Consider the following 57,671-nt stretch of genomic DNA (forward strand, 5'->3'; position numbering starts at 1 on the left):
CCAGGCCGGCGTCGTGCTGCAGTTCGGCCAGTATCGCCACACGGTTGGCCAGGGCGTCCACTGGCGTATGCCGTATCCGTTCCAGACTCACGAAATCGTCAATGTCGGGCAGATCCGCACCGTCGAGATCGGCCGCAGCAACCTCGTGCGTCCGGCAAACGTGAAGGACGCTGCAGTCATCACGCATGACGGCGACATTCTCAACGTGCGCCTGACCGTGCAGTACCAGGTCAAGCAGCCGACCGACTATCTGTTCCGCAGCGTCGATCCCGACCTCACCGTGACGCAGGCTGCTCAGGCGGCGGTGCGCACCGTGGTTGGCGCGCGCAGCACGAACGACATGCTGTACGCGGACCGCGAGCCGATTCGCGCCCAGCTTGCCGATACGATCCAGCACTCGCTCGACGAGTACAAGACGGGCCTCGGCGTGACCGGCGTCGCGATCCAGAGCGTCTCGGCGCCCGATCAGGTGCAGGCCGCGCTCGACGACGAAGCCAAGGCGCGCCAGGACCGCGACCGCGCGAAGCGCGACGCGCAGGCCTATGCCGACCAGCTCCTGCCGCGCGCGCAGGCCGAGGCGGCGCGTCTCGTCGACGACGCGAAGGCTTATAGCGAGCGCGTGGTTTCGCAGGCGCAGGGCGACGCGCAACGCTTCACGCAGGTCTACGAACAGTATGCGAAGGCGCCGGCTGTGATTCGCGAGCGCATGTATCTCGAGACGATGCAACACATCTATTCGAATGCGACGAAGGTGTTCGTCGACAGCAAGTCGGGCAACAACGTGATTTATCTGCCGCTCGACAAGCTCGTCGATACGACGCGTCAGCGCGCCGCCGTGGCGGCGGGCGCAACGGGTGCGGCTGCGGCCTCGGGCGCCGGTGCGGCAACGGCAGGCGCGGCTTCGGACGCCAATGCGGCTTCCGCGCCGGCAGCCGGCAGCGAGCCACAGCAGGGTGCACAGGCAGGGCCTCAACCGGGTGCCCAGCAGCAAGACGCGCAGCAGCAGGGCGCGGCTCCCGCAACTACGGCCAGCGACGCGGCAGCCGCCGCGAGCGACGCCTTCCGTTCGCGCGATGCGTTCCGCTCGCGCGGCCGCGAAAGCGACGTGCAATAAGGGGCGCGCCAATATGAACAAGATCATTGCGCTCGTCGTTGCCGTCGTGGTTGTCGTGCTGGTTGCGTCGTCGGCCGTCTTCATGGTCGATCCGCGCCACGTCGCCATCATTTCTTCGTCGGGCGGGGCCAATGCCACGCTCGCCGGTCCGGGGCTGCATGTGAAGCTGCCGCCGCCGTTCCAGACCGTCACGTTCATCGACACGCGCATTCAGGCGTTCGATGCGCCCGACGCCGACCGCTACACGACCTCGGACAAGACCGAGCTGCTCGTGAACCCGGTCGTGCGTTATCGCATTTCCGATCCAATCAAGCTCTTCGCGGCGACCAGGGGCGATGCGCAGACGCTTTCCGATCGTCTCGCCTCGCTGTCGCGCGACGCGCTTGGCGACGCGATTTCGAAAGTCACGCTCACCGAGGCGCTCGCGCAGCAGGAAGCCATCGCCAGCGGCGCGCGCGACGCGCTGAGGCAAACCGCGGCGCCGCTCGGCATCGACGTGATCGCCATCGAACTCACGCGCGTCGATTACCCGCCGGAGTTGGCGCAGACGGTCTTCAAGCGCATGAGCGCCGCACGCGAGCAGGCTGCTGCCGAGATTCGCGAGAAGGGCGCGGCCGAAGCGCAGCAGATCAAGGACGACGCGCAGCGCAAGCAGCAGGGCGTGCTGGCCGATGCCTACGCTCAGGCGCAAGCGATCAAGGGCGAAGGTGACGGCCGGGCCGCCGCGATTGCCGCGGAGGCGTTCGGGCGCGACCCGGACTTCTACCGGTTCTATCAGAGCATGCTCGCGTACCGCGAGAGCTTCCGGCCCGGCGACGTCATCGTGGTCGATTCGTCGAGCGACTTCTTCCGCTTCATGCGTGGTCCGAACGGCGGCGCGAATAGCGGGGATAACGCTCCCGCTTCCGCCACCCCGCGCAAACACTAGACAAAACGAGACACACGCGCCGCGCACTGCGCGGCGTATTTCTTCGCATGGACATAGCTGGCTCCCTCTTGCTCGCGATCGCGCTGATGCTGATTATCGAGGGCATGTTCCCGTTCGTCTTTCCGACGGCGTGGCGTGACACATTCCGTAAAATCGCGGAGCGGCCGCCGCATCACATCAGGATCGGTGGGCTCATCGTGATGGGGCTCGGCCTCGTCCTGCTGATGCTGGCGACCTGACGGCCTCGTGCCGCAGTCGCCCTCAGAGGCGGTGTGCGATTGGCGTTTTTGACGGATTCCGAAATATCGGGCCGCGTGGCGTTTGGCCGCGCGCGGCCCTCATTGTGGTAGGACTCAACCGATGTCGACCTGGTTACTCCCCGAGAATATTGCGGACGTGCTGCCGTCCGAAGCGCGCAAGATCGAAGAGCTGCGCCGTCGCCTGCTGGACCGTTTCCGCGCCTATGGCTACGAGATGGTCATGCCGCCGTTGCTCGAGTATCTCGAGTCGCTGCTCGTGGGCAGCGGGCGCGACCTGAACCTGCGCACGTTCAAGCTCGTCGATCAGCTCTCGGGCCGCACGCTCGGCCTGCGCGCCGACATGACGCCGCAGGTCGCGCGCATCGACGCGCACCTCCTGAACCGCCAGGGCGTGACGCGCCTGTGCTACGCCGGCAACGTGCTGCATACGCTGCCGCGCGGTCTGCACGCCACGCGCGAACAGATCCAGACCGGCGCGGAAATCTACGGCCACGCGGGCCTCGAAGCGGACCTCGAAATCCAGCAGCTGATGCTCGATGCGCTGCGCCTCGCGGGCCTCGCGAAGGTGCGCCTCGACCTGTCGCACGCAGGTGTGCTCGCGGCGATCTTCGAAGCGGATCCCGCTGCGGCCGCGCTTGGCGATGCTTTGTATGAAGCGCTCGCTGGCAAGGACGTGCCGCGTCTCGCGGAACTCACGCAAAACCTCGGCGCTGCCACGCGCGACGCCTTGCGTGCGCTGCCGTCGCTTTACGGCGACGAGAGCGTGATCGACGAGGCGCGCACGCGTCTGCCGGCGCTGCCGGGCATTGCTCGTGCGCTCGACGACCTCGCGTTCCTCGTGCGCGAGATCGAGGGTGCGGAGCTGATGATCGACCTTGCGGATCTCGGCGGCTACGCGTACCACAGCGGCGTGATGTTCTCGGCCTACGTGGACGGCGTGCCGAACGCCGTCGCCCGCGGCGGCCGTTACGACAAGGTGGGCGAAGTGTATGGGCGTGCCCGCGCGGCAACCGGCTTCTCACTTGATTTGCGCGAAGTGGCGCGTATTTCACCGGTCGAGGCGCGCAGCAGCGCGATCCTCGCGCCGTGGCGCCATGACGAGGCGCTGCGCAGCGCGGTCGCCGCGCTGCGCGATGCAGGCGAGGTCGTGATCCAGGCGCTGCCGGGTCACGAGCACGACATGGACGAGTTCGCCTGCGACCGCGTGCTCGTCGAGCGCGACGGCGTCTGGGTCGTCGAAAAGCACGCCTGATACCGCACTCGGGGCGGCCATTCGCGCCGCCCGGCAAGCCTGCGCGCGAGCGCGCCAAAGCACGCTTCGCATCGCGCATGCCGTTGAGTGCAAAAGGAAATTCCGCGAATTTCGGGAAAAAAAGGCGGCCTTGCCGCTGAACCCAGGTAGAATACGTTTTTAACCAGCTAACGAAACACCATGTCTGCCAGCGCAGTGAATGTAACCCCGGGGCGCAATGTCGTCGTCGTGGGCACCCAATGGGGCGATGAGGGCAAGGGCAAGATCGTCGACTGGCTGACGGACCACGCGCAAGGCGTGGTGCGTTTCCAGGGCGGTCACAATGCCGGCCATACGCTCATCATCGGCGGCAAGAAGACCATTCTCCGGCTGATCCCGTCGGGCATCATGCGCGCCGGCGTCGCCTGCTACATCGGCAACGGCGTGGTGCTTTCGCCCGAAGCGCTCTTCAAGGAAATCGGCGAGCTCGAAGATGCGGGCATCGACGTCCAGAAGCGTCTGTTCATCTCTGAAGCCACCACGCTCATCCTGCCGTACCACATCGCCATCGACCAGGCGCGCGAAGCCAGGCGCGGCGCCGCGAAGATCGGTACGACGGGTCGCGGCATCGGTCCGGCCTACGAAGACAAGGTGGCACGCCGCGGTCTGCGCGTGCAGGACCTGTTCGAGCCGGAAACCTTCGCCGAGCGCCTGCGCGAGAACCTCGACTACCACAACTTCGTGCTTACGCAGTACCTGGGCGCGCCGGCCGTCGACTATCAGCAAACCCTCGACACGATGCTCTCGTACGCCGATCGTCTGAAGCCGATGGTCACGGACGTCTCGCGTCGTCTGTATGACGTGAACCACGAAGGCGGCAACCTCCTGTTCGAAGGCGCGCAAGGCACGCTGCTCGACATCGACCACGGCACCTATCCGTTCGTCACGTCGAGCAACTGCGTCGCGGGTGCGGCGTCCGCTGGCGCGGGCGTGGGTCCGCAAAAGCTCAACTACGTGCTCGGCATCACCAAGGCATACTGCACGCGCGTCGGTTCGGGCCCGTTCCCGAGCGAACTGTACGACGCCGACAACGCCGATCGCCAGGAAGAAGTGGGCCTCACGCTCGCGAAGGTCGGCAAGGAATTCGGTTCGGTCACCGGCCGTCCGCGCCGCACCGGCTGGCTCGACGCCGCCGCGCTGCGCCGCTCGATCCAGATCAACGGCGTGACGGGTCTGTGCATCACGAAGCTCGACGTGCTCGACGGTCTCGACGAAGTGAAGCTCTGCGTCGGCTACAAGGTGGCTGGCCAGGACGTGGACATTCTCCCGCGCGGCGCCTCGCAGGTGGCCGCGTGCGAGCCGGTCTACGAAACATTTGAAGGCTGGAACGAAAGCACCATCGGCATCACGCAGTTCGACGCGCTGCCGAAGAGCGCGCAGGCGTATCTCACTCGCGTGCAGGAAGTCGCCGGTGTGCCGATCGACATGGTTTCGACCGGCCCGGATCGCGACGAAACGATCCTGCTGCGTCATCCGTTCAAGGTCTAAGTGGTAAGAAGGCAGAAGCAAAAATGATTCAAATGATGGACCCGCGCAACGACGAAAAGAACCTGTGGGTCGGCTGGGACGAGTATCACCGGCTGATCGAATTGCTCGCGCTCAAGGTGCACGAGTCGCGCTGGAAGTTCGACCAGATCCTGTGTCTCGCACGCGGCGGTCTGCGCGTGGGCGACCAGCTCTCGCGCATCTATGACCTGCCGCTGGCAATCCTCGCGACCAGCTCGTACCGCGAAGCCGCCGGCACGGAGCAGGGCGAGCTCGACATCGCGCAGTACATCACGATGACGCGCGGCCACCTGGAAGGCAACGTGCTGCTCGTCGACGATCTCGTCGACTCGGGCGTCACGCTCGCACGCGTGCAGGAGCACCTCAAGGAGCGCTACCCGGCTGTGACCGGCGTGCGCTCGGCGGTGCTCTGGTACAAGGGCTGCTCGAAGGTGACGCCGGACTATTTCGTCCAGCATCTGCCGACCAATCCGTGGATCCACCAGCCGTTCGAGGAATGGGATACGGTGCGCCCGCACAATCTCAGTGCGTGGATCAAGCGTGGTCTGCAGCGAGCGCAAGACGCGCAGAAGTAAAGCAGGGGTTGTGCCGCCGCCAGGGTTCCCATACCCGCGGCGGCCAGATCCAACGACGGAGCCTTCATGGCTCCGTTTTTTTTGTGCGTCGCCCACCGATTCGCCTGCGGCGGCGCAGGCGGGCAGACGGCATCTGGGGCCGGTGCTAAACTGCGCGGGGATCGGGGGATGTCGCAGTGCCGCGACGACCGCTCGGTTTCCGCCGCAGCCCGGTTTAGAATAGCGCTCGTTTTTTCCGCCTCGCAACGGATTACCGCGTATATGACAACTAGCACACACGTGGCCAAGCAGCCGCTACCTACTCTCGCCGTAGCGGCCATCGGCGTGGTGTTCGGCGACATCGGCACGAGCCCGCTGTATTCGCTGAAAGAGGCGTTCAGCCCATCGCACGGCATTCCGCTCAACGACACTTCCATTCTCGGCGTCATTTCCCTGCTGTTCTGGGCGATCGTGATCGTCGTGAGCGTCAAATATGTCCTTTTTGTGATGCGCGCCGACAACAACGGCGAGGGCGGCGTGCTCGCGCTCATGGCGCTCGCCATGCGCTCGTTCAGCCGCAAGAGCAGGTCCGCTGCGCTGCTCACGGCCTTGGGGATCTTCGGCGCGTGCATGTTCTACGGCGATGCCGTCATCACGCCGGCGATCTCGGTCATGTCGGCGGTGGAAGGCCTGGAAATCGCCGCGCCCAAGCTCTCGCATCTGGTGCTGCCGTTCACGATGGTGATCCTGATCCTGCTGTTCTGGATCCAGCGGCACGGCACTGCGCTGGTGGGCCGCCTGTTCGGCCCGATCATGGTGCTCTGGTTCATCACCATCGGTGTGCTCGGCGTCTCGCGCATCGTCCAGGCGCCTGGCGTCATCGCGGCGCTCAGCCCTTATTACGCGGTCAGTTTCATGGGCGCGCACATGCTGCAGGCCTACGTGGTGCTCGGCTCGGTCGTACTGGTGCTGACCGGCGCGGAAGCGCTCTACGCCGACATGGGCCACTTCGGCGCGAAGCCGATTCGCTTTGCCTGGTACGCGCTCGTGATGCCCTCGCTCGTGCTCAACTACTTTGGGCAGGGCGCGCTGCTGATGCAGAACCATCGCGCGATCGCGAATCCATTCTTCCTGCTCGCGCCGCAATGGGCCTTGCTGCCGCTCGTCGTGCTTTCCACGGTGGCGACCGTGATCGCTTCGCAGGCCGTGATCTCCGGCGCGTATTCCCTGACGAGCCAGGCCATTCTGCTTGGCTACGTGCCGCGCATGAAAGTGCTGCACACGTCGGACCTCGCCATCGGCCAGATCTACGTGCCGGTCGTGAACTGGATGCTGCTCTTCATCATTCTGTGCATCGTGGTCGCCTTCAAGAGTTCGGACAATCTGGCGGCCGCATACGGTATCGCCGTGACCGCGACGATGGTGATCACCACGGTGCTCGTTGCCGTCGTGATGACGAAAGTGTGGAAGTGGAACAAGGCGCTCGTCACCTGCATCATCACGGTGCTGCTGGCCGTCGATCTGGGCTTCTTCGGCGCGAACCTGCTGAAGGTCGAGGAGGGTGGCTGGCTGCCGCTCGGCATCGGCGCGCTGCTGTTCTTCCTGCTGATGACCTGGTTCAAGGGCCGCATGATCGTGAAGGATCGCACGGCCGCCGACGGCATTCCGCTCATGCCTTTCCTGCAGGGGCTGCTCGCGCATCCGCCGCATCGCGTTTCGGGCACGGCGATCTATCTCACTGGCAGCGAATCGCTCGTGCCGGTGAGCCTGCTGCACAACCTCAAGCACAACAAGGTGCTGCACGAACGCACGATCTTCCTCACGTTCGTGATTCGCGACATTCCGTATGTGGGCGACGCAGAGCGCGTGACGGTCAAGGATATCGGCGGCGGGCTCTATCTCGTGAAGGCCGATTACGGCTTCAACGAAACGCCTGACGTGCAGGCCGTGCTCGACGAAATTTCGCGCACGCACAACATGATGTTCGAGATGATGGACACGTCGTTCTTCCTCGCACGCGAGACGGTCGTGCCGACGCAGCTTCCGGGCATGTCGATTTTCCGCGAGCGTGTCTTCGCGTGGATGCATCAGAACGCCGCGAAGCCCACCGACTTCTTCAGTATTCCTGCGAACCGCGTGGTCGAACTCGGGACGAAGATCGAAATCTGACCGCGTCGATTCGACCAGTAAAAAAGGCACCCGGGGTGCCTTTTTTTGTTGCGCACGCAACGTGAGCCGTTGAGGCCCACGTTGCGTCATGCGGACATCAGCGTTGCTTGAGCTTCGCGAAAGCCGCCGCCATCGCGCCTGCCGGTTCCGCATCGCGCGAACGCTGGCCGCCGCGGTTATCGCGATTGCCGCCGCCGCGATTGTCGCGGTTGCCCGACTGGCCCGCGCTGCCGCCGCTGCGCGACGCGCCGGCGCTCGCGGGGTCGTCGTCCAGACGCATCGTGAGCGCGATACGCTGACGCTTCACGTCGACGTCGAGCACCTTCACCTTCACGACCTGGCCGGCCTTGACGACTTCGTGCGGGTCCTTGATGAACTTCGTCGACATGGCCGAGACGTGCACGAGCCCGTCCTGATGCACGCCCACGTCGATGAATGCGCCGAACGCGGCCACATTCGTCACGACGCCTTCGAGCAGCATGCCCGGCACGAGGTCGGACACCTTTTCGACGCCGTCGCGGAACGTCGCCGTCTTGAACTCGGGGCGCGGATCGCGGCCCGGCTTTTCCAGTTCGCTCAGGATGTCGCGCACCGTCGGCAGACCGAAACGTTCATCCACGAACTCGGTGGGCGCGAGGCCCGAAAGCGCTTCGCGGCTGCCGAGCACGTCGCCGATCGTACGCTTGATCTTCGCGAGCATGCGTTCGACGACGGGGTACGCTTCCGGGTGCACCGACGAGCGATCGAGCGGATTGTCGCCGCCGTTGATGCGCAGGAAACCGGCGGCCTGCTCGAAGGTCTTGTCGCCCAGACGCGGCACCTTCTTCAGATGCTCGCGCGAGGGGAACGGGCCGTTCGCATCGCGGTAATCGACGATATTGCGCGCGAGCGTCGAGTTCAGGCCCGACACGCGCGCGAGCAGGGCGACGGAGGCCGTGTTCGCGTCGACGCCCACAGCGTTCACGCAGTCCTCGACCACGGCGTCGAGCGAGCGTGCGAGTTCGCGCTGGTTCACGTCGTGCTGGTACTGCCCCACGCCAATCGCTTTCGGCTCGATCTTCACGAGTTCGGCGAGCGGGTCCTGCAGACGGCGCGCGATGGAAACCGCCCCGCGCAGCGACACGTCGAGCTCGGGGAATTCCTTTGCAGCCAGTTCGGATGCCGAATAAACCGAAGCACCGGCTTCGGAAACCACGATCTTCTGCAGCTTCAGTTCGGGATGCTTCGAAATCAGCTCGCTCGCGAGCTTGTCGGTTTCACGCGAGGCCGTGCCGTTGCCGATGCTGATGAGTTCCGCTTGCGTCTGCGCGGCGATGCGCGCGAGCTTGGCGAGCGAGCCGTCCCAGTCGCGGCGCGGCTCGTGCGGGTAGATCGTGTCGGTGGCGAGCAGCTTGCCCGTGCGGTCGACCACTGCGACCTTCACGCCCGTGCGCAAGCCCGGATCGAGGCCGATCACGGCCTTGGGGCCGGCCGGCGCGGCAAGCAGCAGATCCTTGAGATTGCGCGCGAACACGCGAATCGCTTCGTTTTCCGCCTGCTCGCGCAGGTGGGTGAGCAGCTCGTTTTCGATATGCGGCTGCACCTTCACGCGCCAGCACCAGCGGCAGACATCTGATAGCCATTTGTCGGCCGGGCGATTCTGGTTCGCGATGCCGAAGTGGCGTGCGATCATCGCTTCGCCCGGATGCGGCACCTGCGCATCCAGCTCGCCGCCAAGGCCGAGCTTGACCATCAGCACACCGGCGTTGCGGCCGCGGAACAGCGCGAGCGCGCGGTGCGACGGCACGGTCTTGATGGTCTCGGAATAGTCGTAGTAGTCGCGGAACTTCTCGCCTTCCTCGTTTTCCTTGCCCTCGACCACGCTCGACATCACCACGCCCTGGTTGTGCAGCCAGTCACGCAGCTTGCCCAGCAGCTCGGCCGTTTCGCCGAACTGCTCGGAGAGGATGTCGCGCGCGCCGTCGAGCGCAGCCTTGACGTCGGCGACACCCTTTTCGGCGTCGACGTACTGTGCGGCTTCCGTTTGCGGGTCGAGCAGCGGGTTCGCGAGCAGCGCGTCGGCGAGCGGCTGCAGGCCGGCTTCGCGCGCGATCTGCGCGCGCGTGCGGCGCTTGGGCTTGTAGGGCAGATAGAGGTCTTCGAGCACCTGCTTGCTGTCGGCCGCTTCGATGGCGCTGCGCAATTCGTCGGTGAGCTTGCCTTGTTCCTCGATGCTCGCGAGGATCGCCGCGCGGCGGTCTTCGAGTTCGCGCAGATAAAGCAGGCGCTCTTCGAGCGTACGCAGTTGCGTATCGTCGAGATTGCCCGTGACTTCCTTGCGGTAACGGGCGATGAACGGAACGGTCGAGCCTTCGTCGAGAAGCTGCACGGCGGCTGCGACCTGGCGCGGCTGCACGCTCAGTTCAGTGGCGATACGCTGGACGATCTTGAGTGCTACGGTTTCCGTCATAGGGTCTGGATATTCCTGCGAGGATCGGATTGCGGTCCGGGTTTGCGGTCCGGCGGCCGGTGCGGGCTCGAGCGCCCGAGGCGCCCGGTGTGCGAAAGGGCACGTCGCCGGGTGCCTGCGCCGGCCGGTGGAGCGGGGCATTTTGCCATAAATGGCCGAGCGCTCAACCCGGGGGGTGTTAGAATTTCCCCCATGTTCCGCTGCCCACAGAAGACGTTGACGACCTCCCGCTTCTCCCCTGATTTGCCCCTTGCCCGGTTTCGCACGCCTCATGGCGTCATGCGGCGGTTCCCCGCTCTTGGGGCAATTTGTGCCGTCGCGTTGAGCCTCGGTGCGAGCGTTCCGGCCCTTGCGCAGGCGGTCGGGGTGACAGGGCCGCTGCAGCAGCAAGGTGCGGCAACGGCGCCGGTGCAGCCGGCGCCTTCGGGCGACGCGCCGCTCGCAGCGTCCGACGCGGCTGGGGCCGCCGGCGCGCAACAGTCGCAGCAGAGCGACTTCGACGCGCGGCAGCAGGTGCTGGACCGTCGTACCGCGGAGAACGACTATCAGTTTGCAGTCGCGCAGCACAACTGCTACAGCACGTTCTTTGTGAATCATTGCATCGGCAAGGCGCGCGACAAGATGCGTGTCGTGCAGGCCGATATCCGCCGCGAGCAACTGGCGCTCGACGACGAAAAGCGCGCCGCGCATGCGCAGCAGCGCGACCAGCAGGCCGCCTTGCAGCGCGCGCAGGACGCAGCCAATGCGCCGCAGCGCGCCGCCAACGAAGCGGCCAGCGCGCAGGCGTACGAACAGAAGCAGCAGCAACACGCGCTCGATCAGGCGCAGCGCCAGGCCGAAGCGCCGCAGCGTGCGGCGAACGAGCAGGCGTATCAGGAAAAGCAGCGGCAGCATGCGCTGGCCCAGGCACAGCGTCAGGGCGAGCAATCGCAGCGCAACGCGAACCAGGCGGCGTACGACCAGAAGCAGGCGAACTACCAGAACCAGCTTGACGAAGCGCGCCGCCAGGGCGAACAAAAGGCTCAGGAGCGCGCCGACAAGGCCCAGCGCTACCAGCAGAAGCAGGAGGACGCGGCGAAGCACAAGGCCGATGTCGCCGAGCGTCAGAAACAGGCGGCCGAGAAGGCGCAGCAAAAGCAGCAACAAGAAGAACAGCAGAAGCAGCAGGAAAAACAGCAGCAGGAAGAACAGCAGGACCAGTAGCACGAGTAGCACGCTTTTTCAGCCGGACTGCAACCTCAGGCGCGTCGTCCTTCGCAAGCGCGCGCCGCATATGTCGAGGAGGCGAGCATGCGCGAGCATCGTGAAGTCAAGACCGAGGTCCTTCGTGACCGCATTCTGCAACTGGAATCGGAACATGGCGATCTGGACCGCCTGATAGACAGGATGTCCGACACCCCGGACTATGACGATCTCGAACTGCAGAGGCTGAAGAAGCGCAAGCTCAAGGTCAAGGACAACATCCTCCTGCTGCAACTGCAGCTGGACCCCGATTCAACGAAGACTTCGGACGGGCACGCCTGATTCCGGGTCCTGGCAGGCGCCGGGGCGCGGCAGTCGGCGCGTTGCGCCGTTCCGGACCGAGCAGGAACCGCTTGCCTTGAATTCAACGACCGTTTCCCGTTCCCGGCCCGCGCGCGAAGGCGGCGCGCCGGAGGCCGACGCGCGCGCGGCGCAAACAGCCGCTGCACCCATGTTGAGCGCACGCCGCGCCGCCGAGCTCGAGGAGCTCTTCGCGGCCGACGGCTTGCTCGCCCGCGAGATCGACGGCTATCGCCCACGCGCTGCGCAGATCGAAATGGCGCGCGCGGTCGCGGCCGCGATGGAAGCCGCCGCGCAATCCCTGCCTGATCCTGCGGCGTTCGAACTTCAGTCGCGCCCGGCGCGCCGGGTCGAACGTGGTGCGCCGGCGCAGCCCGCCGCCGGGGAAGCGGCGCGCGCCACAGCCGAAAACGGCGACAACACGCTGATCGTCGAGGCGGGCACGGGCACGGGCAAGACCTATGCGTACCTCGTGCCGGCCATGCTGTGGGGCGGCAAGGTGGTCGTCTCGACGGGCACGAAGCATTTGCAGGACCAGCTCTTCGCGCGCGACATCCCCACGGTGCGCGACGCCCTCGCGGTGCCCGTGAGCGTGGCGATGCTCAAGGGCCGCGCCAACTATCTGTGCCACTACTATCTGCAGCGCACGGCCGACAACGGCCGGCTGCCGTCGCGCCAGGAAACCGCGTATCTGCAGGAAATCGTGCGCTTCGCGAAGATCACGCGCTCGGGCGACAAGGCCGAGCTCGCGAGCGTGCCCGAGACGGCGGCCGTCTGGTCGATGGTCACGTCGACGCGCGATAACTGTCTTGGCCAGGAGTGCCCGCATTACAAGGACTGCTTCGTGATGCAGGCGCGCCGCGAGGCGCAGCAGGCCGATATCGTGGTGGTGAATCACCATCTGTTCTTCGCCGACATCATGCTGCGCGACACCGGCATGGCCGAACTGCTGCCGAGCGCGAATACGATCATCTTCGACGAAGCGCACCAGCTGCCCGAAACGGCAACGCTCTTTTTCGGCGAAACGCTCTCGACGGCGCAGTTCCTCGAGCTCGCGCGCGATTGCGTGGCCGAAGGCCTGAGCCACGCGCGCGACGCGGTAGAGTGGGTCAAGCTCGGCGCGGCGCTGGAGCGTGCTGCGCGCGACGTGCGGCTCGCGTTCAAGGAAGACTCGCTGCGCCTGTCGATTACGCAGTTGCCCGAGGATCACCCGCTCTTCGATGCGCTCGACGCGCTGCAGACCGAACTGGGCACGCTTGCCACGGCACTCGCCGGGCAGGCCGAGCGCGCCGAATCGATTGGTGCCTGCCTGCGCCGCGCGCGGGAGCTGCAGGGCATCCTCGCGGGCTGGACCGCGCCGCAGGGCGTCCCGCCAGCGCGCGAAACACACGAGGCCGACGCGGACGGACAAGGCGATAACGCTCACGCGACCGACGACGCGGACGAGAAGGTCCGCTGGGTCGAGGTGTTCTCGCACACGGTGCAGTTGCACGAAACCCCGCTCTCCGTGGCGCCGATCTTCGCGAAGCAGCGCGCCGGTGTGCCGCGCACGTGGGTCTTCACGTCGGCCACGCTTTCGGTGCGTGGCGACTTTACGCACTACGCGGCGCAAATGGGCCTGAGTTCGCGCCGTTCGATGACGCTGCCGAGCCCGTTCGACTATCCCACGCAAGGGCTGCTTTACGTGCCGCGCAACATGCCGCAGCCGTCGTCGCCGCAGTTCACCGACGCCGTGTTCGAGGCGGCGTTGCCTGCGATCGAGGCGTCGGGCGGCGGTGTCTTCATGCTATGCACGACGTTGCGTGCCGTCGACCGTATTGCCCAGAAGCTGCGCGACACGATCGAGGCGCGTGGATGGAATACGCCGCTGCTCGTGCAGGGCGACGCGAGTCGCACGGAGCTGCTCGAGCGCTTCCGCGCCTATGGCAATGCGATCCTCGTGGGCAGCCAGAGCTTCTGGGAAGGGGTCGACGTGCGCGGCGACGCGCTCTCGCTCGTGGTCATCGACAAGCTGCCGTTCGCGCCGCCCGACGATCCGGTGCTGGCGGCGCGCCTTGACGCGCTGGCGAAGAAAGGTCTGAGCCCGTTCGCGGTCCACCAGCTCCCGCAGGCGGTGATCACGCTCAAGCAGGGTGCGGGGCGACTGATTCGCGCGGAAACCGACCGCGGTGTGTTGATGATTTGCGACACCCGTCTCGTCGACAAGCCGTATGGGCGACGTATCTGGCAAAGTCTGCCGCCGTTCAAGCGGACCCGGGAGATCGAAGTCGTGCAGGCGTTCTTCGAAGAGAAGAACGAGCAGGCAGGGGAGCCTGGCGAAGCGCATTGAGCTTCATGCGCGCCGCATAACAAAAAGCCACGAACGTGAGTTCGTGGCTTTTTTGCTTGCCCGCCGTATGTCTGAAGCGCGTTTGACGCAAGCAGCAGACCGTACGGCGATTCGCTGCGGTGCCCACTGGGACCGAGGTCCCGGGTGAGCGTCGCGCGAACGCAACTTACTGGCTTGCGCCCGAAGCAGCAGCCGGAGCCGAAGCGCCTGCGTCCGAAGCAGCAGCGCCAGCGTCCGAAGCAGCGGCGGTAGCCGAAGCAGCAGCGTCGCTCGCAGCAGCAGCAGCGCCCGAAGCAGCAGCTGCCGAATCCGAAGCAGCAGCAGCCGGTGCCGAAGCAGCAGCAGCATCGCTAGCCGGCGCAGCAGCTTGGTCGCTGCTCTTGTTGCACGCAGCGAGTGCAACAGCTGCCAGCAGGGATGCTACGAGGAGGGATTTCTTCATGATCACGTCCTTTTATGGTTAAAGGTAAGCAACAGCGCAAAATAATACCGGTAAATGTGCCCCAACACCGACCTGAGCCGCTGGTGGAGACGCACTGCAAGAGCGTGAATCTTCCCTACGGCCTGGCCGGAAATTATAGGCACTTTCGTATCGACCGTCGACAAATCCGGGGACAATACGTTGTCTTTCTCATACAAGCACTATTTTAGTACGGTATAACAGTCCGAAGCGCTTAGGCAAGCACCCCGGTCCGAATCCAGCCCGCACGATACCACTCGTGTAGCAACGCTGTCACACACGAATCGTGTGAGAGTGTTACAAAGCGTTTCCCGTCCATAGAGCGCCTGTCGGCCAGTGCCGGCAGCCACTTTCTCACCTCTTTGAGCAAGTACTGTTCCCCATTCAGGTAATACGACCGCGAATCGTAAAGCAGGATTGTCCTGCGGTCGAGTGTTATCCCGTTTTTTGCCGCTTGCGCAACGAAACGGGCTTCGTCGAGCGGTTTTTCGGGGGTGTCGAATACCACATTGGCTTTCGGTTCCGACAGCCACGAGCCCACGAACGAGGAGACGTCGGCGTCGCTCCAGCGCACTTTAGCAAGCACGCCGCCAACCCGCTCTACGAGTGCCGCAGGAAGCTGCGCCGGGCGCGCCACGGCCGGCTGGTCGGGGTCGCGGTACAGTGTGTCCTTGCCGTTGCCGTTATCGGCGCCGCGCTCGGCAAGCCAGTAAAGAAACTGGCTCGTCAATTCGTTCGTGGAAGGAGAACGAAAGCCGATCGAGCAGGTCATGCATTCGCCTTCAGCGATGCCGTCGTGCGCGATGTGCGGCGGCAGGTAGAGCATGTCGCCCGGCTCCAGCACCCACTCCTCTTCAGGCTGGAAGTTCGCGAGAATCTTCAGCGGCAGGCCTTCCTGCAGCGAGAGGTCGCGCTGTGCGCCAATGCGCCAGCGGCGCTTGCCGTGCACCTGCAGCAGGAAGACGTCATACGAATCGAAGTGCGGGCCGACACCGCCGCCGTCCGATGCGTACGAGATCATGAGGTCGTCGAGCCGCGCGTCGGGCGCGAAGCGAAAGCGCTCGAGGAGGGCACGCGCGCGGTCGTCGTGCAGGTCGGCGCCCTGCACGAGGAGCGTCCACTGGCGGGTCTTCGGCGAAGGCAGTTCGTCCGGCGAGAACGGGCCGTGTTCGAGCGCCCAGCGGCGACGAAAATGTGTGATGAGACGCGATTCGACATCGTCGTTGTCTGCCAGCGCGAAGAGGGCTTCGCGCGAGAGCGGCGCTTCGATGTCGGGAATCGCCTGGCGGATCAACAGTGGCTTTTTCTGCCAGTATTTGCGCATGAACTGCGCCGGTGTCAGGCCGCCCAGAAGCGGCGTGGCAACATCGGGCGCGGGGCATGCCGGGGGGAGGGAGGCGCGCCGCTTGCGCGCGTCCACCGGGTGGTCTGGGGACCGCTTCGGCATCGTATAATGTGGTCTGTAATCTGGAGGATCGAATGAAAATTGCAAAGGACACCGTCGTGTCGGTCGCTTACAAGCTATCGGATGCGCAGGGCAATCTGATCGAGGAAAGCGACGAGCCGATGGTCTATCTGCACGGCGGCTATGATGGCACGTTCCCCAAGATCGAGGAAGTGCTGGACGGGCAGGAGCCGGGCTTCGAGACCCAGATCCAGCTTGATCCGCAGGACGCTTTCGGGGAATACGATCCCGAGCTCGTGAAGATCGAGCCGCGCAACCGCTTCCCCGAGCCACTCGAAGTCGGCATGCAGTTCGAAGGTACGCCCGAAGAAGGCGACGAAGATCTCGACACGCTCATCTATACGGTCACGGATGTTGCCGAAGACAAGGTCGTGCTCGACGGCAACCATCCGCTAGCGGGCATGGCGCTGCGTTTCGCGCTGACGGTCAAGGAAGTGCGCACCGCCACCGAAGACGAAATCGAGCATGAGCACGCGCATGGCGCGGACGGCCTCGAAATCATCGACGAAGACGAAGAAGACGACGGCGACGAAGGCGCCTCGAAACCCACCCTGCACTAAGCGCCGCTCAATGCGCGAAGCCGCCTGACGCCGGTGCGCCGGGCGGCTGCAGCTGGACTGGCGGCAGGCCATTGCCGCTGCTGTTTTCACCGCTGTTTGCACCACCCAGGCCGTTCTGGCCATTCGCATCATTCCGACCGTTTAAGCCATTCTGGCCACCCTGCGTGGGCCACGCCGGCACGAGCACGCCGTTGCCGGACGGCGGCAAGGCGGGAGGCACGGCAGTTCCCGATGCGCCAGGCGTGGCGGGCGCGACGTCAGGCGACTGCGGCATGCCGGGAATCTCGGTCACATCCGGCATTGACGACACTTCAGGCATTTCCGGCATCGCGGGCGACGAACCCGCGCCTGGCGTGAACGGCGACGGCTGCACGGGCAACAGCGGTAGATGCTTCGGCACATCGTGCACGCTCACCCGCAGCGGCGTGCGGCGCGCCATGTCGGCGTCCACCTGCAGCCATTGCGTGAGCGGATCGCGCAGTGAGAACGCGATGCGCGTGACGTTTTCTATCTTTGCGCCCTTGTCGTTGCGCAGCGGCTGATCGATCGTGAAGCCATGTGCGAGCTTCGAGTCGTCGGTATTCACGACGATGATCTGGCCGCGGAAAATCTCGGCGAGCTTCACGAGGCTGCGGCGCAGCTCGAGATAGCCGTCGCGCGGTGCGCGGTGAAAGCGCAGCCACGCGAAGCGGTCGGGACGCTCGTAATGCTCGGGCATCGCGTTGCCTTGCATGAAGATGACGATCGCGCGCGCGTTGCGGCGCTTCGCATACTCGGCTGCATGTTCGAGCCAGAAGCCGTTGGCGATCACGCGATCTTCGAACTCGCCGTTGCGTCCACCCGCATTGAGATAGTGATTGTTGCCGTCCGGCACGTTCAACCCGATGAACACGGTGTCGCCGAGCTGCCAGCGCACGTTTTCCCGGTACGGCCGGAAGCGCGAGACTTCGCTCTCGCGCGTGAGCGTCAAGGGAGTTTGGCCGAGCGCGTTGGGATCGGAGAAGAAGTTCTGGCGCAGGAAGTCGAGCCGCTCAGCGGGATCGTAGGCGCCCGAGCCGTTCATGCCGCAGGTGACCCAGTCGCGTTCGCCGGGTACGAACACGAGCGGCGCACGTGACGCATCGAGCAGGTCGTGACGCTGCTCGTAAAGATGGTCAGCACAGGTTTCGCGTGCGCCTTTGAGATTGCCGTCGTAGACCGTGAACGCGATTTGCGGATCGCGTCCGATGGCGTCGATGAGCCGCTGCGCCGACGCTTCCTCGGACTGCGAGGTGAGCGCGTTCGCCACGACCGCGAAGGCATAGCGCGGTGCTTGCGCGAACGCCGCGAGCGGCGAACCCAGTGACGCAGCCAGCATCAACGTGCACGACGCACGGCGCATGATTTTCAGATAGCGCGAGCGGCGACTGCCGCGGCCCGCCGGTTGCGGCGGCCGCGGCAGCGTCGCGAGGCGACGCTTAGCGCTTGGCGTCCGGCGCTGTGGCCAGCTCATGCAGTTCGTACAACAGGTCGAGCGCGTCACGCGGGCGCAGTTCGTTCGGATCGAGTTCGCGCAGCCGCTGAGCGACGAGCGACGCGCCACGATCCTCTTCGACCGGCACGGCGCGATCCTCCACGAAGGGCGCCTCGTCGTCGTATTCGGCGGCGGAGGCGGCGAACAGGTCGAGTTGCGGCGTGGGCTGCCCCGCCGATTGCTGCTCGAGATGCACGAGATGTTTGCGCGCAGCTCGGATCACGGCGGCAGGCACCCCCGCGAGCTGTGCGACCTGCAGGCCGTAGCTCTGGTTCGCCGGGCCTTCCTGCACCGCGTGCAGGAACACGATGCCGTGGCCATGCTCGACTGCCGAAAGATGCACGTTCGCCGCCTGCGCAAATTCGGCCGGCAGTTGCGTGAGCTCGAAGTAGTGCGTGGCGAAGAGCGTGTGGCAACCGTTGTGCGCGAGCAGATGCCGCGCGATGGCCCACGCGAGCGCGAGGCCGTCGAACGTCGATGTGCCGCGCCCGATCTCGTCCATGAGCACGAGGCTTTGCGGCGTGGCGTCGTTGAGAATGGCCGCGGCTTCGGTCATCTCGACCATGAAGGTCGAGCGGCCGCCCGCGAGGTCGTCGGCGGCGCCGATGCGCGTGAAGATGCGGTCGATCGGCCCGAAGCTCGCGCGCTTTGCCGGCACGTAGCTGCCCACGTAAGCGAGCAGGGCGATGAGCGCGGTCTGTCGCATGAAAGTCGATTTACCGCCCATGTTCGGGCCGGTGATGAGCAGCAGCTTGCGCTCGGCCGAAAGCAGGCAGTCGTTGGCGATGAACTGCTCGACCTGCGCTTCGACCACGGGATGGCGGCCTTGCTCGATCTCGATGCCGGGCGCCTGCGCAAACGTGGGCGCATTCCAGTCCAGCGCGCGGGCGCGTTCCGCGAATGCAGCAAGCAGGTCGAGTTCCGCGAGTGCGGCAGCCACCCGCTGGCAATCGGGAATGAATGGCAGCAGCGACTGCAGCAGCGCGTCGTAGAGCGCCTTTTCGCGCGAAAGCGCGCGTTCCTGCGCCGACAGCGCCTTGTCTTCGAACGTCTTCAGTTCCGGCGTGATATAGCGCTCTGCGTTCTTGAGCGTCTGGCGACGGCGATAGTCGTCGGGAACCTTGTCGGTCTGGCCGCGTGTGACTTCGATATAGAAGCCGTGCACCTTGTTGTACTCGACGCGCAGATTGCCGATGCCGGTGCGCGTACGCTCGCGCGTTTCGAGGTCGAGCAGGAACTGACCGCAGTTCTCGGAGATGTCGCGCAGTTCGTCGAGATCCGCATCGTAGCCGCGTGCGATCACGCCGCCGTCGCGCACCATCGCCGCCGGTTCCGGCGCGACCGCGCGCTGCAGGAGCGCCGCGCACTCGGCGGGCGGTTCGAGCGCCTCGGCAATATGCGCGAGCGACGTGGCCGCGCCGCTTGCGGCTGCGACCTGTTCGCGCAGCGCGGGCAGTGCGGCAAAGGTGTCGCGCAGGCTGGACAGATCGCGCGGGCGCGCGGAAAGCAGCGCAAGGCGCCCGGTAATGCGCTCGACGTCGGCGATCTGGCGCAAGACGCTGCGCAAGGTATCGACGCTCGCGTGCGGCGGCGCCTCGAGCAAGGCGCCGATGGCCTGCTGGCGCATTTGCGCAATCGCGGCTTCGCGCGGCGGGTGATGCAGCCAGTGACGCAGCAAGCGGCTGCCCATGGCCGTGCTGCACGTGTCGAGCAGCGAGCAGAGCGTGGGCGATTCGGTGCCGCGCAGCGTTTCCGTGAGTTCGAGGTTGCGGCGCGTGGCCGGATCGAGTCCGATGTATTCCGATTCGGCTTCGACCTTCAGGCTGCGCACGTGGCGCAGTTGCTGGCCTTGTGTGGCCGCCGCGTAGAGCAGCAGCGCGCCCGCCGCGCCGCATGCGCTCGTGAGCGTTTGCGCGCCGAAGCCGTCGAGGCTTGCCACGTCGAGCTGGTCGCACAGGCGTTGCTTGCCCGAGCCGACGTCGAAGTGCCAGGCCGGCACGCGTGTGAGCGCGCCCGAACCGGCGGGCGGCGCCCAGGCAGCGGTTTCCGCCGGCATTTCCGCGACGAGGATTTCGGCAGGCCGAATGCGCTCGAACGCCGTGGCGACCTGTTCCGGCGCGACTTCCGCGAGACGCAAGGCGCCGCTGGCGAGATTGAGCCACGCGAGGCCCACGTTGACGGTCACGCCGCGCCGGTTGTGGCCGGGGCACACGGCCATCAGGTAGACGTCGTTCTTGTCGGAAAGGAGGGCGGCGTCGGTCAGCGTGCCGGGCGTCACCACGCGCACGACCTTGCGCTCGACCGGACCCTTGGAGGTGGCGGGGTCGCCGATCTGTTCGCAGATCGCCACCGACTCGCCCAGCTTCACGAGCTTCGCGAGATATTGCTCGACCGCGTGATGCGGCACGCCCGCCATCTTGATCGGATTGCCCGCAGATGCCCCGCGCTGCGTGAGCGTGAGGTCGAGCAGGCGCGCGGCCTTCTCGGCGTCTTCGAAGAAGAGCTCGTAGAAGTCGCCCATGCGGTAGAACACGAGCGTGCCCGGATGGTCGGCCTTGATGCGCAGATACTGCTGCATCATGGGGGTATGTTGCGCGATGTCGGCTGCGCCTGCGGTGTGTGTAGCCATCCTCGGTGTCTTGCTAGGGGTTCAGGGCGTGAGTTTAACGCGCGCCGATTGCATGTAAAGCCAGCCTTTCGGCTAACGCCGTCACAGTGGCTCCCGTCATTCGTCGACCAGCGCCTGCATGTCCACGGTGCGCGCGTTTGCCGCACTGTGCCGCATGGCGAGCCAGATCATCGTGGAAACGAACAGGCCGAACACGACGATGATCCACTGCACGGGAACCTTCGCGGTGAGCAGCAACGCATACGCGCCGAGCATGAGCAGCACCGCGAGATTCTGGTTGAAATTCTGCACCGCGATCGAGTGGCCCGCCGAAAGCAGCGTCGCGCCGCGATGCTGGAGCAGGGCGTTCATCGGCACAATGAAGAAACCGGCGAGCACGCCGAGCAGCACCATCAGCGGGTACGCGAAAAGCAGGTAGAAGGGCACGATGAACGCGCCGAAGCGCACGCCAACGCCTCCGGGAAAAGGCCTTTGCTGTAGAACGCCATGCCGATCGCCACCGCGCCGCACAGTACGCCTACGGGCAGCACGCGCAACGAGGCGCGCAGCGACACCCATGCGGCTGCCGCGCCCGCGCCGAGCGCGATGCCGAGTCCCGTCACGCCCTGCATCACGGCGGCTTTCGAGAGCGAGAGTCCGAGATTCACGTCGGCCCACTTGAGCACGAGCAGTTGCAGCGTGACCGCCGCGCCCCACATCAGGGTCGTGACCCATAGTGCGATCTGCGCGAGCTTGTCGGTCTAGAGCACGTTGAAGCTATGCCTGAAATCGCCCATGAGACGAGCCGGTTCCCTGAGCCGGTTCTCGTATCGCGCGCCCGTGTCGGGAATGCCGATGTTGATGATCGCGGCGATCACATACGTGACCATGACGGCGAGCATCGCGAGGTCGGCGGCCGAATGGATCGCCGGCCACGGATGGCGCGTGACGAAACGGTCGGCGTAAGTGGAAACGAGTGCGCCGCCCATCATCGTGCCGACGATGGTGGAAAGCACCGTGGCGGATTCGAGCCACGCATTGGCGGCGATGAGCTTTTCGGCCGGCAGCAATTCCGTCAGGATTCCGTACTTTGCAGGCGAGTAAGCCGCCGCGCCGAAGCCGACCACGCCATACGCGATCATCGGATGCACGCCCGCGATCATCAGCAGACAGCCGCACGCCTTGAGCGCGTTCGAGACGAACATGACGTGGCGCTTTTGCAGGGCGTCGGCAAACGCGCCCACGAAAGGCGCGAGCAGTACGTACGAGATCGTGAAAAAGATCTGCAGCAGTGGCGTCACCCAGGCGGGCGAAGCAATCACCGTGAGCAGCGCAATCGCCGCGATGAGGAGCGCGTTGTCGGCGAGCGACGACACGAACTGCGCGGCGATGATCGTGTAGAAGCCTTTTTTCATCGGATGCGTGCGTGGTCCTCTTGCAGCAGGGCGGCGGGCGAAACAAAAAAGCGGCCGAAGCCGCTCGATGCGCATGCGTGGGTCAGGCGTGACCTGGCGTGCGCTTTGCACGCATCGCGGCGGAGCCAGGCGTGCACCGCGACGCGCACGGGCGCTTACGCCGCCTTGGGCACGCGCGTGTACTTCGAGAGGATCGGCACCATCTGCGCGTAGATCTTCGGGTTGCCCGCGACGACTTCGCCCATGTGCAGGAAGTCCGAGTCGCCCGTGTAGTTGCCGATCAGGCCGCCGGCTTCCGTCACGAGCAGGCCGCCTGCGGCGACATCCCACGGGTTGAGGCCCTGCTCGAAGAAGCCGTCCATGCGGCCGGCGGCGACGTTGGCCAGATCGAGCGCGGCCGCGCCCGGGCGGCGCAGGCCCGCGCACGCGTTGGTCATTTCGGCGAACAGTTCGCAGTAGCTGTCGAGGCCGTCCTTTTCGCGGAACGGGAAGCCGGTGCCGATCAGGCCGTCGGCGAGACGGTCGCGGCGGCCCACGCGGATGCGGCGGTCGTTCAGGAACGCGCCGCGGCCGCGCGATGCGGTGAAGAGATCGTTGCGCGTCGGGTCATAGACCACGGCCTGCGTGACGAGGCCCTTGTGTGCGAGCGCGATCGAGACGCAGTAGTACTGGAAGCCGTGGATGAAGTTGGTGGTGCCGTCGAGCGGATCGATGATCCACTGGTATTCGGACTCGTTCTCCGACTGGCCCGATTCCTCGGCGAGGATGGCGTGGTCGGGGTAGGCGGTCTTGAGCGTTTCGATGATGGCGGCTTCAGCCGCCTTGTCGACTTCCGTGACGAAATCGTTGTGCTGCTTCTTCGCGACCTGCACGAGGTCGAGGTCGAGCGACGCACGGTTGATGATCTGTCCGGCGCGGCGCGCGGCCTTGACAGCGATGTTGAGCATGGGATGCATGAGCCAGGATCCTTGTTGTCCGGCGCTCGCGAAGGCGGGACGCGCGCCGGTGGTGCAAAAGATAAAAGCGTCTAACGATTGGACAGGGCGCGGGCCTCGAATGGACCTGCGGAACCTGTCCCGTCAACGGAGACGAATTGGATAAGAGCGGGGCGCGGCGGCGCTGTTGGCCAGCGACTTGCCGGGCGCCTGGCGGCCAGCAACACGGCTGCACGATTGGCCCGACGCGCGCGAAACCGCCATTTTACCCGAGTATCGGCGATTCCATGGCTTCTCTCGGGCGGGATATCGGGATTTCTATGGATATGACGTTCGCGGCAGGAAGCGCATGAGCCTACATCGCCGCGGCGCCGGGCGCGCTAACATAGACATTTCAATCTCCTTTTCGCGGTTAGAGAACCATCTTGGCGCACCCCGATTCACCCGATTCCCACGCAACTCCCCACGCTGCGGCGCCGGCTTGCGGCGACGCCCACGAGCCGCTGCGCGGCGGCTTCACGTCTACCCGCTTCGTGCTCGTCGAGCCGAGCCACCCCGGCAACGTCGGCGCGGCCGCGCGCGCGCTGAAGACCATGGGATTCTCGCGCCTCGTGCTGGTGGCGCCGCGCGTGCCGCAGGTCCACTGCGACCCGGAAGCCATTGCCATGGCGAGCGGCGCCGACGACGTGCTCGCGGCCGCCCACATCGTGCCGACGCTTGCCGATGCGCTGGCGGGCGTGCAATGGTCGCTCGCGCTCACAGCGCGCACGCGCGAGTACGGGCCGCCGCCCGCAGCGCCGCGCGAGGCGGTGCAGGACGCCTGCCGCCAGGCGGTGCACGGCGGCGACATCGCGCTCGTGTTCGGCAACGAACGCACGGGCCTGTCGAACGACGACGTCGAGCGCTGCAGCGCGCTTGCGCATATTCCGGCCAATCCCGCCTATAGCTCGCTCAATCTTGCCCAGGCGGTTCAGGTGCTCGCCTACGAGCTGCGCCTCGCGTACCTCGGGGAGAGCGCACCCGCCGCCGCGCTGCCGGCGGCTGGCGGTGCGGGCGGCGCCGCCCCGCTTCCGGCCGGGTCGCCGCTCGCGACGAGCGACGACATCGAGCGCATGTACGGTACGTGCACCTCGAGAACGCGCTCATCGCGCTCGAGTTTCTCGACCCCGCCAATCCGAAGAAGCTGATGTCGCGGCTGCGGCGGCTCTTCGCCCGCTCGGGGCTCGAGCGCGAGGAGGTCAATATCGTGCGTGGCATCGCCAAGCACATCCTCCTGCTCAAGGGCAAAGGCGACGGCAAGGGCGAGATCCGCTGATCCTCTGTGTCGGCGCGGCTGCGCGCGCCGGCGCAAACCTTGCCGCCGACGGGGGCTTCCGACCTCGAATCGGCTTTGCGCCTACAATCGGCTGAAAACCGGCGAAAAATTCATAAGCAAATGCGCGCGGCTGCAATAGCCGTTGCGTCGCTTGCACGCACGCTGCGGCGTCGCGCGGCCGCCATTCCCATGTTTCATCCGTTTTTAGCGTGACAGCCATGTTCAAGAGACTTCGCGAAGACATTGCCACGATCCGCGAGCGCGATCCCGCCGCCCGCAGCGCGTGGGAGGTCCTGACCTGTTATCCGGGTCTGCACGCGCTCGTGCTGCATCGCTTCGCGCATGCGTGCTGGCTCGCCAGGCGCCGCTGGCTCGCGCGCTACATTTCGCAGATCGCGCGTTTTCTGACGGGCATCGAGATCCATCCGGGCGCGACCGTCGGCAGGCGCGTGTTCATCGATCACGGCATGGGCGTGGTGATCGGCGAGACGGCCGAGGTCGGCGACGACTGCACGATCTACCAGGGCGTGACGCTCGGCGGCACGTCGCTCACGCGCGGCGCGAAGCGCCACCCGACGCTGGGGCCGGGCGTGATCGTCGGTGCGGGCGCAAAGGTGCTCGGCGGCTTCACGGTGGGCGCCGGGGCGAAAATCGGCTCGAACGCCGTGGTCGTGAAGCCGGTGCCGGAAGGGGCTACGGCGGTAGGCAACCCCGCACGCGTCGTCGCGCCCGCGAAGACCGCGCCGGTGCAGGCCAAACCGGCCTCGGCGCGAGAGGGCTTTTGCGCCTATGGCATCACGCCCAATGCCGACGACCCGGTTTCGCTCGCGATTCACGGCCTGATCGACCACGCGGCTACGCAGACGCAGCGCGTCGATGCGATCGTCGTCGCGCTCGAGCGTCTCGGCGCGCGACTCGAGGCGCTCCATGGCGCCGATGCGGCGCTCGCCGAATTGCGGCGTCTATCCGAGGGGCTCGAATGCGTCGGCCCGCAAACCGAAGCGTCGAGCCGCGAAGAGGAGAAGGCGCCTGCGCGCGTTTGAGACGTGGCGCCAGGAGGGCGCTAAGAGCAAGCGCTAAAAGTAAAGGCGGCGCACCTCAGTCCAGCGGCAAGACCCTGAAGCCTTCGGCATCCACGCGCAGATAGCCGCCACGCGGCTTGCCGTGATCGAGATCCCAGTCGGGCAAGACCCAACGTGTGCCGCCGGGCTCCTGGTGGCGCGCCGGCCGGTGCGTGTGGCCGTGCACGATGGTGTTCGCGCGCGCACGCTTGAAGAGCGCCGCAACGCCTTTGACCGTGACGTCGTACTTCGGCAGGCGCGGGCCGCTGCGTTTGCTTTCGCTCGCGCGACGCGCGCGCTCGGCGATCGCTCGCCGCCAGCGAAACGGCCAGGCAAGAAACAGCAGCTGCACGAGCCGGTTGCGCGCGAGCTTGCGGAAGACCTGATAGCCGTGATCGTCGGTGCACATCGCGTCGCCGTGCGCGAGTGCGAGGCGCGTGCCGAACGCGGTGATCGCGATGGGGTCGGGCAGCCAGATCGCGCCCGCGGCTTTCATGAAGCGCTTGCCCATCAGAAAGTCGCGGTTGCCGTGCATGATGTAGAGCGCGATGCCGCGCTCGGAGAGCGTATGCATCAGCGCAGCCATGCGCGCGGGGAACGGATCGGTGAGCATGTCGTCACCGATCCAGTATTCGAAGAGGTCGCCGAGTATGAATACCGAGTCGGCCTGATCGGCCGTGACCCGGATGAAGCGCTCGAACGCGGCGACCGTACGCGGAATCCCTTCATTCAGATGCACATCGGAAATGAACAGAAACGGACGAGCCGCGTGGGGGCGCTTGCCCTCGCCGGGCACGCCCGCGGCAGCGTGTCGTAAAGCCTTTTCCTGCAGCATCGATGAAGGGTGTGCGTGAGAGTGGTACGAAGCTTATTCGACGACGACAGCCTTCTCGATCACGACGTCGTCGACCGGCACGTCCTGATGGAAGCCCTTCGAGCCCGTCTTGACCTTCTTGATCTTGTCGACCACTTCGAGGCCTTCCACGACCTTGCCGAATACGGCGTAGCCCCAGCCTTGCGGCGTCGGCGACGAGTGGTTCAGGAAGTCGTTGTCGGCGACGTTGATGAAGAACTGCGCCGACGCCGAGTGCGGGTCGTTGGTGCGCGCCATGGCGATGGAGCCGCGCTCGTTCTTCAGGCCGTTGTTCGCTTCGTTTTCGATCGGCGCTTCGGTCGGCTTTTGCTTCATGCCGGCGTCGAAGCCGCCGCCCTGGATCATGAACCCGTCGATGACGCGGTGAAACACCGTGCCGTCATAGTGGCCGCTCTTCACATAGTTGAGGAAGTTGGCGACCGTCTTCGGGGCCTTCTCGGCGTTCAGTTCGAGCTTGATGACGCCGTGGTTCGTGTGCAGTTCGACCATGATGGAATCCTTTGCCTGTGGCGGGGGGAATGAACGTCGCTGCATCGGCAAGAGGCGGGGCGTGTTGCCCAACGCGTGTGCCGGCGCCGCGACGTGCGACGGGTGAGGGCGGCGCTGCCGCCCGGTTAGTCGATGATTAACTGGCGTGTTGCCGGCGTGCTTACTTGCCGACGACGGTCGCCGACTCGATCACGATTTCCTTTTGCGGCACATCGGACATCGGGCCGCGCGAGGTGGTGGGCGCCGCTTCGATCTTCTTCACGACGTCCATGCCTTGCGTGACCTTGCCGAACACGGCATAGCCGTTGCCGTCCGGGTTCGGATAGTCGAGGCCGGCGTTATCCACCGTGTTGATGAAGAACTGGGCGGTGGCCGAATTCGGGTCGCTCGTGCGCGCCATCGCGATCGTGCCCGTGAGGTTCTTCAGGCCATTCCTGCTTTCGAGCGCGATCGGCGCGCGCGTGGGTTTCTCGACGAAGCTTTGCGTGTAGCCGCCGCCCTGGATCATGAAGCCGCGAATGACGCGATGAAAGATCGTGCCGTTGTACTGGCCAGCCTTCACGTACTGCAGGAAATTGTCGACGGTCTTCGGCGCCTTCTCCGGATAGAGCTCGACGCGAATGTCGCCTTCACTGGTCTTGAAGAGCACTTGCGGATGCGCGGCGGCCGGCTGGCCGTTTTGTGCAAAGGCGGGTGCGTTCGCGATCAGGGCGGCGCTGCCGAGCGCCAACATCAACCATTTCATGAGTATCCTCGGAAGTGCGGGAAAAACGTGTCGCGGCGCGCACGCTGCGCGCCAGATGTTAGTTCGACGGCGCCACGAAAGGCGGCATCGCGAGCGATCCCGTCGAGCCGCCGAACTGGTACGCCGGGTTGCTGAGCGCGGGCACGATGGCCGACGGGCTCGCTGCCGATGCGCTTTCTGCCGCTGCCGCGGCCGACTTCTTTTGCACTGGCGGCGGCGAGATGATCTTCGCGATGTCGGCCTGGCGCTGCTGCGTGGTGCCGCTTGCATGGCCAAGCGTTTGCGCGCGGCGGTATGACGCGTCGGCCAGACGCAGGTAAAGGTCGCCGAGATTTTCCCACGCGAGTCCGTACGACGGGTTCGCCTTCACCGCGGTTTCGAGCGCGACGCGCGCCTCGTCGTAGCGGCCATGCTTCGCGTAAAGCGCCGCGAGATTGTTGTAAGGCTCGGGCAATTCGGGGTAGAGCTGCGTGAGTTCGGTGAACGCCTCGATCGCGTCGTCGTCGCGGTTCAGGCGCGCGAGAATGGTCGCGCGCTTGAACTTCGCCTGCACGTCGCGCGGGTTCGTCTTGATGCGCGCGTCGAGCTGGCTGAGCGCGCCAGCCCAGTCGTGCTGGCTGATCGCGGCGTCGGCGCCGGGCGTGGCGTCGGAGGTCGCCGGAGGCGCGGCATGCGCGATGCTGACACTGCACAGCACGATCGCGACGCTCGAGAGAGCCGACGCGGCAAGGGTCGCAGCACGGGGCGCGCGGCCGCTGGAAGGTTTCATAGGGTGAGGTCGCGGTGTTATACTCCGAGCCATTCTAACAAAAGGTCTGTGCGTTTCGTCGCGCGCTTTGTCCCTCGCCCGTTTCATTCGTATTCCGGGCGCGCTGCGCGAGTCGCCGGGCTTTCCAACGCCACTCGTGGTCGTCTCCGCCCCGATAGCAACCTGGTTGCAGTCCGGTCGCCGACAGACAGCAGCCTGAGCAATGCGGGCATCACCCGCTGGCTGCGGTCGGCGCCGCCGCGGAATTCTTTCGACCCACGTATCCATCGCCTTTATGGAATCACTGCGCATCTACAACACGCTCGCGCGTGACAAGCAAAATTTCGTGCCACTCGAGCCCGGCGTCGTGCGTATGTACGTCTGCGGGATGACGGTGTACGACTATTGTCATGTCGGGCATGCGCGTGTGATGGTGGTGTTCGATATCGTGCAACGCTGGCTGCGCGCGCTCGGCTACAACGTGACCTATGTGCGCAACATTACCGATATCGACGACAAGATCATTCGTCGTGCGGTAGAAAACGGCGAGACGATCAAGCAGCTCACCGACCGTTTCATCGCAGCGCTGCACGAAGACGCGGACGCGCTCGGCATCGAGCGTCCCGATCACGAGCCGCGCGCGACGCAGTACATTCCGCAGATGCTCGACATGATCGGCAAGCTCGAGCGCAACGGCTACGCGTACCAGGGCGCGGACGGCGACGTGAACTACGCGGTGCGCAAGTTCGCGAACTATGGCGCGCTCTCCGGCAAGTCGATCGAAGACCTGCGCGCGGGCGAACGTGTGGCGACGAACGATGCCAAGCAGGATCCGCTTGACTTCGTGCTCTGGAAACAGGCAAAACCGCAAGAGCCGGCCGACACGAGCTGGGATTCGAAATATGGACGCGGGCGTCCGGGCTGGCATATCGAATGCTCGGCGATGGGCTGCACGTTGCTCGGCGAGCACTTCGACATTCACGGCGGCGGTCAGGACCTGCAGTTTCCGCACCATGAGAACGAGATTGCGCAGAGCGAAGGCGCGACCGGCAAGACGTTCGTCAATACGTGGATGCATAACGGCTTCGTGAATATCGACAACGAGAAGATGTCGAAGTCGCTCGGCAACTTCTTCACGATCCGCGAAGTGCTGGCGAAGTACGATGCCGAAGTGGTGCGCTTCTTCATGGCGCGCGCGCATTACCGCTCGCCGCTGAATCACAGCGACGCGCATCTCGACGACGCGCGCAACGCGCTCACCCGTCTTTACACGGCGTTGAAAGACGTGACGCCGGACGCGGGCGAGCTTGACTGGAACGAGCCGTACGCGCAACGTTTTCGTGCGGCAATGAACGACGATTTCAACACGCCGGTGGCGATCGCCGTGCTGTTCGAACTCGCGAGCGAGGTGAACCGTACGCGCGACGCCATGCTCGCGCGTCAGTTGCAGCGTCTCGCACGTGTGATCGGGCTGCTCGTGCGCGAGCCGCGCGTGTTCCTGCAACAGGCCGCGGGCGCACAAGATGCAGGCGCGCTCGACGTGGCAGCGATCGAAGCGAAGATCGCGGCGCGCACGGCGGCCAAGCAGGCGAAGCAATATGCGGAGGCGGACCGGATTCGGGCCGAACTGCTCGAAGCCGGTGTCGCGCTCGAAGACAAACCGGGCGGGTTGACCGAGTGGCGCCGCGTGTAAGCGGGCTGTCCAGTTTCCACTGATCGATTCGCGAGGCAGGAGGCAGGATGGCAACGGCCACGAAGACGCAGACCAGGCGGTCTGCGTCGCTAACGGGCGGAACTGCGGGCGCACCCGCAGGTGCAAAGCGTGCGCTCAATGGAGCGGGCGGCAAGGCAGCGACAAGGCCGGCTGCGAAGACGGCGCGCGGGAAAACCAACGGCGCGTCCGGCTCGCACGAAGTGCTCGACGGCGCGGCAATCGAGGCTGCGCTCTCCAATGGTCCGGCGGCACTCGAAGCCGTGGAGCCCGCGGCGAACGCGCTGGGCGATCTCGAATTCGAAGTGCAGCGTCCCGACTATTGGGACAAGGCGTGCGCGGACCTCGTCAAGCGCGACCGCATTCTCAAGAAGCTGATCCCGAAGTTCGGTCCCGTGCATTTGTTGAGCCGCGACGATCCGTTCGTCACGCTCGCACGCTCGGTGGTCGGCCAGCAGATTTCGACGGCGGCGGCGCAGGCGCTGTGGCAGCGTGTGGAAGCCGCATGCCCGAAGCTCATGCCGCAGCAGTTCCTGAAACTCGGTCACGAGAAGCTCGCCGCGTGTGGCCTCTCGAAACGCAAGACGGAATACATCCTCGATCTCGCGCAGCATTTCGTCTCGGGTGCGCTGCACGTCGGCAAGTGGACGTCGATGGACGACGAAGACGTGATCGCCGAGCTCACGGCGATTCGCGGCATTGGCCGCTGGACCGCCGAGATGTTCCTGATCTTCAATCTCGCACGCCCGAATGTGCTGCCGCTCGACGATCTGGGCCTGATCCGCGCGATCAGCGTCAACTATTTCAGTGGCGAGCCGGTCACGCGCAGCGAAGCGCGCGAAGTCGCGGCCAACTGGGAGCCGTGGCGTACCGTCGCGACCTGGTATATGTGGCGCAGCCTCGAGCCGTCGTGAGGCCCGGGGCTGTCGTCAGCGTCTGAGAAAAATGCTATCGATCGAAGAAATCGATAGTTCTGAGCCGATTTCGGCGCGGGCTGGCGCGGTTAGAATACGCGCTGCCGCAAAGTGAAGGATTCCCACACATGAAGACCACGTTTCTGGATTTCGAACAGCCGATCGCTGAACTGGAAGCGAAGATCGAAGAACTGCGCTTCGTTCAGGACGATTCGGCCGTCGATATTTCGGAAGAAATCGAGCGGCTGTCGAAGAAGAGCCAGCAACTCACGAAGGACCTCTATGCGAACCTGAGCCCGTGGCAGGTTTCGCAGATCGCGCGTCATCCGCAGCGTCCGTACACGCTCGATTACGTGCACGAGCTTTTTACCGATTTTCACGAACTCCATGGCGACCGCTCGTTCGCGGACGACCTTTCCGTCGTCGGCGGCCTCGCGCGCTTCAATGGCCAGGCCTGCATGGTGATCGGCCACCAGAAGGGCCGTGACACGAAGGAGCGCGCCGCGCGCAACTTCGGCATGCCGCGCCCGGAAGGCTATCGCAAGGCCGAACGCCTGATGCGTCTCGCCGAAAAATTCGGCCTGCCCATCTTCACGTTCGTCGACACGCCGGGCGCGTACCCGGGCATCGGCGCGGAAGAGCGCGGCCAGTCGGAAGCCATTGGCCGCAATCTCTATGTGATGGCCGAACTCAAGACGCCGATCATCACGACGATCATCGGCGAAGGCGGTTCGGGCGGCGCGCTCGCTGTGGCCGTGGCCGATACCGTCATGATGCTGCAATTCTCGACCTACTCGGTGATTTCGCCGGAAGGCTGCGCGTCGATTCTCTGGAAGAGTGCCGCGAAGGCGCCGGAAGCTGCGGAAGCGCTGGGCCTCACGGCGCACCGTCTCAAGGCGCTGGGCCTCATCGACAAGATCGTGAACGAGCCGCTCGGCGGCGCGCATCGCGACCCGAAGGGCATGGCCGCGCTGCTGCGCCGCGCGCTCGCCGACTCGCTGCGCCAGTTCCAGGGTATGAGCATCGCCGATCTGAAGCAGCGCCGTTTCGAGCGCCTGATGGCCTACGGCAAGTTCAAGGAAACGACGCCGGGCGCCTAAGGCGCGCGACGTCAACGTTCCTCGACGTCTGCGGTCGTGCTGTGACCGACCATCCCGAATCCGACGCCGGGCGCATCGTTCTCGATGCGCTCGGCGTTGTGCTTTCCACGCTTGCCGACGACGCACGCATCGCGATCGCGTATAGCGGCGGGCTCGACTCGTCCGTGCTGCTGGACGCCGCGGTGCGGGCGGCGGGCGCACAGCGTCTCGTCGCACTGCATGTGCATCACGGCCTGAGCCCGAACGCCGACGCATGGCTTGCCCATTGCGAGGTAACCGCGCGCGCGTACGGCGTGACGTTCGACGCGAGGCGCGTAGAGTTGGCGCGCGACGACGCGGCCGGCGTCGAGGCGGCTGCCCGCGACGCGCGCTACCGCGCGCTCGACGCGATGTGCGCGGCGCACGGCGTGCAGGCGCTCTGGCTCGCGCAGCATGCGGACGATCAGGCGGAGACGGTGCTGCTGCAGTTGCTGCGCGGCGCCGGGCTCGCGGGGCTCGCGGCGATGGCGCCGGCACGTGCGAGCGCGAATGGCGTGGCGCGCATGCGGCCACTGCTCGCGCTGTTGCGCATGCAACTGGAGCGCTATGCGCGCGCGCACGGCCTGCACTGGATCGACGACGAATCGAACGACGACACGCGCTACGCGCGCAACGCCTTGCGTCACGACGTGATGCCGGCGCTCTCGGCTCATTTTCCTGGCTATCGCGATGCGTTCGCGCGCACGGCGGCGCATGCAGCTGCTTCGCAGCGTCTGCTCGACGATCTCGCGCGCATCGATTTGCGCGACGTCGGGCGCGAGGGCGACCGCGCGCTTTCACATGCCGCGCTGCTCGCGCTCGACGATACACGCGCCCTCAATGTGCTGCGTTACTGGATGCGCTCGCTTGGCCTGCCGGCGGCATCGACCGCGCGGCTTGCGGATCTGTTGCGGCAGTTGCGCGAGGTTGCGCGCGATGACCCGAATGGTCATGCGTTGCGCGTCGATCACGCCGGACATCGCTTGCGCGCGTATCGCGGCATCGTTTCGTGGGAAGCCATGCGGGCGCGCGACGAACGCGCAGGCGAGGGCGCCGCTCATGCACGCGCGCCCGTGTCGTTGAACTGGCGCGGCGAGGAAGTCTGGCGGCTGCCGTCATGGCTCGGGACCTACGTTTTCGCGCCCGCCGCTCCCGACGATGCCGACGCCGTTCCCGAGCACGTGCTCGCGAGCGCGCCGCTCGTCGCGCGCGAGCGCAGCGGCGGCGAGCGCTTGCGCGACGAAGCCGCGCACGTGAGCCGCACGCTCAAGAACCTGTTCCAGACGCGCGGCGTGCCGGCATGGGAGCGCGACGTGCCGTTGCTCTATGTGGGCGAGACGCTGCTGTTCGTGCCCCGTATCGGCGTGAACCGGTCGGCGTTCGGCGCGACGCCCGGCGAGCCTGACGCGGCCTGGCGACGCATCGAATGGCGCAAGGATGTGCTGATCGCCTGAAGTCGCGTCGCCGTCATCGATCAATTCGCCGACTGGTATCGCGATCGTTCCCCCGCAAATCCTTGCCACACAAGCCTTTTTCGGCCTCTGCGAGCGTGTTCTGTCTTGTAATTTTGGCGTCAATCGGGTAGTGTAAGTCGTTTGTCCAGCCCGCTTTTTCGCGTTCACGGACGCCGTCAAAAGCGGCGTGTCTCGTGAAGGCGCGATTTTTCCTTCGAGCGGTATCCGACGGTTGCAGGGACGTCGTAGCGGCATGCGGGCAGGGCGCGAGTGCAAGGCACCAGCGCGCGTCGACACGATGCGCCGGCCTTCGCGCCCCTGAGGCAAAACCCCGCGCGTGCTGCACGCGCTGAAGCCGCCGCCGTGGCCCCAGGGCGTCCGGGCGGCCCGGTTCTTCAGTGCGCCAGCGCGGTAACATCTCCAGTTCAGAACGACAATGGCACTCATCGTACACAAATACGGCGGCACCTCGATGGGCTCGGTCGAGCGCATCAAGAACGTCGCCAAGCGCGTCGCCAAATGGCACAAGGCCGGCCACAAGATGGTCGTCGTGCCTTCGGCGATGTCCGGCGAAACCAATCGTCTGCTCGGTCTCGCGAAAGAAATTTCGCCGCAGCCCAGCCCGCGCGAGCTCGACATGATTGCGTCGACCGGTGAGCAGGTGAGCGTCGGTCTTTTGTCGATCGCCCTGCAGGAAGCAGGCGTCGACGCCATCAGCTACACCGGCTGGCAAGTGCCGGTCAAAACCGACAGCTCGTTCACCAAGGCCCGCATCAACGACATCGACGGCGAGCGCGTGCTGGCCGATCTCGACGAAGGCAAGGTGGTCGTGATCACGGGCTTCCAGGGCATCGACCCGGAAGGCCACATCACCACGCTCGGGCGCGGCGGCTCGGACACGTCGGCAGTTGCAGTCGCAGCGGCGCTGAAGGCCGACGAATGCCTGATCTATACGGACGTCGACGGCGTCTACACGACCGACCCGCGTGTGGTCGACGACGCACGCCGTCTCGACCGCATTACGTTCGAAGAGATGCTGGAAATGGCCAGCCTCGGCTCGAAAGTGCTGCAGATCCGCTCGGTGGAATTCGCGGGCAAGTATCAGGTGAAGACGCGTGTGCTCTCGAGCCTGACCGACCCGATGATGAACCTCGACGAGGAGATGTCCTCGGGCACCCTGATTACTTTTGAAGAAGACGAGACCATGGAAAAAGCAGTCATCTCGGGTATCGCGTTCCAGCGCGACGAGGCCCGCATCATCGTGATGGGCGTGCCCGACAAGCCCGGTATCGCGTATCAGATCCTCGGCCCGGTGGCGGACGCTAACATCGACGTCGACATGATCATCCAGAACCAGAGCGTGGCCGGCAAGACCGACTTCACGTTCACGGTGCCGCGCGGCGACTATCAGCGCGCCATCGACGTGCTGAACAACCAGGTGAAGGGTCACGTGAGCGCGGAGCAGGTGCTCGGCGACGCGAAGGTGTCGAAGGTTTCGGTGGTCGGCGTGGGCATGCGTTCGCACGTGGGCGTGGCGAGCAAGATGTTCCGCACGCTTTCGGAAGAGGGCATCAACATCCAGATGATCTCGACCTCGGAAATCAAGATTTCGGTACTGATCGACGAGAAGTACATGGAGCTGGCAGTGCGCGCGCTGCACAAGGCGTTCGACCTCGAGCACGCGTAAACCGTGCCGTGTTTGCGCGGCCATTGCGCCGCGTTTGTGTTGTGTGACGAGGATGTGACGCGGTTTTTCCGCTCGATTCCGATGCACGATGCCGCGCCCGAGGTTCGTTGTGCGCTTGCAGAAAAAACTTTGCAAAAAAGCGTCGTATGAATTGACCGGAAGGCGCTAACCCGCTATTATCTTGGCTTCGTTGCGCTGCCTCCCTGGCGCGAACGAAGTTTTTGGGAGACGTGGCCGAGAGGTCGAAGGCACTCCCCTGCTAAGGGAGCATCTGGGCCAAAACCTGGATCGAGGGTTCGAATCCCTCCGTCTCCGCCAGTAATGGCGGTGGAAACCCCGCAAGTCTCGGCTTGCGGGGTTTTTGTTTTTTGGGTCGCAAATTACTCGATGTGAGGAGGCAATAAGTCGTCGCTCGAAGGCAGGGAAGAAGCACTGCGAGAATCGTCAGGAATGCCAGGCAAATTGCGGTGGCGCACCGGAGCGCAAAGGTTTTGCATTGAGGCGCCGATAAATGGACTGGGGTTCGCGAGTCGTGCGAAGTCTCCTGCACACCGGCGCAAGCGATGCTATTCTGCCCGGCGCTGTTGGCCATCCGCCGCCCAGTGTAACGAGACGTAACGACATCGAACGCAGGCCAGGTTCGTGCATCAGTTATTACAAGTTTGAAATACGCGGGCGAAAGCCGTGCGTTATATTGGCTTGAACAAAACATCAAACCCGAAAGGTGAGTCCATGAAGTTCCCACGTGTTGTTGCAATGCTGCTCGGGGGCGTGGCTATCGGCGCATCGAGCGTTGCTATGGCTGGCGTGAGCGTTGGTGTCAACATCGGTATTCCGGCCCCGGTTTATGTCGCTCCGCAACCGGTCTACGCGCCGCCTCCGCCGCCGGTCGTCTATCAGCCGGCTCCTGTTTATGCCGCGCCGCCGGCCATCGTCATCGGCTGGCACGGTGACCGTTACTGGGATGGCCGCCGCTACTGGGGGCGCGACGACTGGTATCGCCACCACGGCGGCTATGACGGCCCGGGCCGCGGCCACTACGACCGCGACCACTACGACCGCGACCACGGCGGTCCTCCGGGACACTGGCACTAAGCCGCGAGGCTCGTTGCCGGCGTGGTGCGCGTGACACGGCGCGCATGGCACATCGAACGCCACGCCAAAAGAAAAGCCGCCCAGTGGGCGGCTTTTGCATTCTTGCCGTTGCGCGCGCAACGATGCGCGCGCAACGCGAAGAGAGGCTTACTCGAGGCCGGCCATGCCGCCAACCACCGCGTTGAAGCCGGAGTCGACGTGCATGATCTCGGCGGTCACGCCGGCTGCCAGATCGGAGAGCAGGAACGCGGCGGAATTGCCGACCTGCTCGATGGTCACGTTACGCTGCAGCGGGGCGTTCTGTGCGACGAAGTCGAGGATCTTGCCGAAGCCCTTGATACCGCTTGCCGCGAGCGTCTTGATCGGGCCGGCGGAGATGCCGTTCACGCGCACGCCTTGCGCACCGAGCGCCACCGCGAGATAACGCACGCTCGCTTCGAGTGCGGCTTTCGCGACGCCCATGGTGTTGTAGTTCGGGATCGCGCGCTCTGCGCCGAGATAGGTCAGCGTCAGCAGCGAAGCGTTCTGGGCGAGCATCGGCTTGGCGGCCTTGGCAAGCGCGGGGAAGCTGTATGCCGAAATGTCGTGCGCAATGCGGAAGTTCTCGCGCGTCATGCCGTCGAGGAAGTCACCCGCGATCGCCTCGCGCGGCGCGAAGCCGATCGAGTGGACGAGGCCGTCGAGCGTATCCCAGTGTTGCTTGAGGTCCGTGAAGAGCGCTTCGATTTGCGCGTCGTCGGCCACATCGCAAGGGAACACCAGGTTGCTGCCAAATTCCTGTGCGAACTCGGTGATACGGTCCTTGAAGCGGTCGCCGACGTACGTGAACGCCAGTTCCGCGCCTTCGCGCTTGCATGCCTGCGCGATGCCGTACGCGATCGAACGGTTCGACAGCAGGCCGGTCAACAGGATACGTTTGCCAGCGAGGAAGCCCATGAATTCTCCTAAATCAGGTCAATGCGCCAGCGCCTGTGGGGCGGCGCCGCGTGGTTTGGGTAGAATTCTCTCACAACTGACAAGGCAGCCCGGACAATTACCGATCTATGACGACAGGAACGCGAGGCAGGACGGCGCTCGGCGCGCTTGGGGCAACCGTTCCTGCGGTTCGGTTCGCACTTGCCAAAAGGCTGGCGGCGATGTGTCTTGCGCTCGGATTCGGGCTGCTGGCCATGCCGAGCGCGCACGCGGTCTACGCCATTGCGCAGTATGGCGAGCCCAAATATCCGCAAGGATTCGCGCACTTCGACTACGTGAATCCGGATGCGCCCAAGGGCGGCACGCTCGTCCTCGCCAATCCCGACCGCCTCACGAGCTTCGACAAGTTCAACCCGTTCACGCTACGCGGCAACGCGGCCCCGGGGCTCGGCATGCTGTTGGAGAGCCTCACGACGGGGAGCCTCGACGAAGTGGCCTCGGCCTATGGTTTGCTCGCCGACGACATCCGCATCGCGCCCGACGCGCTTTCGGTGACCTTCCACATCAACCCGAAGGCGCGCTTCTCGAACGGCGACCCGGTGACTGCCGAAGACGTGAAGTTCTCGCTCGACACGCTCAAGAGCCGCCAGGCCGCGCCCTCCATGCAGGCGTATTTCAGCGAGATCACGCGCGCGGTGGTGGTCGATCCCGCGACGATCCGCTTCGAGTTCCGCAGTAACAACCGCGAGCTGCCGCTCATCGCGGGCGGCATGCCGGTGTTCTCGCACAAGTGGGGCTTGCGCCCGGACGGCAGCCGCGTCGCCTTCGATCAGCTCGCGTTCGAGCAGCCGATCGGCAGCGGCCCGTATGTGATCGACCGCTACTCGAACGGTCGCACGATCACCTACAAGCTCGACCCCAACTACTGGGGCAAGGACCTGCCGGTGCGCGTGGGCACCAACAACTTCGAGCGTGTTACCTACAAGCTCTATTCGGATGACGTGGCACGCCTCGAGGCCTTCAAGGCGGGCGAGTACGACGCGCTCGTCGAATACGTCGCGCGCAACTGGGTGCGGCGCGATGTCGGCAAGCGCTTCGACAGCGGCGAGCTCATCAAGCGCGAGTTCCCGCAGCACAACGGCACCGGCATGCAGGGCTTCGTCATGAATCTGCGCAGGCCCGTGTTCCAGGACGTGCGCGTGCGCCGCGCCCTCGATCTCGCGCTCGACTTCCCGTGGCTCAACCGCATGCTGTTCTATAGCCAGTACCGTCGCATCGACAGTTGGTTCGCGAACACGCAGCTGCAGGCAAAGGGGCTGCCATCGCCTGGCGAACTTGCCTTGCTCGAGCCGTGGCGCAAGTCGCTCGATCCCGCCGTGTTCGGGCCGCCGCCCTCGCAGCCCGATACGACCCCGCCGGGCTCGCTGCGAGCAAATCTGCTCAAGGCGCGTGCGCTGCTCGCCGAAGCCGGCTGGACCTATCGCGACGGCGCGCTGCGCAACGCGAAGGGCGAGCCGTTCACGTTCGAGGTGCTCGACGACACGAGCGCTTCGGCGCAGTGGGCGCCGATCATGGCGCAGTACACGCAGGCGCTCAGGCGCCTTGGCATCCAGGTGAACTATCGCTCGGTCGATTTCGCGCTCTACCAGAAGCGGCTCGACGCCTTCGACTTCGACATGACGACCATCAAGTTCCCCGACGTCCAGGTGCCGGGCGCGGAGCAGGTCGATCGCTTCGGCAGCAAGGCCGCCGACGAGCCGGGCTCGGGCAATCTGCTGGGCCTGAAGTCGCCGGCCGTCGACGCGATCCTCAAGGCGCTCACGCGGGCGCAGACGCTCCAGCAACTGCTCGACGCCACGCATGCGCTCGACCGGGTGCTGATGCACGGCTACTATGTGGTGCCGCAGTGGTACAGCGCGACGCACCGGGTGGCGTTCAAGAACACGCTGGCCTATCCGGCGAAGTTGCCGCTGTACTATGGCGCGAACGACTGGATCATCTCGACGTGGTGGTTCAAGCCGCAGTCCGCGCCACAGGCGACGGGTCATTAACGACGGACACGACGGAAAGCATCGAAATCATGTGGAGCTACATCGTCAAACGCCTGCTGCTGATGATCCCGACGCTGCTCGGCGTGCTTACGCTGACCTTCGGCGTGATCCAGTTCGTGCCGGGCGGTCCCGTCGAACAGGCGGTGCGCGAATTGCGGCGGGGCGCGGAGCAGGGCATGCCGTTCGGCATGCGCGCGCATTCGGGCGTGGACGCGCAGCAGATCGCGCAGCTCAAGCAGCTTTACGGCTTCGACAAGCCGCCGCTGCAACGCTATTTCCTGATGCTCGGGCGCTTTGCGCGCTTCGATCTCGGACAGAGCTATTTCCATCACCAGAGCGTGTGGTCGCTGATCATTTCCAAGCTGCCGGTGTCGATCAGCATCGGCCTCTGGACCTTCTTTCTCACTTATCTGATATCGGTGCCGTTGGGCATCGCGAAGGCGGTGCGCAACGGCTCGCGGTTCGACCTCGTGACGAGTCTCGTCGTGCTCGTCGGTTACGCCATTCCGGGCTTCGTGCTGGGCGTGCTGCTGCTCGTGCTGTTCGGCGGCGGCTCGTTCCTGCAGCTTTTCCCGCTGCGCAATCTCACGTCTGACAACTGGGACACTCTCTCACTCGGTGGCAAGATTCTCGACTATCTCTGGCACATCACGCTGCCCGTGACGGCGTCGGTCGTGGGCAGTTTCGCCGTCACGACCATGCTGACCAAGAACGCCTTTCTCGAAGAGATTCGCCGCCAATACGTGCTGACCGCGCGCGCGAAAGGGCTCTCGGAGCGCACCGTGCTCTGGAAGCACGTCTTTCGCAACGCGCTTCTGCCGCTCGTGGTGGGGTTCCCGGCGGCGTTCATCGGCGCGTTCTTCACCGGCAGCCTGCTGATCGAAACGCTTTTCTCGCTCGACGGGCTCGGCCTGCTTTCGTACGAATCCGTCGTGCGGCGCGACTATCCGGTCGTGCTCGGCACGCTGTACCTCTTCACGTTGATCGGACTGCTAACCAAACTGATTTCCGATCTGTGCTACGTGTGGGTCGATCCCCGCATCCAATTCGAACAACTGGAGCGCTGAGTTGAACCGAGTCCGCGCTGGCGCTGAACCCGAACTGCGTACCGAGAGCGTGCGCGCCCTCAAGTCGCCCACGCCCGCCCGTCGCGTGTGGCTGCGCTTCAAGCAGCAGCGCCTGGGCTACTGGAGCCTGATCGTGTTTCTTGTCGCGTTTGCGGCGAGTCTCGCGGGTCCGCTCTGGTGCAACGACAAGCCGCTTGTCGTGCGCTACGACGGGCACCTGTATTTCCCGCTGTTCAAGGACTATCCGGAAACCGCGTTCGGCGGCGATTTCCCGACGCCTGCCGACTACCTCGATCCGTACATTCGCCACCGCTTCGACGCGCCGGGCAACTTCGCGATCTATCCGCCGAATCCTTACTACTACGACACACTCAACTACTTCGCGAAAGTGCCGAACCCCGCGCCGCCGTCGCGCCAGAACTGGCTCGGCACCGACGAGAGCGGCCGCGACCTGTTCGCCCGCTTGCTGTACGGCTTTCGCGTGTCGGTTGAGTTCGCGCTCGTGCTGACTGCCATCGGCACGCTGCTCGGCGTGCTGGCGGGCGCGGTGCAAGGGTACTTCGGCGGCAAGGTCGATATCTTCGGACAGCGTCTCATCGAGATCTGGAGTTCGCTACCCGAGCTTTATCTGCTGATCATTTTCGCGGCGATCTTCGAGCCGGGCTTCGTGCTGCTGATCGTGCTGCTTTCGCTGTTCGGCTGGATCGGTTTGTCCGACTATGTGCGCGCGGAATTCCTGCGCAACCGCAACCAGGACTATGTGCTCGCCGCGCGCGCAATGGGCCTGTCGAACTGGCAGATCATCTGGCATCACGTGCTGCCCAACAGCCTCACGCCCGTCATCACGTTCCTGCCGTTTCGCATGAGCGGCGCGATTCTCGCACTCACGAGTCTCGACTTCCTGGGCCTTGGCGTGCCCGCACCCACGCCGAGCCTCGGCGAGTTGCTCGCACAGGGCAAGCGCAATCTCGACGCATGGTGGATCGCGCTCTCGACTTTCGGTGTCCTCGTGGCGACGCTGCTGCTGCTCACGTTCATCGGCGACGCGCTACGCAACGCGCTCGATACGCGTATTTCCGACGCCATGAAGGCCGGAGGCAACCAGTGAGCGCCGTGCCTCAGGACGCCGCCGCGCCGCTCCTCTCGATCGAGCACCTGAGCGTGCGCTTCGACGAGACGCTCGCCGTCGATGATGTCACGCTCGCGATCGGGCGCGGCGAGCGCGTGGCGCTCGTCGGCGAGTCGGGCTCGGGCAAGACCGTCACCGCGCTCGCGGTACTGCGCCTGCTGCAGGACGCGCAGATCAGTGGAAGCATCCGCCTCGACGGTGACGATCTGCTCGCGAAGAGCGAACGCGCGATGCGCGGTCTGCGCGGCAACGACGTCGCGATGATCTTCCAGGAACCGATGACGGCGCTCAATCCGCTCTACACGATCGGCGAACAGATCGCGGAAACCATCGTGCTGCACGACGGCGTCTCGAAGAAAGCGGCCTACGAGCAGGCGGTGGGACTGCTCGAGCGCACGGGCATTACCGAGGCGCGGCGGCGCGTGTCGAGTTATCCGCATCAGCTCTCGGGCGGCCAGCGCCAGCGCGTGATGATCGCGATGGCGCTCGCGTGCCGTCCGCGTCTGTTGCTCGCCGACGAGCCGACCACGGCGCTCGACGTGACGATCCGCGGCCAGATCGTCGATCTGCTGCTCGAGCTGCAGCGCGAGGAGGCGGCACGGCGCGGCATGTCGGTCTTGCTCATCACGCACGACCTGAACCTCGTGCGCCGCTTCGCGCAGCGCGTGGCCGTGATGGAGAAGGGCAGGCTCGTGGAGTCGGGCAGCGTCGAGCAGATTTTCGAGGCGCCGCAACATCCGTACACGCAACGGCTCATCGCGAGCCGTCCCGAGCGCCACGTGCTGCCCGTCCTGCCGATCGCGCCGGTTCTCCTGCAGGCGAAGGACGTGATCGTCGACTTCGCAACGAAGTTGCCGGGTTTTCGCGGCTGGTGGCAAAAGGGGCGTTATCGCGCCGTGAACGACGCGAACCTTGCGGTGCGCCAGGGTGAGACGCTTGGCATCGTCGGCGAGTCCGGATCGGGAAAAACGACGCTTGCGATGGCGATGTTGGGGCTGCAGCGAACGGCGGGCGGTATCGTCGAGTTCCAGGGGCGGCCCATCGCGAGCTGCACGGGCCGCGACAGGCTGTCGTTGCGCTCGCATCTGCAGGTTGTCTTTCAGGACCCGTTCAGTTCGCTTTCTCCGCGTCAAACCATCGAGCGCATCGTGGGGGAGGGGCTCGCGCTGCATCGGCCCGATCTTTCTATCGAGGAGCGGCGCAAGCGCGTTGTCGGCGTGCTGCGCGAAGTGGGCCTCGATCGCACCGCTTTGCACCGGTACCCGCACGAGTTTTCGGGGGGCCAGCGCCAGCGTATCGCCATCGCGCGCACGCTGGTGCTGGAGCCTCGCGTGATCGTGCTCGACGAACCGACCAGCGCGCTCGACGTGTCAATCCAGCAACAGGTGTTGAGATTGTTGACGGATTTGCAACACAAGTACAACCTGGGCTACGTATTCATCAGCCACGACCTGGCGGTGATCGGCGCAATGGCGCACCGGGTGGTGGTGATGCAGGACGGGGCGATCGTCGAGTCGGGAGAGGTCGCGAATATCTTCGACAGACCTGCCCATCCTTACACCCGAAAATTGTTGAAAGCTGCATTCGATCGCTAGGCTTTGGCGGAACTTTAGAGCGAATTTCGGTGAAATTCACCAATGAGGTGAATGTCGCGATTGAATTTTTCTATTTGTTTTGACACACAAATACTTACTGGCTAGTATCGTCCAAACTTTTCCACTAACTCCCTGATTTACGGGCAATTTCTACCGACCAATGCAGCACCGATACTTGACCCAGGCTTGCACGCGCGTCGTCGCCGGGATGTTCATCGGCGTACTGATGGCCGCAGCTCCCGGCGCGTTCGCCGACGAAGTAAGCAGCTTTAGCCAGAATGCCTCATTTTCGCCGAGCAATTCGGCGAATCCGCAGTCCATCCCAGCAGTTCAGAACGCCCTCCAGAATGCCAACCAGGCGACCCCGGCGGCGGCTCCGGCCCCGACCGAAGGCGGCGCCAAGGCGTTCCTGTCCGGCATGGCCGGCAAAGCCGGCGACGTCGTTGTCGGCGCACTTAACATGATTGGTGTGCGTTACCGCTGGGGCGGCAACACGCCCGACTCCGGCCTCGACTGCAGCGGCTTCGTGCGCTACGTGTTCCAGGACACGCTCGGCATGTCGCTGCCGCGCCGCGCCGAGGAAATGAGCCGCGTGGGCGAGAAGGTCAGCATGAGCAACCTGAAGCCGGGCGACCTCGTGTTCTTCAACACGATGCGCCGCACGTTCTCCCACGTCGGCATCTACATCGGCGACAACAAGTTCGTGCATTCGCCGTCTACCGGCAGCACGATCCGCGTTGACGACCTCGACGACGGATACTGGGAAAAGCGCTTCACCGGTGCACGCCGCATCGAGACGTCGTTCACGGCGGATCAGCAGCAAAACCTCAAGCGCGTGAGCGCGCAGTTCGAGGGCAACGGCGGCAACTGATCGGGGTTTTGTAGCGAACAAAAAGCCTGCTTCTTGCGAAGCAGGCTTTTGCGTTTTTTGCGCCCGTGCGCCCGCTGAAGGGGCGCTCAGGTCAAGCGATCAGGCCGTCAGGCGCGCTGCAGCGAGCTTGCGCTCGAGTTCCGGCATGATGCGCGCCGCCGCTTCCTCGCCCGCGAGAATCGCCGCGTTGCGCTGAGTGAAGTCGCTGGACGACATCGCGTTGAGATTCGGGCGGATCACGATGTCGGCATACTTGTCGAGTTCGTAGGACTTGATCGTCTGGCCCATGATCGTGAAGGTCTGCATCAGCACGTCGAACTGGCTCAGCGTCGAGGCCGTTTCAGGGCGCGCCGAGATGTCCACGGCGATCACGAAGTCGGCGCCCATCTTGCGTGCGAACGAGGCCGGCACCGGGCTCACGAGGCCGCCGTCCACGTATTCGTGGCCCGCAATCTTCACCGGCTCGAAAATCGACGGAATGCTGCACGATGCGCGCACGGCAATGCCCGTGTTGCCGCGCTGGAACAGGATAGGCTGGCCCGTGCGCAGGTCGGTCGAGACGACGCCGAGCGGCTTCGCCATCTTCTCGATGGGCCGGTCGTGCAGCGTGGTGTTCAGATAGTTCTGGAGCGCCACGCCCTGCAGGAGACCGCGCGTGCGAAACGGCATCGCCCAGTCGCTGATCGAGGCTTCGTCCATCGTCAGGGCGAGCTTGTTGAGCGCGAAACCGTTCATGCCCGAGGCGTAGAGCGCCGCGACGACTGAGCCCGCGCTCGTGCCGACCACGAAGTCGACTTGCACGTTGCGCGCCTCGAGCGCCTTGATCACGCCGATATGCGCAAAGCCACGCGCCGCGCCGCCGCCGAGCGCGAGGCCCACGCGAACCGGGCGCTGCGGCCTGGCGACGGGCGGCGGGGGCGCGGTGGTGACGGGCGGCGGGACACTGGCGGTTTGCGTGCCCGCGGTCGTGCAGGCGGCCAGGACGGAGGAGGCGGCCGCAAGCGAAAAGTGCCGGCGGCTCAATGAGGGCGATGACTGCTTCAAGAAGGTTCTCCATGCGGTCCGCGTGCGTGTCCGGCAAGGAACGACGCGGTACCCCGGTCTGCTCGCGCGGGCGGCCGAGTATCTGTGTTTGCGCGCGCGACGCCGCATCGTGGTGGCGGCGCGCCGACATCATAAGGCAAAGCGCGGCCGGTTTAGCAGGCGTGCATGTAACGCGATGTGACGCCAGATGACAACGCGCTCGACGGTTTGCGAGCGCATGCACGTTTGCATGAGAGAAACGGGCGCCCGGACGCACACCCCGGGCCTCGCCCCCCAGGCCGAAGCGGTGCATGGCGGGTATAATCCCGTCTCTAATTTTCCGGATTCCCGTTCGTGTGCGCGAGGCTGCGCGCGCCCCCGGCGCTCCCGCGCTAGCCGCGCGGGCCGAACGCGCCGCGAACCCCGGCCGTCCGCCGCCGTCGCTGCTTTTGTTGCCAGCGCCGCGCTCCGGATGGCATCGTCTTCGAGTAATCGCCCATGACTACCTCTGTCGTCCGTACCCGCTTCGCGCCGAGCCCGACCGGCTTCATCCATCTCGGCAATATCCGTTCCGCGCTCTACCCGTGGGCGTTCGCGCGCCACAACAAGGGCGTCTTCGTGCTGCGGATCGAAGATACCGATCTCGAGCGTTCGACGTCGGAATCGGTCGACGCGATCCTCGAAGGCATGGAATGGCTCGGCCTGAATTTCGACGAAGGTCCGTTCTACCAGATGCAGCGCATGGACCGTTATCGCGAAGTGCTCAGGCAGATGCAGGAGCAGGGCCTCGTGTATCCGTGCTACATGTCGACCGAAGAGCTCGACGCGCTGCGCGAGCGTCAGCGCGCGGCCGGCGAGAAGCCGCGCTACGACGGCACGTGGCGCCCGGAGCCGGGCAAGGTGCTGCCCACGCCGCCGGCGGGGGTGCAGCCGGTGCTGCGCTTTCGCAACCCGCTCACGGGCGTGGTGGCATGGGACGACGCCGTCAAGGGCCGCGTGGAGATCTCGAACGAAGAGCTCGACGACCTCGTGATCGCGCGCCCGGACGGCACGCCGACCTACAACTTCTGCGTGGTCGTGGACGATCTCGACATGAAGATCACGCACGTGATTCGCGGCGACGATCACGTGAACAACACGCCGCGCCAGATCAACATCCTGCGCGCGCTCGGCGGCGAGCCGCCGGTCTACGCGCACCTGCCTACCGTGCTCAACGAGCAGGGCGAAAAGATGAGCAAGCGCCACGGCGCGATGAGCGTGATGGGTTATCGCGATGCGGGCTATCTGCCGGAAGCGGTCCTCAACTATCTCGCACGTCTGGGTTGGTCGCACGGCGACGCCGAAGTGTTCACGTGCGAGCAGTTCGTGGAGTGGTTCGATCTCGAGCATCTCGGCAAGTCGCCCGCGCAATACGACCACAACAAGCTCAACTGGCTCAACAACCACTACCTGAAGGAAGTGGACAACGTGCGCCTCGCCGAGCTCTCGAAGCCGTTCTTCGCTGCCCTCGGCGTGGACGAGGCGGCGCTCGCCAAGGGGCCGTCGCTCGAAGGCGTGGTCGCGCTTTTCAAGGACCGTGCGAACACGATCAAGGAGATCGCCGAGAGCGCGATGATGTTCTACCGCGAGCCGCAGCCGGAAGCCGAAGCGCTCGCACAGCACATCACGGAAGCCGTACGCCCCGCGCTCGCCGATCTCGTCGTCGCGCTCAAGGGCGCGGAGTGGACGAAGGAGGGCGTCTCGGCAGCGCTGAAGGCGACGCTCGCCACACACAAGCTCAAGATGCCCCAGCTCGCGATGCCGGCCCGCCTGCTCGTGGCAGGGACGACGCATACGCCTTCGGTCGATGCGGTGCTCGTGCTGTTCGGCCGCGATGCGGTGGTGAGCCGCCTCGAGAAGGGCATTTCGGCTGCAAAGTAAAAATTTTGAAGAATATTCGCCCGGACCCTAGCGCCCGGGCGGCAGTTCTTGTAGTATTCGGGCTCCGTTGAATACGGAGCGCGAGAGAGTCGCAAACAAGCGGCAAATAAGCAGCAAATCTCACGCAAAGAGCCGCAGAATCGGGCAACGATGTTTCAAGGAAACCTCGAAGCGCTTCAAAAAACGATTCAAAAGCTCTTGACGAAAGCGAAATTGATGTTTAAAATCTCGCTTCTGTTCTGCAAGGGGGTATAGCTCAGCTGGGAGAGCGCTTGCATGGCATGCAAGAGGTCAGCGGTTCGATCCCGCTTACCTCCACCAACAGAACATGCAGTAAGCAGTAGAGTGTGGTAAAGGCATTATCTGAAAAGATCATGTCCCCTTCGTCTAGAGGCCTAGGACATCACCCTTTCACGGTGAGTACAGGGGTTCGAATCCCCTAGGGGACGCCAGACATGAGCGTCGTCAATGAGATTGGCGTAGCATCAGGTGGAAATCAACCGACATCCATCTGACTGTGTCGAACTGGAGCGGTAGTTCAGTCGGTTAGAATACCGGCCTGTCACGCCGGGGGTCGCGGGTTCGAGTCCCGTCCGCTCCGCCAGATCGAGCCCGTTCAGAAACTGTGAGCGGGCTTTTTAGTTAAAGTGACGATTACAGGCGAAAGCCCGTGTTGTCCCCTTCGTCTAGAGGCCTAGGACATCACCCTTTCACGGTGAGTACAGGGGTTCGAATCCCCTAGGGGACGCCAAATCAAAATGCGGCGCCAAAGAAGTAGCACTGCGAGCGAGCAGTGTGGCGACGCCGCCAGCGGGAATCGACCGACGCCCGCCGGTGTGAGCAGTAAGCTGGAGCGGTAGTTCAGTCGGTTAGAATACCGGCCTGTCACGCCGGGGGTCGCGGGTTCGAGTCCCGTCCGCTCCGCCAGTTTCAAAGCTGTTCCGTCGTTGCTTCGGCAATGGCGAACCGCTGCAGTTCAAAGGTGTAAGCCTGCGCTTATACCCGTGTTGTCCCCTTCGTCTAGAGGCCTAGGACATCACCCTTTCACGGTGAGTACAGGGGTTCGAATCCCCTAGGGGACGCCAAATCAAAATGCGGCGCCAAAGAGTCATGCGGCGACGCCGCCAGCGGGAATCGACCGACGCCCGCCGGTGAGCAGCAAGCTGGAGCGGTAGTTCAGTCGGTTAGAATACCGGCCTGTCACGCCGGGGGTCGCGGGTTCGAGTCCCGTCCGCTCCGCCAGAACGAAGCCCGTTGGATACGTCCAACGGGCTTTTTCTTTTTCCACAGACGTTTCTCACGCTTCCATCCCCATCCTTCATTTCGTTTGCCGTACGGACAATCTGCGATTGCCGGCGGCCGCGCGTTATCGTAGCGTTGTCGAAACCTGGTTTCCTCGCTTGCCGACATGTTCGCACCGAACGACATCCCGTCGCCGTTTCAGCTGCGCCGCGCCACCATGGACGATTTCGAGTTCGCGGAGACGCTCACGCGCAATAACATGGGTGGCTACTATCTGCGGCATCACCTCGTCTGGCGCGGCGATCTCTTTCTGGCGAGCTATCGCGAGTCGGAGAACTTCATTCTCGAACTCGATGGCGAGGCGATTGGCGTGCTGCGCGTGACGCAGGAGGGCGACTCGCTGCACATTCGCGATGTGCAGATCGCCCAGGGGTATCGCGGCAATGGCGCCGGCACGTTCCTGCTCGATATCTCGCACCAGTGGGCCCGCGAGCGCGGCCTGAGCGAGCTGCAACTGCGCGTGTTCGTCGACAATCCGGCCGCGCGACTTTACTTGCGCATGGGTTATCGCGTGGCGGGTCCGAGGCTTGCGCGCCTGGGCTCGATTCGCCATATGACGCGGCTCGTCTGAGCCTGGCCGCTTTCCCACTTAACGCGTGTCGTCGTCGCGCCCGGCGGCCACGGAATCTTCCGGTTCGTCCGCATCGCGGTCACCCGTGCCGCGCGCGATGAAGGCGCGCGGGCTCTCGCCGAAGGCGCGGCGAAACATCGCCGAAAACGCACTCTGGCTCCGGTAGCCGAGTTCCTGCGCCACGACGGCCATCGGGCGTCCCTGATTGAGCAGCGGGATCGCGCGCGCGAGAATCGCCTGCTGGCGCCACTGCGAAAAGCTCACCCCCAGTTCCTGCCGGAAGAGCCGCGCGATCGTGCGCGTGCTCGCGCCCACGTGTGCGGCCCAGTATTCGAGCGAACCGGGTCCCGCCGGATCGGCGATCAGCGCTTCGCATAACGCGCGCAGGCGCTTTTCCTCGGGCATCGGCACGGCGAGCGGCAGCGGCGCCGAGCGCGTGATCTCGTCGAGCGCCAGCGCGCCGAGCAGGCGCTCACGCGCGGTGGGAATGCCGCGCTCGTCGAGTGCTGCGATCGTCTCGCGCAGCAGGCCTGAGACTTCGACCACGCGACACGCGTCGAGGCCGGGCGGAATCACCGATTCGTCTACGTAGAGCGTGCGCAGGAACGCGTCCTCGACGATCGCCACTTCGTGTGTGATGTGAGGCGGCACCCAGATCGCGCGCGAGGGCGGCACCATCCACGTCGTGCCGGGCGTCGCCATACGCAGCACGCCGCGCGACGAGTAGGCAAGCTGCGCCCACGCATGCGTGTGCTGCGCGATGCACACACCCGACGGCATGGGACGCGAGCGTACGCGGATCGGATGCGTGGGCGTCGGCGCGAACTCGGGCGGGATATCGACGAGTTCGGCGCGCGGCAGCGCATCGTTGCGTGCATCGCTGGATGCGAAGCGGGGCAGATCCTCGGGCATGACGGGCAGGGCGACGGGTTTGGCGACTAGTGCGCCCATTGTAGACGTCTCGCGCTCGAGGGCCTTGACCGCACGCCATTCGTGGCCGGGCATAATGTGGACGAATCGACAGCATGCTCGTGTGGCGCGAGCCGCCCTGAAGGAGAGAAAAGCCATGAAATACGTGTTCGTCTACGGCACGCTGCGCGCGGGCGAGATCAACGACATCAACCTCGCGGCCGATCGCAACGCGATCGCGCGCCCGCGTCACCTCGGTCTCGCCACGCTCGCCGGCCGGCTCTTCGACTTCGGCAGTTATCCCGGGATGGTGGCCGGATCGGCGAATGCGCAATCGACGGTCGTCGGCGACGTCTACGAGATCGACGACGCGCTCCTCGCCGTGCTCGACGAAATCGAGCAGGTGTATCCGGGCGTCGACAACCTGTTCGTTTCGCAGGAAGTGGATATCGAGGTGCAGGGCGAACGCATCGCTTGCCTCTACTATCCGGTCGCGTCGGCCGCCATTGCCGGACGCCCCGAGATCGCAGGCGGCGACTGGGTCGCGCATCGGCGCGGGCGCTGACAACTCAAGACGCGGCGCGTGAAAACACCAAGGCCCGGCGGGCTCACACCCGCCGGGCCTTATTCGTCGGCGATTCGTTAGACGTACCGAACGATTAGATCTCTTCGTACAGCGGCAGCGTCAGGAACTCGACGAAGTTTTCCGACGTCGACATTTGCTCGAAGATCTGCGCGGCGCGCTCGTACGGCTTCGTGTCGCCGCCGACCGACGCCTTCACCTTGTCCAGCTCCTGCGGGATCAGTTCGCGCACGAGTTCGGCCGTGACCTTGCGGCCGTCTTCGAGCTTGCCCTTGGGCGAGCGGATCCACTGCCACACCTGCGAGCGCGAGATTTCGGCGGTCGCGGCGTCTTCCATCAGGTTGTGGATCGGCACGCAGCCATTGCCCGCGAGCCACGAGCCGAGGTAGTGGATGCCCACGTTGATGTTGTTGCGCAGGCCCGTCTCGGTGATCGGCGCTTCCGGACGGAAGTCGAGCAGATCCTTGCCCGTGACGTTCACGTCCGCGCGCTGCTTGCCGATCTGGTTCGGCTTGTCGCCGAGCACCTTCACGAACTCTTCCATCGCGATGGGCACGAGGCCCGGGTGCGCAACCCAGCCGCCGTCGTAGCCATCGGTCGCGTCACGCGCCTTGTCCGAACGCACGCCGCCCATGGCCTTGTCGTTGGCGGCTGCGTCGTTCTTGATCGGGATGAGTGCGCTCATGCCGCCGATCGCCGGTGCGTTGCGCTTATGGCAGGTCTTGAGCAGTTCGAGCGCGTAGGCGCGCATGAACGGCACGGTCATCGTGATCTGCGCGCGGTCGGCAAGACAGAAGTCCTTGTCGTTCTTGAACTTCTTGATCGCCGAGAAGATGTAGTCCCAGCGGCCGGCGTTCAGCCCCGAGCTGTGCTCGCGCAGTTCATAGAGGATCTCGTCCATCTCGAACGCGGCGAGGATCGTCTCGACCAGCACCGTCGCGCGGATCGTGCCGCGCGGGATGCCGACGCCTTCCTGCGCCGCGACGAAGATGTCGTTCCACAGACGCGCTTCGAGGTGGCTTTCCATCTTCGGCAGATAGAAGTACGGGCCGCTGCCGCGCGAAATCAGTTCCTTCGCGTTGTGGAAGAGATAGAGCGCGAAGTCGAAGATGCCGCCCGACACACGCTGACCGTCCACCGTCACGTGCTTCTCGTCGAGGTGCCAGCCGCGCGGACGCACGATCAGCGTGGCGGTCTTGTCGTTGAGCTGGTAGGTCTTGCCGTTCTGTTCGAGCGAAATCGTGCGGCGCACTGCGTCCTTCAGGTTGAGCTGGCCGACGATCTGGTTTTCCCAGTTCGGCGCGTTCGAGTCCTCGAAGTCAGTCATGTACGAGTCCGCGCCCGAGTTCAGCGCGTTGATGATCATCTTGCGTTCGACCGGGCCCGTGATTTCCACGCGGCGGCATTCGAGATCCTTCGGCAGCGCCGCGATCTTCCAGTCGCCTTCGCGGATCGATTTCGTGTCGGCAAGAAAGTCGGGGCGCTCGCCGGCGTCGAGGCGCTTGGTGCGCTCAACGCGTGCCTTCAGCAGTTCCTGGCGGCGCGGCTCGAATGCGCGGTGCAGCTTCGCGACGAGTTCGAGCGCTTCGGGCGTGAGGATCGTTTCGAAGCCGGGCCGGATGTCAGCCGTGATCTGCATGCCTTGCGGCAGTTGCAACGTGTTCGCCATTTGCTTGCTCCTTGGTCGGTCAGATTGTGAATGTGTGGTTGTTGTGGCTGCGGCGAGCGGCGTGTCCGTCACGCGCCCGGGCTGGGGCGAGGGCGGCTTTGCCGCTCGGGCGCAGCGGTTTCGAGAAAGGCGGCGAGTTCTGTCATGCCGCTGCCGGTGCCATGCGGCGCCACGCCGAGCTCTTCGGCGGGCAAGCGCTGGCGATTGATCCAGAACGTGGTGTAGCCGAACCAGCCGGCGCCCGCGGCGTCCCAGCCGTTCGACGACACGAACACGAGGTCGCGTGGCGCGGCGTCGAAGGCGGCCGAGCCGAGCGAATACGCGGCGGCGGCCGGCTTGTAGGCGCGCACGGCATCGACCGACAGCACGTGGTCGAAGAGGCCGCTCATGCCGGCGCTCTTCACCGCGATGTCGAGCATCTGCGGGTTGCCATTCGAGAGGATCGCCAGGCCCATGCGCGTGCCGTCTTCGCGTGGCTCACGCAGGCGGCGCAGCACGGGCAGCACGTCGGGGAAAGCCGACAGGCAGGCGTATTCGTCCATGAGGCGCTTTTCGCCCGCGCCCGTGAGCGACAGGTTCAGGCGGCGCGCGGCGTAGCGCAGGGCGTCGAGCGTGATGTCCCAGAACGGGCGATAGCGCGCGCCGGCCGGGTCGGAGAGCGTGCGCAACTGCGTGTACTCGATCTGCTTCAGGCGCCACAGCTGCGAGAGCGCCTCGCCCTGGCCGGGGAACATCTGCTCGGCGGCAGCGACGACCGAATGCACGTCGAAAAGCGTGCCGTACGCGTCGAAAACAACTGCCTTGGGAAATCGTGTCGTTGAGGGTGTCGTTGTGGCCGACATAGCCTTGCACTCCATCTTCAGAGGTCGAGGTCGATTGTATTCATGAGTCGTATCACTGAAAAAGGCGGGATTGATCACTTGATCTTTTACTTTTACCCACCTAATCTGTCGACCTGCGTTCTCTTTTCCACTGTTTCTGTCGCCCAGTGCGCGCAGCATCCACCGATGGACCGCTTCAAACAGATCGAGACTTTCGCCACCGTGGCCGCCAAGGGCAGCCTTTCCGCCGCCGCCCAGGCCGAGGGCGTGGCGCCCGCCATCATCGGCCGGCGCATCGATGCGCTGGAAGAGCGCCTCGGCGTGAAACTGCTCGTGCGCACCACGCGGCGCATTACGCTCACGTTCGAAGGATCGGCGTTTCTCGAGGACTGCCAGCGCATCATTCACGACATGCAGAACGCCGAGGCGAGTGTGTCCGAGGGCGGCGTGAAGGCGAGCGGGCACCTGCGCGTGTCCGCGCCGGCTGGTTTTGGGCGTCGCCATGTCGCGCCGCTCGTGCCCGATTTCACGGCTGCGCATCCGGACGTGAGCATCGCGCTCGATCTTTCGGACCGGCTCGTCGATCTCGTCAACGAAGGCTTCGACTGCGCCGTGCGCCTCGGCGAATTGCCCGATTCGTCTCTCGTGTCGCTCAAGCTCGGCGAGAACCGCCGCGTGTGCGTGGCGGCGCCCGCGTATCTGTCGCGCCGCGGCGAGCCCGAAACGCCCGCCGACCTCGCGCGCCATAACTGTCTCGCTTTCGGCGCGAGCCTGAACCAGCAGCGCGGCTGGGCGTTCCAGCAGGACGGCAAAGTGGTGTCGATCCGCGTGGCGGGCACGATGGAATGCTCGGACGGTGCCGTGCTGCATGAGTGGTGTCTCGCGGGCCACGGTCTGGCATGGCGCTCGTGGTGGGAAGTCGGCGAGGACATCGCGGCGGGCCGGCTCGTGAGCGTGCTCGACGCATTCGCCGCGCCGCCCATCGGCATTCACGCCGTGTTTCCGCAGCGCCGCCATCTGCCGCTGCGTGTGCGCCTCTTTCTCGACTATCTCAAGCATACCTACGGTCAACCCGGTTACTGGGGATAGGGCGCAGTGCGCGTTTCCGATATCCGGGATGACCCGCACGCATGGCTTGCAGCGATTTATCGCGCACTACAATCGACCCTGAGGGCCCAGGCGCTCGCCCGCGCGAGACGCCTGCTGAGTCTTTGCCCCCCGTTTCGAACCTTGACTTTGATTCTAGCCTTGCCCGTAATCCGATAGACCACGGAGGGCGCCATGTTCAAGCACATCCTCGTTCCGACGGACGGCTCGGAACTGTCGAAGAAAGCGATCAACGGCGCGATCGATCTCGCGCGCACAGTGGGCGCGCGCGTCACGGCCTACGCATGCCTGCCGCAATATCCGTACTCGCCTTACGCCGACGTGGTGATCGAACCGCCCGGGGACTTCCAGACGCGCAGTGAGCGAGAGGCGCGAGTGCATCTGGACGAAATCGAGGCGGCGGCGCGTAGCGCGGGCGTGGTCTGCGACAGCCGCACGAGCGTGCATCCCTCGCCGTATCTCGGCATCATCGAAGCCGCCGAAGCGGGTGGCTGCGATGTCATCTTCATGGCCTCGCACGGGCGTCGCGGGCTGGGCAGCCTGCTGATCGGCAGCGAGACGCAGCGCGTGCTTACGCATACGAAGATTCCGGTGATCGTTTATCGCTAGCTGGCGCTTTTCCAGGTTTCGCGATGAAGCACGAGGCCATGCTCGCCCGCTGCGTTGGCTGAGCGAGCCACGGGCCGGATTCTGTCCAGCACGCGCGGCCGGTGTCCTCTACCGCTTCCTCCCTGAACGCCCTGCGGCATGCGCTCGTGCCGCGTCGCCAGGCGGCCGGCGCGCCCCGCCAAGGTACGCGTGCCGGCCGCCTGTTCGAGCGCGGCGGCTGGCGCCGCCGTTGCTGCCGGTGGTCTTACGCCACCTTCTTGTCGAAGAACTGTTCGTCTTCCGTCGAGCCGTGCAGCGCCGTGGTCGACGCTTCGCGCTCGACCGTCTGCGTCACGGCGTCGAAGTAGCCGGTGCCCACTTCGCGCTGATGCTTCACGGCGGTGAAGCCCTTCTCGGCGGCGGCGAACTCCGCCTGCTGGAGTTCCACGAACGCGCTCATGTTCTGGCGTGCGTAGCCGTGCGCGAGGTTGAACATCGAGTAGTTGAGCGAGTGGAAGCCCGCGAGCGTGATGAACTGGAATTTGTAGCCCATGGCGCCCAGCTCGCGCTGGAAGCGGGCGATCGTCGCGTCGTCGAGGTTCTTCTTCCAGTTGAACGACGGCGAGCAGTTGTACGAGAGCAGCTTGCCCGGGAACTGCTTGTGGATCGCTTCCGCGAACTTCTTCGCGAACTCCAGATCCGGCTTGCCCGTTTCGCACCAGATCATGTCGGCGTACGGCGCGTAGGCGAGACCGCGCGAGATGGCCTGCTCGAGGCCGTTCTTCGTGCGGAAGAAGCCTTCGACGGTGCGCTCGCCGGTGAGGAACGGGCGGTCGTTATCGTCGATGTCCGAGGTCACGAGGTCGGCGGCTTCCGCGTCGGTGCGGGCGAGCAGCACGGTCGGCACGCCGCAGACGTCGGCGGCCAGACGCGCGGCCGTGAGCTTGGCGACGTTCTCGCGCGTCGGCACGAGCACCTTGCCGCCCATGTGGCCGCACTTCTTCACCGAGGCGAGCTGGTCTTCGAAGTGCACGCCCGCGGCGCCCGCTTCGATCATCGCCTTCATCAGTTCGAACGCGTTGAGCACGCCGCCGAAGCCGGCTTCCGCGTCGGCCACGATCGGCTGGAAGTAATCCACGTAGCCTTCGTCGCCGGGGTTCTTGCCTTCGGACCACTGGATCTGGTCGGCGCGCGTGAGCGTGTTGTTGATGCGCTTGACCACCTGCGGCACCGAGTTGGCCGGGTAGAGCGACTGGTCCGGGTACATTTCGCCGGCGAGGTTGGCGTCGCCCGCGACCTGCCAGCCCGAGAGATAGATCGCCTTGAGACCGGCCTTCACTTGCTGCATGGCCTGGTTGCCCGTGAGCGCGCCCAGTGCGTTGATGAACGGCTCGGTGTTCACGCCTTTCCAGAGCTTTTCGGCGCCGTGCTTCGCGAGCGTGTGCTCCGGCTGGAGCGAGCCGCGCAGGCGCACCACGTCTTCCGCCGTGTAGTTGCGCTTGATGCCCTTCCAGCGCGGATCGGTTTCCCATTGCTGTTGGAGTTGCTGAGCTTGCTGTTGACGAGTCGACATGGTGGGCTCCTTCGTTTGCCTGATAAGGGGATCGCTGAAACGAAACTGCTGAACCGCTGAATCGCGGAACGCAAGCGCCGGTGTTCTGGTGTTTCGTTTCGCGAACTCTTATATAAGAGTCTAGGCAAATCGTTCGACGGGCAACAGGCGGGCAATGGGCTTTTTGAAGGTTTTTTATTTAAACAAAATCAATGTGTTATTCAATTTGTTTTGTGATGTGAAACGCAATTTTCCATCTTGCAATGGGTCTCTTTGTGCCACGCAGCACGATTTTTTACGAAGCAAAAAAATTTTTCACATCGTGAAATCTACGCGGAGATAAAAAAAGACCGGTGCCTAAGCACCGGTCCTGGGTATTTCGCTGTGGCGGCGGGGCGGCTCGAAGGCCGCGCCACGCCGTTTCAGGCGATTTAGCTGTCGCGACGCGCGCCACGCGGGCCGTCGTTACGGCGCGCGCCGTAACCGCCACCGCCTTCGCGCGAGCGGCCGTAGCCTTCGCGTTGCTGGCCGTAGCCGCCTCGGTTACCTTCGCCGCGCGAGCCGCCGCCGAAGCCGCCTTCACGCGAACCCGAGTTGTAGCCGCCTTCGCGGGCACCGTAGCCGCCGCGCGAGCCTTCCGGCTTGTTGCCCCAGCTGTTGCCGTTGCGATCGCCGCCGTTGCCGCCATTGCCGCCACGGGCGCCGTAGCCACCCGGCTTGCCGTTACCGTTGCCGAAGCGACGGCCACCGCCATTGCCGCCACCCGGGCGACCGCGGCCGCCAAAGCCTCGGTTGGCCGGCGGCGCCTTGCGCGGCTCGAAGCCTTCCACGACGTTCACCGGCAGCGGCGAACGCACGAAGCGCTCGATACGCTTGAGGGCGCCTTGCTCGGCGTGATGCACGAGGCTCACCGCGGTGCCCGAGCGGCCGGCACGGCCGGTACGGCCGATACGGTGCACGTAGTCTTCGGCGAACTTCGGCAGGTCGTAGTTGAACACGTGCGTGATGCCGGGGATGTCGATACCGCGCGCCGCGACGTCGGTCGCGACGAGTACGCGCACGCGACGCTCGCGCAGCGCACGGATCGTGCGGTTACGCGCGCCTTGCGGCAGGTCGCCGTGCAGCGCGGCGCTTTCGAAGCCAGCGTCGGCGAGCTTGCCGGCGAGCTGGTCAGCGTCCATCTTGGTCGCCGTGAACACGACAGCCTGGTCGAGGCTCTCGTCGCGCAGCAGATGGTCGAGCAGACGATCCTTGTGATCGCGGTCGTCCACGTAGTGCACGGTTTGCGCGATGTTCGAGGCTGCCTCGACCTTGCGCACGATCTCGATGCGCTCCGGGTCCTTCAGCAGGCGGCCGGTGATCGAAGCGATCTTGCCGTCGAGCGTGGCCGAGAACAGCATCGTCTGACGCGTTTCGGGCGTAGCGGCGACGATCGTGTCGATGTCGTCGATGAAGCCCATGTCGAGCATGCGGTCGGCTTCGTCGAGCACGAGCATCTTGAGTTCGGACAGGTCGATGCGGCCGCGCTCGAGGTGATCGAGCAGACGGCCCGGGGTCGCCACGAGAATCTCGGGGTTCTTTGCGAGCAGCATCAGCTGCTGGCCGTAAGCCACGCCGCCGAGAATGCTGACCGTGCGCAGGCGGCGCAGGTGCTTGCCGTACGTCGAAGCAGCCGTGGTCACCTGCATC

General features: G+C 65.0%; 45 protein-coding genes, 8 tRNA genes and 2 pseudogenes (2 of these 55 only partly in view). 37 read left to right on the forward strand and 18 right to left on the reverse strand.

The genetic code is table 11. From position 1 onward, the window contains the following. The 7 genes from hflK to AB4Y43_RS17560 all read left to right on the forward strand — a co-directional run. On the forward strand, nt 1–1,114 hold the 3' portion of the coding sequence (hflK, locus tag AB4Y43_RS17530) for an FtsH protease activity modulator HflK (RefSeq protein WP_368728409.1). The gene continues 362 nt to the left of window position 1, outside the view; the window shows 1,114 of its 1,476 coding nt (coding positions 363–1,476); its start codon lies beyond the left edge, outside the window; its stop codon occupies nt 1,112–1,114. Nucleotides 1,115–1,127: 13 nt separating this feature from the next. Beyond that, nucleotides 1,128–2,042 carry a protease modulator HflC gene (gene hflC, locus AB4Y43_RS17535; RefSeq protein WP_069265735.1) on the forward strand — a complete coding sequence of 305 codons (915 nt, stop codon included), beginning with the start codon at nt 1,128–1,130 and terminating at the stop codon, nt 2,040–2,042. Nucleotides 2,043–2,089: 47 nt separating this feature from the next. Continuing rightward, nucleotides 2,090–2,281, forward strand: coding sequence for a DUF2065 domain-containing protein (locus AB4Y43_RS17540; RefSeq protein ID WP_028210024.1), 192 nt, complete (start codon nt 2,090–2,092; stop codon nt 2,279–2,281). 121 nt (nt 2,282–2,402) lie between these two features. After that, entirely contained in the window at nt 2,403–3,554 is a 1,152-nt protein-coding gene (locus tag AB4Y43_RS17545; RefSeq protein WP_342945874.1) for an ATP phosphoribosyltransferase regulatory subunit, read from the forward strand. Nucleotides 3,555–3,734: 180 nt separating this feature from the next. Next, nucleotides 3,735–5,081: an adenylosuccinate synthase gene (locus tag AB4Y43_RS17550; protein WP_069265559.1), complete on the forward strand. Its 1,347-nt coding sequence runs from the start codon at nt 3,735–3,737 to the stop codon at nt 5,079–5,081. A gap of 23 nt (nt 5,082–5,104) precedes the next feature. Further along, on the forward strand, nt 5,105–5,674 hold the full coding sequence (locus AB4Y43_RS17555) for a phosphoribosyltransferase (protein WP_028204126.1): 570 nt from the start codon (nt 5,105–5,107) through the stop codon (nt 5,672–5,674). A gap of 261 nt (nt 5,675–5,935) precedes the next feature. Then, entirely contained in the window at nt 5,936–7,822 is a 1,887-nt protein-coding gene (locus AB4Y43_RS17560) for a potassium transporter Kup (RefSeq protein WP_368728410.1), read from the forward strand. A 97-nt stretch (nt 7,823–7,919) separates the two neighbouring features. On the opposite strand, the gene AB4Y43_RS17565 is transcribed toward AB4Y43_RS17560, so the two are convergent. Continuing rightward, nucleotides 7,920–10,271: a Tex family protein gene (locus AB4Y43_RS17565; RefSeq protein WP_368728411.1), complete on the reverse strand. Its 2,352-nt coding sequence runs from the start codon at nt 10,269–10,271 to the stop codon at nt 7,920–7,922. 366 nt (nt 10,272–10,637) lie between these two features. Between AB4Y43_RS17565 and AB4Y43_RS17570 the strand changes: the two genes are divergently transcribed. The 3 genes from AB4Y43_RS17570 (at nt 10,638) to AB4Y43_RS17580 (ending at nt 14,142) form a co-directional block, all read left to right on the forward strand. Continuing rightward, complete coding sequence (locus AB4Y43_RS17570) at nt 10,638–11,474, forward strand: colicin transporter (RefSeq protein ID WP_368605040.1); 837 nt, start codon at nt 10,638–10,640, stop codon at nt 11,472–11,474. Between the two features lie 87 nt (nt 11,475–11,561). Further along, a complete protein-coding gene (locus tag AB4Y43_RS17575; protein WP_028204122.1) occupies nt 11,562–11,795 on the forward strand; it encodes a DUF465 domain-containing protein in 234 nt (77 codons plus the stop codon). A 76-nt stretch (nt 11,796–11,871) separates the two neighbouring features. Then, a complete protein-coding gene (locus AB4Y43_RS17580) occupies nt 11,872–14,142 on the forward strand; it encodes an ATP-dependent DNA helicase (protein WP_069265563.1) in 2,271 nt (756 codons plus the stop codon). A gap of 166 nt (nt 14,143–14,308) precedes the next feature. Here AB4Y43_RS17580 and AB4Y43_RS17585 read toward each other — a convergent pair whose 3' ends face one another. Continuing rightward, nucleotides 14,309–14,584 carry a hypothetical protein gene (locus AB4Y43_RS17585; protein WP_081771656.1) on the reverse strand — a complete coding sequence of 92 codons (276 nt, stop codon included), beginning with the start codon at nt 14,582–14,584 and terminating at the stop codon, nt 14,309–14,311. Nucleotides 14,585–14,816: 232 nt separating this feature from the next. Continuing rightward, nucleotides 14,817–16,049 carry a cupin domain-containing protein gene (locus AB4Y43_RS17590; protein ID WP_368728412.1) on the reverse strand — a complete coding sequence of 411 codons (1,233 nt, stop codon included), beginning with the start codon at nt 16,047–16,049 and terminating at the stop codon, nt 14,817–14,819. Nucleotides 16,050–16,081: 32 nt separating this feature from the next. Here AB4Y43_RS17590 and AB4Y43_RS17595 point away from each other — a divergent pair, with 32 nt between their 5' ends. Further along, nucleotides 16,082–16,627, forward strand: coding sequence for a peptidylprolyl isomerase (locus AB4Y43_RS17595; RefSeq protein ID WP_069265565.1), 546 nt, complete (start codon nt 16,082–16,084; stop codon nt 16,625–16,627). Between the two features lie 7 nt (nt 16,628–16,634). On the opposite strand, the gene AB4Y43_RS17600 is transcribed toward AB4Y43_RS17595, so the two are convergent. The 4 genes and pseudogenes from AB4Y43_RS17600 to AB4Y43_RS17615 form a co-directional block, all read right to left on the reverse strand. Continuing rightward, nucleotides 16,635–18,119, reverse strand: coding sequence for a hypothetical protein (locus tag AB4Y43_RS17600; protein WP_368682977.1), 1,485 nt, complete (start codon nt 18,117–18,119; stop codon nt 16,635–16,637). After that, on the reverse strand, nt 18,085–20,769 hold the full coding sequence (gene mutS / locus AB4Y43_RS17605) for a DNA mismatch repair protein MutS (protein WP_368728413.1): 2,685 nt from the start codon (nt 20,767–20,769) through the stop codon (nt 18,085–18,087). The genes AB4Y43_RS17600 and mutS overlap by 35 nt, the downstream gene beginning before the upstream one ends. 96 nt (nt 20,770–20,865) lie before the next feature. Beyond that, nucleotides 20,866–22,163, reverse strand: a pseudogene (gene lplT, locus AB4Y43_RS17610) (lysophospholipid transporter LplT). Nucleotides 22,164–22,318: 155 nt separating this feature from the next. Continuing rightward, nucleotides 22,319–23,119: an inositol monophosphatase family protein gene (locus AB4Y43_RS17615; RefSeq protein WP_266227414.1), complete on the reverse strand. Its 801-nt coding sequence runs from the start codon at nt 23,117–23,119 to the stop codon at nt 22,319–22,321. Nucleotides 23,120–23,601: 482 nt separating this feature from the next. Between AB4Y43_RS17615 and AB4Y43_RS17620 the strand changes: the two are divergent. Together AB4Y43_RS17620 and cysE are read left to right on the forward strand one after the other, a co-directional pair. After that, nucleotides 23,602–24,413: pseudogene (locus AB4Y43_RS17620) on the forward strand (RNA methyltransferase). A 218-nt stretch (nt 24,414–24,631) separates the two neighbouring features. After that, complete coding sequence (gene cysE / locus AB4Y43_RS17625) at nt 24,632–25,456, forward strand: serine O-acetyltransferase (RefSeq protein WP_069265571.1); 825 nt, start codon at nt 24,632–24,634, stop codon at nt 25,454–25,456. A 55-nt stretch (nt 25,457–25,511) separates the two neighbouring features. Here cysE and AB4Y43_RS17630 read toward each other — a convergent pair whose 3' ends face one another. The 4 genes from AB4Y43_RS17630 to AB4Y43_RS17645 form a co-directional block, all read right to left on the reverse strand. Further along, nucleotides 25,512–26,309, reverse strand: a complete 798-nt coding sequence (locus AB4Y43_RS17630; protein WP_069265572.1) for a UDP-2,3-diacylglucosamine diphosphatase — start codon at nt 26,307–26,309, stop codon at nt 25,512–25,514. Between the two features lie 33 nt (nt 26,310–26,342). After that, complete coding sequence (locus AB4Y43_RS17635; protein WP_069265573.1) at nt 26,343–26,837, reverse strand: peptidylprolyl isomerase; 495 nt, start codon at nt 26,835–26,837, stop codon at nt 26,343–26,345. 160 nt (nt 26,838–26,997) lie between these two features. Beyond that, on the reverse strand, nt 26,998–27,582 hold the full coding sequence (locus tag AB4Y43_RS17640) for a peptidylprolyl isomerase (protein ID WP_069265574.1): 585 nt from the start codon (nt 27,580–27,582) through the stop codon (nt 26,998–27,000). A gap of 58 nt (nt 27,583–27,640) precedes the next feature. Continuing rightward, nucleotides 27,641–28,351: a tetratricopeptide repeat protein gene (locus tag AB4Y43_RS17645; protein ID WP_368728414.1), complete on the reverse strand. Its 711-nt coding sequence runs from the start codon at nt 28,349–28,351 to the stop codon at nt 27,641–27,643. 274 nt (nt 28,352–28,625) lie between these two features. Between AB4Y43_RS17645 and cysS the strand changes: the two genes are divergently transcribed. The 7 genes from cysS (at nt 28,626) to AB4Y43_RS17680 (ending at nt 36,309) form a co-directional block, all read left to right on the forward strand. After that, a complete protein-coding gene (gene cysS, locus AB4Y43_RS17650) occupies nt 28,626–30,023 on the forward strand; it encodes a cysteine--tRNA ligase (RefSeq protein ID WP_069265576.1) in 1,398 nt (465 codons plus the stop codon). Nucleotides 30,024–30,070: 47 nt separating this feature from the next. Continuing rightward, complete coding sequence (locus tag AB4Y43_RS17655; RefSeq protein WP_069265577.1) at nt 30,071–30,955, forward strand: DNA-3-methyladenine glycosylase; 885 nt, start codon at nt 30,071–30,073, stop codon at nt 30,953–30,955. Nucleotides 30,956–31,083: 128 nt separating this feature from the next. Beyond that, nucleotides 31,084–32,055, forward strand: a complete 972-nt coding sequence (locus AB4Y43_RS17660; RefSeq protein WP_028204107.1) for an acetyl-CoA carboxylase carboxyltransferase subunit alpha — start codon at nt 31,084–31,086, stop codon at nt 32,053–32,055. A gap of 41 nt (nt 32,056–32,096) precedes the next feature. Further along, the gene (gene tilS / locus AB4Y43_RS17665; protein WP_368728415.1) at nt 32,097–33,527 is read left to right on the forward strand and encodes a tRNA lysidine(34) synthetase TilS; all 1,431 of its coding nucleotides are present in this window, start codon (nt 32,097–32,099) and stop codon (nt 33,525–33,527) included. Nucleotides 33,528–33,963: 436 nt separating this feature from the next. Further along, nucleotides 33,964–35,214, forward strand: coding sequence for an aspartate kinase (locus tag AB4Y43_RS17670; RefSeq protein ID WP_069265579.1), 1,251 nt, complete (start codon nt 33,964–33,966; stop codon nt 35,212–35,214). Between the two features lie 224 nt (nt 35,215–35,438). Then, nucleotides 35,439–35,532: transfer RNA gene (locus AB4Y43_RS17675), tRNA-Ser, on the forward strand. A gap of 414 nt (nt 35,533–35,946) precedes the next feature. Further along, a complete protein-coding gene (locus AB4Y43_RS17680; RefSeq protein ID WP_069265580.1) occupies nt 35,947–36,309 on the forward strand; it encodes a hypothetical protein in 363 nt (120 codons plus the stop codon). A gap of 147 nt (nt 36,310–36,456) precedes the next feature. On the opposite strand, the gene fabI is transcribed toward AB4Y43_RS17680, so the two are convergent. After that, complete coding sequence (gene fabI, locus AB4Y43_RS17685) at nt 36,457–37,245, reverse strand: enoyl-ACP reductase FabI (RefSeq protein ID WP_069265581.1); 789 nt, start codon at nt 37,243–37,245, stop codon at nt 36,457–36,459. A gap of 200 nt (nt 37,246–37,445) precedes the next feature. Here fabI and AB4Y43_RS17690 point away from each other — a divergent pair, with 200 nt between their 5' ends. The 5 genes from AB4Y43_RS17690 to AB4Y43_RS17710 all read left to right on the forward strand — a co-directional run bounded on the left by AB4Y43_RS17690 (nt 37,446) and on the right by AB4Y43_RS17710 (nt 43,937). Continuing rightward, nucleotides 37,446–39,275, forward strand: a complete 1,830-nt coding sequence (locus tag AB4Y43_RS17690) for an extracellular solute-binding protein (protein WP_176732900.1) — start codon at nt 37,446–37,448, stop codon at nt 39,273–39,275. A 29-nt stretch (nt 39,276–39,304) separates the two neighbouring features. Further along, on the forward strand, nt 39,305–40,342 hold the full coding sequence (locus AB4Y43_RS17695; RefSeq protein WP_028204101.1) for a microcin C ABC transporter permease YejB: 1,038 nt from the start codon (nt 39,305–39,307) through the stop codon (nt 40,340–40,342). 34 nt (nt 40,343–40,376) lie between these two features. After that, nucleotides 40,377–41,450 (forward strand): ABC transporter permease, encoded by a 1,074-nt coding sequence (locus AB4Y43_RS17700; protein WP_256094788.1) that lies wholly within the window; start codon nt 40,377–40,379, stop codon nt 41,448–41,450. Then, nucleotides 41,447–43,066, forward strand: a complete 1,620-nt coding sequence (locus AB4Y43_RS17705; protein ID WP_368728416.1) for an ABC transporter ATP-binding protein — start codon at nt 41,447–41,449, stop codon at nt 43,064–43,066. Before AB4Y43_RS17700 ends, AB4Y43_RS17705 begins: the two co-directional genes overlap by 4 nt. 160 nt (nt 43,067–43,226) lie before the next feature. Beyond that, on the forward strand, nt 43,227–43,937 hold the full coding sequence (locus AB4Y43_RS17710) for a C40 family peptidase (RefSeq protein ID WP_342945859.1): 711 nt from the start codon (nt 43,227–43,229) through the stop codon (nt 43,935–43,937). A 99-nt stretch (nt 43,938–44,036) separates the two neighbouring features. Here AB4Y43_RS17710 and AB4Y43_RS17715 read toward each other — a convergent pair whose 3' ends face one another. After that, entirely contained in the window at nt 44,037–44,981 is a 945-nt protein-coding gene (locus tag AB4Y43_RS17715) for a patatin-like phospholipase family protein (protein WP_342945858.1), read from the reverse strand. A 477-nt stretch (nt 44,982–45,458) separates the two neighbouring features. On the opposite strand from AB4Y43_RS17715, the gene gltX reads away from it, so the two are divergent. From gltX to AB4Y43_RS17760, 9 genes are all read left to right on the forward strand, one after another. Then, nucleotides 45,459–46,880, forward strand: a complete 1,422-nt coding sequence (gene gltX / locus AB4Y43_RS17720) for a glutamate--tRNA ligase (RefSeq protein ID WP_342945857.1) — start codon at nt 45,459–45,461, stop codon at nt 46,878–46,880. Nucleotides 46,881–47,125: 245 nt separating this feature from the next. Next, nucleotides 47,126–47,201, forward strand: a tRNA-Ala gene (locus tag AB4Y43_RS17725). 55 nt (nt 47,202–47,256) lie between these two features. Then, nucleotides 47,257–47,332, forward strand: a tRNA-Glu gene (locus AB4Y43_RS17730). 75 nt (nt 47,333–47,407) lie between these two features. Then, nucleotides 47,408–47,484, forward strand: a tRNA-Asp gene (locus AB4Y43_RS17735). Between the two features lie 71 nt (nt 47,485–47,555). After that, a tRNA-Glu gene (locus tag AB4Y43_RS17740) sits at nt 47,556–47,631 on the forward strand. 99 nt (nt 47,632–47,730) lie between these two features. Continuing rightward, nucleotides 47,731–47,807 (forward strand) — tRNA-Asp (locus tag AB4Y43_RS17745). Nucleotides 47,808–47,889: 82 nt separating this feature from the next. Continuing rightward, nucleotides 47,890–47,965, forward strand: a tRNA-Glu gene (locus tag AB4Y43_RS17750). Between the two features lie 80 nt (nt 47,966–48,045). Continuing rightward, a tRNA-Asp gene (locus tag AB4Y43_RS17755) sits at nt 48,046–48,122 on the forward strand. 166 nt (nt 48,123–48,288) lie between these two features. Further along, a complete protein-coding gene (locus AB4Y43_RS17760; RefSeq protein WP_342945856.1) occupies nt 48,289–48,753 on the forward strand; it encodes a GNAT family N-acetyltransferase in 465 nt (154 codons plus the stop codon). Between the two features lie 18 nt (nt 48,754–48,771). Here AB4Y43_RS17760 and AB4Y43_RS17765 read toward each other — a convergent pair whose 3' ends face one another. Then, complete coding sequence (locus AB4Y43_RS17765; RefSeq protein WP_342945855.1) at nt 48,772–49,704, reverse strand: helix-turn-helix transcriptional regulator; 933 nt, start codon at nt 49,702–49,704, stop codon at nt 48,772–48,774. A gap of 115 nt (nt 49,705–49,819) precedes the next feature. On the opposite strand from AB4Y43_RS17765, the gene AB4Y43_RS17770 reads away from it, so the two are divergent. Beyond that, a complete protein-coding gene (locus AB4Y43_RS17770) occupies nt 49,820–50,227 on the forward strand; it encodes a gamma-glutamylcyclotransferase (protein ID WP_069265589.1) in 408 nt (135 codons plus the stop codon). Between the two features lie 94 nt (nt 50,228–50,321). On the opposite strand, the gene aceB is transcribed toward AB4Y43_RS17770, so the two are convergent. Together aceB and AB4Y43_RS17780 are read right to left on the reverse strand one after the other, a co-directional pair. Next, nucleotides 50,322–51,914 (reverse strand): malate synthase A, encoded by a 1,593-nt coding sequence (gene aceB / locus AB4Y43_RS17775; RefSeq protein ID WP_342945854.1) that lies wholly within the window; start codon nt 51,912–51,914, stop codon nt 50,322–50,324. A gap of 68 nt (nt 51,915–51,982) precedes the next feature. Then, nucleotides 51,983–52,756: a haloacid dehalogenase type II gene (locus AB4Y43_RS17780; protein WP_069265591.1), complete on the reverse strand. Its 774-nt coding sequence runs from the start codon at nt 52,754–52,756 to the stop codon at nt 51,983–51,985. 165 nt (nt 52,757–52,921) lie between these two features. Here AB4Y43_RS17780 and AB4Y43_RS17785 point away from each other — a divergent pair, with 165 nt between their 5' ends. Both AB4Y43_RS17785 and AB4Y43_RS17790 read left to right on the forward strand, forming a co-directional pair. After that, entirely contained in the window at nt 52,922–53,824 is a 903-nt protein-coding gene (locus tag AB4Y43_RS17785) for a LysR family transcriptional regulator (protein WP_342945853.1), read from the forward strand. Nucleotides 53,825–54,016: 192 nt separating this feature from the next. Continuing rightward, a complete protein-coding gene (locus tag AB4Y43_RS17790; RefSeq protein WP_069265593.1) occupies nt 54,017–54,451 on the forward strand; it encodes a universal stress protein in 435 nt (144 codons plus the stop codon). A gap of 244 nt (nt 54,452–54,695) precedes the next feature. Here AB4Y43_RS17790 and aceA read toward each other — a convergent pair whose 3' ends face one another. Both aceA and AB4Y43_RS17800 read right to left on the reverse strand, forming a co-directional pair. After that, entirely contained in the window at nt 54,696–56,003 is a 1,308-nt protein-coding gene (gene aceA, locus AB4Y43_RS17795; RefSeq protein WP_342945852.1) for an isocitrate lyase, read from the reverse strand. 410 nt (nt 56,004–56,413) lie between these two features. Continuing rightward, nucleotides 56,414–57,671: the 3' portion of a DEAD/DEAH box helicase gene (locus tag AB4Y43_RS17800; protein WP_342945851.1), read on the reverse strand. 455 nt of this gene lie beyond the right edge of the window; the window shows 1,258 of its 1,713 coding nt (coding positions 456–1,713); the start codon falls outside the window, past its right edge; it ends in the stop codon at nt 56,414–56,416.

It is taken from the genome of Paraburkholderia sp. BR10872 (assembly GCF_040965835.1).
In the GTDB taxonomy this organism is placed as follows: Bacteria; Pseudomonadota; Gammaproteobacteria; order Burkholderiales; family Burkholderiaceae; genus Paraburkholderia; species Paraburkholderia nodosa_A.

Bases quoted from the DNA above. Each gene is read 5' to 3' on its own strand.
- hflC (WP_069265735.1), top strand. From the start codon at position 1,128: ATGAACAAGATCATTGCGCTCGTCGTTGCCGTCGTGGTTGTCGTGCTG.
- AB4Y43_RS17540 (WP_028210024.1), top strand. From the start codon at position 2,090: ATGGACATAGCTGGCTCCCTCTTGCTCGCGATCGCGCTGATGCTGATT.
- AB4Y43_RS17545 (WP_342945874.1), top strand. From the start codon at position 2,403: ATGTCGACCTGGTTACTCCCCGAGAATATTGCGGACGTGCTGCCGTCC.
- AB4Y43_RS17550 (WP_069265559.1), top strand. From the start codon at position 3,735: ATGTCTGCCAGCGCAGTGAATGTAACCCCGGGGCGCAATGTCGTCGTC.
- AB4Y43_RS17555 (WP_028204126.1), top strand. From the start codon at position 5,105: ATGATTCAAATGATGGACCCGCGCAACGACGAAAAGAACCTGTGGGTC.
- AB4Y43_RS17560 (WP_368728410.1), top strand. From the start codon at position 5,936: ATGACAACTAGCACACACGTGGCCAAGCAGCCGCTACCTACTCTCGCC.
- AB4Y43_RS17565 (WP_368728411.1), bottom strand. From the start codon at position 10,271: ATGACGGAAACCGTAGCACTCAAGATCGTCCAGCGTATCGCCACTGAA.
- AB4Y43_RS17575 (WP_028204122.1), top strand. From the start codon at position 11,562: ATGCGCGAGCATCGTGAAGTCAAGACCGAGGTCCTTCGTGACCGCATT.
- AB4Y43_RS17585 (WP_081771656.1), bottom strand. From the start codon at position 14,584: ATGAAGAAATCCCTCCTCGTAGCATCCCTGCTGGCAGCTGTTGCACTC.
- AB4Y43_RS17590 (WP_368728412.1), bottom strand. From the start codon at position 16,049: ATGCCGAAGCGGTCCCCAGACCACCCGGTGGACGCGCGCAAGCGGCGC.
- AB4Y43_RS17595 (WP_069265565.1), top strand. From the start codon at position 16,082: ATGAAAATTGCAAAGGACACCGTCGTGTCGGTCGCTTACAAGCTATCG.
- AB4Y43_RS17600 (WP_368682977.1), bottom strand. From the start codon at position 18,119: ATGAGCTGGCCACAGCGCCGGACGCCAAGCGCTAAGCGTCGCCTCGCG.
- mutS (WP_368728413.1), bottom strand. From the start codon at position 20,769: ATGGCTACACACACCGCAGGCGCAGCCGACATCGCGCAACATACCCCC.
- AB4Y43_RS17615 (WP_266227414.1), bottom strand. From the start codon at position 23,119: ATGCATCCCATGCTCAACATCGCTGTCAAGGCCGCGCGCCGCGCCGGA.
- cysE (WP_069265571.1), top strand. From the start codon at position 24,632: ATGTTCAAGAGACTTCGCGAAGACATTGCCACGATCCGCGAGCGCGAT.
- AB4Y43_RS17630 (WP_069265572.1), bottom strand. From the start codon at position 26,309: ATGCTGCAGGAAAAGGCTTTACGACACGCTGCCGCGGGCGTGCCCGGC.
- AB4Y43_RS17635 (WP_069265573.1), bottom strand. From the start codon at position 26,837: ATGGTCGAACTGCACACGAACCACGGCGTCATCAAGCTCGAACTGAAC.
- AB4Y43_RS17640 (WP_069265574.1), bottom strand. From the start codon at position 27,582: ATGAAATGGTTGATGTTGGCGCTCGGCAGCGCCGCCCTGATCGCGAAC.
- AB4Y43_RS17645 (WP_368728414.1), bottom strand. From the start codon at position 28,351: ATGAAACCTTCCAGCGGCCGCGCGCCCCGTGCTGCGACCCTTGCCGCG.
- cysS (WP_069265576.1), top strand. From the start codon at position 28,626: ATGGAATCACTGCGCATCTACAACACGCTCGCGCGTGACAAGCAAAAT.
- AB4Y43_RS17655 (WP_069265577.1), top strand. From the start codon at position 30,071: ATGGCAACGGCCACGAAGACGCAGACCAGGCGGTCTGCGTCGCTAACG.
- AB4Y43_RS17660 (WP_028204107.1), top strand. From the start codon at position 31,084: ATGAAGACCACGTTTCTGGATTTCGAACAGCCGATCGCTGAACTGGAA.
- AB4Y43_RS17670 (WP_069265579.1), top strand. From the start codon at position 33,964: ATGGCACTCATCGTACACAAATACGGCGGCACCTCGATGGGCTCGGTC.
- AB4Y43_RS17680 (WP_069265580.1), top strand. From the start codon at position 35,947: ATGAAGTTCCCACGTGTTGTTGCAATGCTGCTCGGGGGCGTGGCTATC.
- fabI (WP_069265581.1), bottom strand. From the start codon at position 37,245: ATGGGCTTCCTCGCTGGCAAACGTATCCTGTTGACCGGCCTGCTGTCG.
- AB4Y43_RS17690 (WP_176732900.1), top strand. From the start codon at position 37,446: ATGTGTCTTGCGCTCGGATTCGGGCTGCTGGCCATGCCGAGCGCGCAC.
- AB4Y43_RS17695 (WP_028204101.1), top strand. From the start codon at position 39,305: ATGTGGAGCTACATCGTCAAACGCCTGCTGCTGATGATCCCGACGCTG.
- AB4Y43_RS17710 (WP_342945859.1), top strand. From the start codon at position 43,227: ATGCAGCACCGATACTTGACCCAGGCTTGCACGCGCGTCGTCGCCGGG.
- gltX (WP_342945857.1), top strand. From the start codon at position 45,459: ATGACTACCTCTGTCGTCCGTACCCGCTTCGCGCCGAGCCCGACCGGC.
- AB4Y43_RS17760 (WP_342945856.1), top strand. From the start codon at position 48,289: ATGTTCGCACCGAACGACATCCCGTCGCCGTTTCAGCTGCGCCGCGCC.
- AB4Y43_RS17765 (WP_342945855.1), bottom strand. From the start codon at position 49,704: ATGGGCGCACTAGTCGCCAAACCCGTCGCCCTGCCCGTCATGCCCGAG.
- AB4Y43_RS17770 (WP_069265589.1), top strand. From the start codon at position 49,820: ATGAAATACGTGTTCGTCTACGGCACGCTGCGCGCGGGCGAGATCAAC.
- aceB (WP_342945854.1), bottom strand. From the start codon at position 51,914: ATGGCGAACACGTTGCAACTGCCGCAAGGCATGCAGATCACGGCTGAC.
- AB4Y43_RS17780 (WP_069265591.1), bottom strand. From the start codon at position 52,756: ATGTCGGCCACAACGACACCCTCAACGACACGATTTCCCAAGGCAGTT.
- AB4Y43_RS17785 (WP_342945853.1), top strand. From the start codon at position 52,922: ATGGACCGCTTCAAACAGATCGAGACTTTCGCCACCGTGGCCGCCAAG.
- AB4Y43_RS17790 (WP_069265593.1), top strand. From the start codon at position 54,017: ATGTTCAAGCACATCCTCGTTCCGACGGACGGCTCGGAACTGTCGAAG.
- aceA (WP_342945852.1), bottom strand. From the start codon at position 56,003: ATGTCGACTCGTCAACAGCAAGCTCAGCAACTCCAACAGCAATGGGAA.